General features: G+C 62.5%; 51 protein-coding genes and 2 pseudogenes (1 of these 53 running past the window's edge). 29 read left to right on the forward strand and 24 right to left on the reverse strand.

All coding sequences use genetic code 11. From position 1 onward, the window contains the following. The 5 genes and pseudogenes from HV675_RS32310 to HV675_RS00025 form a co-directional block, all read right to left on the reverse strand. Positions 1-117: pseudogene (locus HV675_RS32310) on the reverse strand (amidohydrolase family protein); the annotation flags it as partial. Positions 118-170: 53 nt separating this feature from the next. Beyond that, positions 171-329 carry a hypothetical protein gene (locus tag HV675_RS00010; protein ID WP_175108690.1) on the reverse strand — a complete coding sequence of 53 codons (159 nt, stop codon included), beginning with the start codon at positions 327-329 and terminating at the stop codon, positions 171-173. A 109-nt stretch (positions 330-438) separates the two neighbouring features. Next, positions 439-1797, reverse strand: coding sequence for a C4-dicarboxylate transporter DctA (gene dctA, locus HV675_RS00015; RefSeq protein WP_175108691.1), 1359 nt, complete (start codon positions 1795-1797; stop codon positions 439-441). A 70-nt stretch (positions 1798-1867) separates the two neighbouring features. Next, positions 1868-2782 (reverse strand): substrate-binding domain-containing protein, encoded by a 915-nt coding sequence (locus tag HV675_RS00020; protein WP_175108692.1) that lies wholly within the window; start codon positions 2780-2782, stop codon positions 1868-1870. Positions 2783-2918: 136 nt separating this feature from the next. Continuing rightward, complete coding sequence (locus HV675_RS00025; RefSeq protein WP_175108693.1) at positions 2919-3770, reverse strand: amidohydrolase family protein; 852 nt, start codon at positions 3768-3770, stop codon at positions 2919-2921. Between the two features lie 143 nt (positions 3771-3913). Between HV675_RS00025 and HV675_RS00030 the strand changes: the two genes are divergently transcribed. The 5 genes from HV675_RS00030 to HV675_RS00050 all read left to right on the forward strand — a co-directional run bounded on the left by HV675_RS00030 (position 3914) and on the right by HV675_RS00050 (position 7710). Beyond that, on the forward strand, positions 3914-5146 hold the full coding sequence (locus HV675_RS00030) for a LysR substrate-binding domain-containing protein (protein WP_246270013.1): 1233 nt from the start codon (positions 3914-3916) through the stop codon (positions 5144-5146). A 315-nt stretch (positions 5147-5461) separates the two neighbouring features. Next, a complete protein-coding gene (locus tag HV675_RS00035; RefSeq protein WP_175108695.1) occupies positions 5462-5752 on the forward strand; it encodes a CsbD family protein in 291 nt (96 codons plus the stop codon). A 55-nt stretch (positions 5753-5807) separates the two neighbouring features. Beyond that, entirely contained in the window at positions 5808-6182 is a 375-nt protein-coding gene (locus tag HV675_RS00040; protein ID WP_175108696.1) for a phage holin family protein, read from the forward strand. Then, the gene (locus tag HV675_RS00045; RefSeq protein ID WP_175108697.1) at positions 6179-6475 is read left to right on the forward strand and encodes a hypothetical protein; all 297 of its coding nucleotides are present in this window, start codon (positions 6179-6181) and stop codon (positions 6473-6475) included. The genes HV675_RS00040 and HV675_RS00045 overlap by 4 nt, the downstream gene beginning before the upstream one ends. A 101-nt stretch (positions 6476-6576) precedes the next feature. Then, entirely contained in the window at positions 6577-7710 is a 1134-nt protein-coding gene (locus tag HV675_RS00050; protein ID WP_175108698.1) for a DNA topoisomerase IB, read from the forward strand. On the opposite strand, the pseudogene HV675_RS32315 reads toward HV675_RS00050, so the two are convergent. The 3 genes and pseudogenes from HV675_RS32315 to HV675_RS00060 form a co-directional block, all read right to left on the reverse strand. Next, positions 7666-7860 (reverse strand): annotated as a pseudogene (locus tag HV675_RS32315) (hypothetical protein); the annotation flags it as partial. The gene HV675_RS00050 and the pseudogene HV675_RS32315 overlap by 45 nt on opposite strands. A 41-nt stretch (positions 7861-7901) precedes the next feature. Beyond that, a complete protein-coding gene (locus HV675_RS00055; protein ID WP_175108699.1) occupies positions 7902-8675 on the reverse strand; it encodes a 4'-phosphopantetheinyl transferase family protein in 774 nt (257 codons plus the stop codon). A gap of 50 nt (positions 8676-8725) precedes the next feature. Beyond that, positions 8726-9541, reverse strand: coding sequence for an EAL domain-containing protein (locus HV675_RS00060; RefSeq protein ID WP_175108700.1), 816 nt, complete (start codon positions 9539-9541; stop codon positions 8726-8728). Between the two features lie 924 nt (positions 9542-10465). Between HV675_RS00060 and HV675_RS00065 the strand changes: the two genes are divergently transcribed. The 5 genes from HV675_RS00065 (at position 10466) to tcuC (ending at position 17026) form a co-directional block, all read left to right on the forward strand. Then, a complete protein-coding gene (locus HV675_RS00065) occupies positions 10466-12205 on the forward strand; it encodes an ATP-binding protein (RefSeq protein ID WP_281364003.1) in 1740 nt (579 codons plus the stop codon). 219 nt (positions 12206-12424) lie between these two features. After that, positions 12425-13138, forward strand: coding sequence for a response regulator transcription factor (locus HV675_RS00070; protein ID WP_175108701.1), 714 nt, complete (start codon positions 12425-12427; stop codon positions 13136-13138). A 117-nt stretch (positions 13139-13255) separates the two neighbouring features. Then, on the forward strand, positions 13256-14026 hold the full coding sequence (locus tag HV675_RS00075; RefSeq protein WP_175108702.1) for an IclR family transcriptional regulator: 771 nt from the start codon (positions 13256-13258) through the stop codon (positions 14024-14026). A 330-nt stretch (positions 14027-14356) separates the two neighbouring features. Continuing rightward, entirely contained in the window at positions 14357-15508 is a 1152-nt protein-coding gene (locus HV675_RS00080) for a CaiB/BaiF CoA transferase family protein (RefSeq protein ID WP_175108703.1), read from the forward strand. Between the two features lie 195 nt (positions 15509-15703). Next, positions 15704-17026: an MFS transporter gene (gene tcuC, locus HV675_RS00085; protein ID WP_175108704.1), complete on the forward strand. Its 1323-nt coding sequence runs from the start codon at positions 15704-15706 to the stop codon at positions 17024-17026. A 23-nt stretch (positions 17027-17049) separates the two neighbouring features. Here the strand turns inward: tcuC and HV675_RS00090 are convergent, their stop codons facing one another. Then, positions 17050-17940: a LysR family transcriptional regulator gene (locus tag HV675_RS00090; protein ID WP_175108705.1), complete on the reverse strand. Its 891-nt coding sequence runs from the start codon at positions 17938-17940 to the stop codon at positions 17050-17052. Between the two features lie 148 nt (positions 17941-18088). On the opposite strand from HV675_RS00090, the gene HV675_RS00095 reads away from it, so the two are divergent. Beyond that, entirely contained in the window at positions 18089-19114 is a 1026-nt protein-coding gene (locus tag HV675_RS00095; protein ID WP_175108706.1) for a TauD/TfdA family dioxygenase, read from the forward strand. A 101-nt stretch (positions 19115-19215) separates the two neighbouring features. On the opposite strand, the gene HV675_RS00100 is transcribed toward HV675_RS00095, so the two are convergent. Then, a complete protein-coding gene (locus tag HV675_RS00100) occupies positions 19216-20745 on the reverse strand; it encodes a methyl-accepting chemotaxis protein (RefSeq protein WP_175108950.1) in 1530 nt (509 codons plus the stop codon). 696 nt (positions 20746-21441) lie between these two features. Here HV675_RS00100 and HV675_RS00105 point away from each other — a divergent pair. Next, positions 21442-22419 carry a zinc-binding dehydrogenase gene (locus HV675_RS00105; RefSeq protein ID WP_175108707.1) on the forward strand — a complete coding sequence of 326 codons (978 nt, stop codon included), beginning with the start codon at positions 21442-21444 and terminating at the stop codon, positions 22417-22419. Positions 22420-22542: 123 nt separating this feature from the next. On the opposite strand, the gene HV675_RS00110 is transcribed toward HV675_RS00105, so the two are convergent. Beyond that, positions 22543-24564, reverse strand: a complete 2022-nt coding sequence (locus HV675_RS00110) for an acyltransferase family protein (RefSeq protein WP_175108708.1) — start codon at positions 24562-24564, stop codon at positions 22543-22545. Positions 24565-24844: 280 nt separating this feature from the next. On the opposite strand from HV675_RS00110, the gene HV675_RS00115 reads away from it, so the two are divergent. After that, positions 24845-25435 (forward strand): class D beta-lactamase, encoded by a 591-nt coding sequence (locus HV675_RS00115; protein ID WP_175108709.1) that lies wholly within the window; start codon positions 24845-24847, stop codon positions 25433-25435. Between the two features lie 41 nt (positions 25436-25476). Here the strand turns inward: HV675_RS00115 and HV675_RS00120 are convergent, their stop codons facing one another. Next, positions 25477-25851 carry a RidA family protein gene (locus tag HV675_RS00120; RefSeq protein WP_217477981.1) on the reverse strand — a complete coding sequence of 125 codons (375 nt, stop codon included), beginning with the start codon at positions 25849-25851 and terminating at the stop codon, positions 25477-25479. A 312-nt stretch (positions 25852-26163) separates the two neighbouring features. Between HV675_RS00120 and ku the strand changes: the two genes are divergently transcribed. The 3 genes from ku to HV675_RS00135 all read left to right on the forward strand — a co-directional run bounded on the left by ku (position 26164) and on the right by HV675_RS00135 (position 29329). Beyond that, positions 26164-27081 (forward strand): non-homologous end joining protein Ku, encoded by a 918-nt coding sequence (ku, locus tag HV675_RS00125; RefSeq protein WP_175108710.1) that lies wholly within the window; start codon positions 26164-26166, stop codon positions 27079-27081. Continuing rightward, on the forward strand, positions 27078-27920 hold the full coding sequence (locus HV675_RS00130) for a tetratricopeptide repeat protein (protein ID WP_175108711.1): 843 nt from the start codon (positions 27078-27080) through the stop codon (positions 27918-27920). The genes ku and HV675_RS00130 overlap by 4 nt, the downstream gene beginning before the upstream one ends. A gap of 275 nt (positions 27921-28195) precedes the next feature. Then, a complete protein-coding gene (locus HV675_RS00135) occupies positions 28196-29329 on the forward strand; it encodes a porin (RefSeq protein ID WP_175108712.1) in 1134 nt (377 codons plus the stop codon). 111 nt (positions 29330-29440) lie between these two features. Here the strand turns inward: HV675_RS00135 and yghU are convergent, their stop codons facing one another. Together yghU and HV675_RS00145 are read right to left on the reverse strand one after the other, a co-directional pair. Beyond that, complete coding sequence (gene yghU / locus HV675_RS00140) at positions 29441-30325, reverse strand: glutathione-dependent disulfide-bond oxidoreductase (RefSeq protein ID WP_175108713.1); 885 nt, start codon at positions 30323-30325, stop codon at positions 29441-29443. 275 nt (positions 30326-30600) lie between these two features. Then, positions 30601-31275 carry a dihydrofolate reductase family protein gene (locus HV675_RS00145; RefSeq protein WP_175108714.1) on the reverse strand — a complete coding sequence of 225 codons (675 nt, stop codon included), beginning with the start codon at positions 31273-31275 and terminating at the stop codon, positions 30601-30603. Between the two features lie 154 nt (positions 31276-31429). On the opposite strand from HV675_RS00145, the gene HV675_RS00150 reads away from it, so the two are divergent. Continuing rightward, a complete protein-coding gene (locus HV675_RS00150) occupies positions 31430-32014 on the forward strand; it encodes a TetR/AcrR family transcriptional regulator (RefSeq protein ID WP_175108715.1) in 585 nt (194 codons plus the stop codon). A gap of 95 nt (positions 32015-32109) precedes the next feature. On the opposite strand, the gene HV675_RS00155 is transcribed toward HV675_RS00150, so the two are convergent. The 3 genes from HV675_RS00155 to HV675_RS00165 form a co-directional block, all read right to left on the reverse strand. Then, a complete protein-coding gene (locus tag HV675_RS00155) occupies positions 32110-33615 on the reverse strand; it encodes an efflux transporter outer membrane subunit (RefSeq protein ID WP_175108952.1) in 1506 nt (501 codons plus the stop codon). Between the two features lie 122 nt (positions 33616-33737). After that, on the reverse strand, positions 33738-36872 hold the full coding sequence (locus HV675_RS00160; protein WP_175108716.1) for an efflux RND transporter permease subunit: 3135 nt from the start codon (positions 36870-36872) through the stop codon (positions 33738-33740). 23 nt (positions 36873-36895) lie between these two features. Then, complete coding sequence (locus tag HV675_RS00165; RefSeq protein ID WP_246270015.1) at positions 36896-38143, reverse strand: efflux RND transporter periplasmic adaptor subunit; 1248 nt, start codon at positions 38141-38143, stop codon at positions 36896-36898. Between the two features lie 556 nt (positions 38144-38699). Between HV675_RS00165 and HV675_RS00170 the strand changes: the two genes are divergently transcribed. From HV675_RS00170 to HV675_RS00205, 8 genes are all read left to right on the forward strand, one after another. Beyond that, on the forward strand, positions 38700-39119 hold the full coding sequence (locus HV675_RS00170) for a VOC family protein (RefSeq protein ID WP_175108718.1): 420 nt from the start codon (positions 38700-38702) through the stop codon (positions 39117-39119). 1 nt (position 39120) lies between these two features. Further along, positions 39121-39999 (forward strand): RNA polymerase sigma-70 factor, encoded by an 879-nt coding sequence (locus HV675_RS00175; RefSeq protein ID WP_175108719.1) that lies wholly within the window; start codon positions 39121-39123, stop codon positions 39997-39999. A gap of 202 nt (positions 40000-40201) precedes the next feature. Next, positions 40202-40681, forward strand: coding sequence for a carboxymuconolactone decarboxylase family protein (locus HV675_RS00180; RefSeq protein ID WP_175108720.1), 480 nt, complete (start codon positions 40202-40204; stop codon positions 40679-40681). 73 nt (positions 40682-40754) lie between these two features. Then, entirely contained in the window at positions 40755-41165 is a 411-nt protein-coding gene (locus tag HV675_RS00185) for a cupin domain-containing protein (protein ID WP_175108721.1), read from the forward strand. A 107-nt stretch (positions 41166-41272) separates the two neighbouring features. Further along, positions 41273-42274 carry a LysR family transcriptional regulator gene (locus HV675_RS00190; RefSeq protein WP_175108722.1) on the forward strand — a complete coding sequence of 334 codons (1002 nt, stop codon included), beginning with the start codon at positions 41273-41275 and terminating at the stop codon, positions 42272-42274. A gap of 89 nt (positions 42275-42363) precedes the next feature. Then, positions 42364-42834, forward strand: a complete 471-nt coding sequence (locus HV675_RS00195; RefSeq protein ID WP_246270016.1) for a DUF3331 domain-containing protein — start codon at positions 42364-42366, stop codon at positions 42832-42834. 229 nt (positions 42835-43063) lie between these two features. Beyond that, positions 43064-43399, forward strand: a complete 336-nt coding sequence (locus HV675_RS00200) for a cupin domain-containing protein (protein WP_175108723.1) — start codon at positions 43064-43066, stop codon at positions 43397-43399. A gap of 135 nt (positions 43400-43534) precedes the next feature. Then, on the forward strand, positions 43535-44539 hold the full coding sequence (locus HV675_RS00205) for a Gfo/Idh/MocA family protein (protein ID WP_175108724.1): 1005 nt from the start codon (positions 43535-43537) through the stop codon (positions 44537-44539). Positions 44540-44551: 12 nt separating this feature from the next. Here the strand turns inward: HV675_RS00205 and HV675_RS00210 are convergent, their stop codons facing one another. From HV675_RS00210 to HV675_RS00235, 6 genes are all read right to left on the reverse strand, one after another. Then, positions 44552-46195: an FGGY-family carbohydrate kinase gene (locus HV675_RS00210; protein WP_175108725.1), complete on the reverse strand. Its 1644-nt coding sequence runs from the start codon at positions 46193-46195 to the stop codon at positions 44552-44554. Positions 46196-46323: 128 nt separating this feature from the next. Beyond that, the gene (locus tag HV675_RS00215) at positions 46324-47052 is read right to left on the reverse strand and encodes an SDR family oxidoreductase (RefSeq protein ID WP_175108726.1); all 729 of its coding nucleotides are present in this window, start codon (positions 47050-47052) and stop codon (positions 46324-46326) included. A 25-nt stretch (positions 47053-47077) separates the two neighbouring features. Next, the gene (locus HV675_RS00220) at positions 47078-48385 is read right to left on the reverse strand and encodes a sugar ABC transporter permease (protein ID WP_175108727.1); all 1308 of its coding nucleotides are present in this window, start codon (positions 48383-48385) and stop codon (positions 47078-47080) included. An 11-nt stretch (positions 48386-48396) separates the two neighbouring features. Continuing rightward, positions 48397-49227 carry an ATP-binding cassette domain-containing protein gene (locus HV675_RS00225; protein ID WP_175108728.1) on the reverse strand — a complete coding sequence of 277 codons (831 nt, stop codon included), beginning with the start codon at positions 49225-49227 and terminating at the stop codon, positions 48397-48399. An 85-nt stretch (positions 49228-49312) separates the two neighbouring features. After that, the gene (locus HV675_RS00230; RefSeq protein ID WP_175108729.1) at positions 49313-50371 is read right to left on the reverse strand and encodes an ABC transporter substrate-binding protein; all 1059 of its coding nucleotides are present in this window, start codon (positions 50369-50371) and stop codon (positions 49313-49315) included. A gap of 258 nt (positions 50372-50629) precedes the next feature. After that, positions 50630-51598, reverse strand: a complete 969-nt coding sequence (locus HV675_RS00235; RefSeq protein WP_175108730.1) for an AraC family transcriptional regulator — start codon at positions 51596-51598, stop codon at positions 50630-50632. Between the two features lie 348 nt (positions 51599-51946). On the opposite strand from HV675_RS00235, the gene HV675_RS00240 reads away from it, so the two are divergent. The 3 genes from HV675_RS00240 (at position 51947) to HV675_RS00250 (ending at position 54671) form a co-directional block, all read left to right on the forward strand. Beyond that, positions 51947-52453 (forward strand): hypothetical protein, encoded by a 507-nt coding sequence (locus HV675_RS00240; protein WP_246270045.1) that lies wholly within the window; start codon positions 51947-51949, stop codon positions 52451-52453. Positions 52454-52710: 257 nt separating this feature from the next. Next, positions 52711-53973: a multidrug effflux MFS transporter gene (locus HV675_RS00245; protein WP_175108731.1), complete on the forward strand. Its 1263-nt coding sequence runs from the start codon at positions 52711-52713 to the stop codon at positions 53971-53973. Positions 53974-54056: 83 nt separating this feature from the next. Then, the gene (locus HV675_RS00250) at positions 54057-54671 is read left to right on the forward strand and encodes a DJ-1/PfpI family protein (RefSeq protein WP_175108732.1); all 615 of its coding nucleotides are present in this window, start codon (positions 54057-54059) and stop codon (positions 54669-54671) included. 84 nt (positions 54672-54755) lie between these two features. Here HV675_RS00250 and HV675_RS00255 read toward each other — a convergent pair whose 3' ends face one another. After that, positions 54756-55589 carry an SDR family oxidoreductase gene (locus tag HV675_RS00255; RefSeq protein ID WP_175108733.1) on the reverse strand — a complete coding sequence of 278 codons (834 nt, stop codon included), beginning with the start codon at positions 55587-55589 and terminating at the stop codon, positions 54756-54758. A gap of 306 nt (positions 55590-55895) precedes the next feature. On the opposite strand from HV675_RS00255, the gene HV675_RS00260 reads away from it, so the two are divergent. After that, a protein-coding gene (locus HV675_RS00260; RefSeq protein WP_217477982.1) for an FAD-binding oxidoreductase crosses the window boundary here: on the forward strand, positions 55896-57671 show its 5' portion. Its footprint extends 54 nt past the window's final position; 1776 of the gene's 1830 nt are visible here — the first part of the coding sequence; its start codon is at positions 55896-55898; its stop codon lies beyond the right edge, outside the window.

Here is a 57671-nt window from a genome sequence, read left to right on the forward strand (position 1 = left end):
CAACCCGGACGGTTTCGGCATCGCAGCGGGGTTGCCGATCGCTGCAATCTGGCGGTTGCGCCAGGCTTCCAGCGATGTCGGCGCGGTCGTGTAGTGACCGTGGATGTCGATGATCATCAGTGGCTCTCCATTACGAAAAAAGATGCGCGCCGCACTCGCAGGCGTGCGGATTAGCTGCTCGATTGCGCCTGCGCCGGCTGCGCGCCGATCACGCCCGCGGCGGCCGACAGTCCAAATCCGATGGATTTCAAGGCATTCCTTTTCAATGCGTGTCTCCTGCCTTCATGTTGTAATTTATAAAGCGTCAGGCAACAGGAGAGCTTCGTCATACGGTTCGTATGACTAACCAGTCGCCTGAATTCCGATCCCGCCGATGTGATCCGGAAGGAGGCCGGCGGCGCTCGTCAATCAACGCTACGGGCCGTGAGAGGGGTACGGTTAATGGGTGGCCGCACTGCTGCCGGGTCGCTCGAGCCGGCCGTGCGGCGGGTCGGCCGGCTTGTAACCCGTCTTCAGTTCATTGCGCAACGCGACGCGGTCAAGGGCTTTTTCCCAGTTCGCCACCACGATCGTCGCGACGCTGTTGCCGACGATATTCGTGAACACGAACCCGCTCGACAGCGCCTTGTGAATGCCGAGAAGCAGTGCGATCGATTCCACCGGAATCGTGTTCGACGCGGCGAGCGTGGCCGCGAGCACCGCGATTGCCGCGCCGGACACGCCGGCTGCGCCCTTCGACGTGAGCAGCAGAACGGCAAGCAATACCAGTTGCTGGTGCCAGTTCATCGGCGTGTTGGTCGCCTGGGCGAGGAACACCGCGGCCGCCGCGAAGTAGAGGCACGTGCCGTCGTGATTGAAGGAGTACGCGGTCGGCAGTACGAGGCCGACCACCGATTTATCGCAGCCAAGCCGTTCGAGCTTGTCGATCAGTTGCGGAAAGACGGTCTCCGACGAACTGGTGCCGATCACCAGCAATAGTTCCGCGCCGATGTAACGCATCAGCCGCGGCAGGCTGAAGCCGTTTACGCTCGCAATCGGCCAGAGAATCAGCGCGAGAAACAGCGCGCAGGTCAGATAGAACTCGAGCAGCAGTTTGCCGAGCGAGAGCAGTGTGCCGAAGCCGAATTTGCTGACGGTGAACGCGATCGCGCCGAATGCCGCAAGCGGCGCGATTTTCATCGTCAGGCCGATGATCCAGAACAGCGACCCCGACACCGCGTCGATCAGATTCAGCGCGGGGCGTGCGCGTTCGCCAATCGCGGCGAGACCGAAAGCGAACAGCACCGAGAAGAACAGCACCTGCAGCACGTCGCCGCCTGCGAATGCGCTGATTGCGGTGCGAGGAATCACGTTGAGCAGGAATTCGCTCGTCGTCACCACGTGATGCGCCTTCGCGACATACGCATCGACGGCGGCGGAATGCATGCTGTGCATGTCGACGTTCATGCCGACGCCGGGCTTCAGCACGTTGATCACGACAAGGCCCAGCACCAGCGCGAGCGAGGTCACCACTTCGAAGTAGACGAGCGCCTTGATCGCGACGCGGCCCACCTTCTTGAAGTCGTTCACGCCAGCGATACCGCTGCACACGGTGCAAAAGATGATCGGCCCGATCAGCATCTGGATGACGCGGATAAACGCGTCGCCAAGGGGCTGCAGGTTGATGCCGAGCTTCGGAAAGAAGTAGCCTGTGGCGATGCCGAGCACCATGCCGGCCAGCACCTGGAAGGACAGGTCGCGATAGAACGGCTGACGTGCTCTGGTCTTCGGGGCGGCGGCCTTGCCGGGCAAGCTCATGGTGTCTCCTTCTGAAGCAGCGGCGAACTCGGGGTCGCTCGACAGCCGCGGAAAATGGGCGGATGCGGCGTTAGCGTGCAGCGTCGCCGAGGATGCCGGCACTGTCGGCGAAAATCTCGTCGACGCTCAGCTTGCGCGGCAATAGCCGCTGCTGCTGGCAGTACTGCAGCGTCTCTTCGAGCGGTCCGCGCAGCGCGTCGAAGCCGAACAACAGCTTGTTCGGTGTGTCGGCGTTTTCGACGGCGCCCGATGCCTTGCCGCGGCACAGCAGGTCGTACACCGCGCGCACGGCTTGCGGATGCGCGTGCGCAAGCGCCTCGGTCACCACGACGACGTGATTGATCGGCACATAGCGATGCAGCGCATACCACGCGCGATCGGCGGCGGCCGGGTCATGGATCAGCGATTCGAGCCCCGCTTCGTCCGGCAGGTCGTTGCCGAGAATCGCGGCATCGAGTTCGCCGGCGCGCAACATCGGCAGCAATTGCTTGCCGGGTTCCGCGTGGCGTACGAAAGGCGGGTCCTGATACTCCTCGAGATGCGAGCCTTCGACCGTGACCCATTCGATCTGTTCGAGCGGCACGCCATAACTTTGCGCGAGGATTGCGCGCACCCACATGCCGGTGGTCTGCGACCAGGCGCGCACGCCGACCTTCTTACCCGCGAGACTGCCGACGTCGAGCTTGCCGCGCCGTGCATTATAAATAATGCAGCGCTGCTGCAAGCGCGCGGCGACCACGGCCGGCAGCAGCACGAGCGGTTTGCCGTACGCCTTGGCTTGCAGATAGGTGACGATGGCCAGTTCGCTCACGTCATACGCCTGGCGGCGCGCCATCGGCGCAAATGCGCGATGAATCGGCTCGACCTCGTCGAATACGAGTTCGATGGCAGGATCGGTCAGTTCGCCGGCTTTGAGCGCGCGGGTGTGCGGATAGGTCTTGAGCGCGGTCTTCAGACGCAGTCGCGGTTGGGTGGCGGTGTTCAAGGTTATCGGGTCCTGATTCGATTGGGGCCGGCTTGCCGGGCCAAAACGAAAGCAAAAAAAAGCGAAACGGTAAGCGCGTGATGGAAAGCCGCAGCGGGAAACCGAAGCGGGAAACCGACGCGGTAATCGCGAAAAATCAGGCGGACAGCGCTGGATAAATCGTCAGCGCGGTATCGCCGAAGATTGCCTTGCGTGCATCGGCTGGCAGCATCGACAGACTTTCGCGGGCGTCGGCCAACAGTTGCGGAAGCGTGCCTTCCGCAGCCGGGAAATTCGAGCCCCACGCAATCCGATGCGCGCCGAACGCATCGAGCACGCGCGGGAAAAAGGCGGCCGGCGTCGACGCGCCGCGTGCCGCTTCGGCGATCGTGCGGTTCGTCAGCTTCAGATAAACGCCTGCGTGCGATGCAAGGCTGAAGAGCGGTGCGGCGGCTTCATACGGCGGCCCGCCCGCGAGCTCGGGGCGCGCGAGGTGATCGAGCAGCACGCGGATATCCGGAAAGCGCGCGAGCATGTTCAAGAGCGCGGGAATGCCTTGCGCAGTCATTTGCAGGCAGATCGACACCTGATGACGCTGTGCGTATTCCCACACCGGGAACGAGCGCTCGTCGTCGAGCCAGCCCGCCTGACCGGGCATCGTGCTGCCGGTCGTGAACAGGCGCAGCCCCGAGAGGCCCGCGTCGAGCCAGCGTTGCAACTGCGTGGGCGCGTCGCTCGCGAGCACGTCGATCGAGAAGACACCGGCGAAGCGGTCCGGATGGCTTTTCACCGCTTCCACGACATAACTATTGTCGTTGCCGTAGACCGTCGATGCCTGCACGACCACCGCGCGGTCGATACCGGCTTCATCCATCGACGCGAGCAGCCCTTCGAAGCTGACAGGGCGCTTCGCCGACCATTCCGATTGATGACCGCCGACCGGCGCGAGCGGATAACGCTGTTTGTCGGGGGAAATGGCGTGGGTGTGTGTGTCGATGACGACGGACATGAACGTGCTCCTGGCTGAAAGATTTTTGATCGAATGGACGTTACTGTAAGGGCGATGCGCGCCAGGTCCTCAATATGAAGTGCGTCGCAGGGCATAAATTCTGGTTAAGCTACGGGTTTTCACGCGGCATTATCGGAGTGGCGGTGGGCCTTTACGAGAGCACGGAGCGCGATGACGATCTGACGCGTTTGCGGCGCCTGTTCCTGTTCGACTCGGTGTGCGAAGCCGGCGGCATCGGGCAGGCGGCGCTGCGTTCGGGGCGCACGCAGCCGGCGGTCAGCCTTGCGATCAGCAAGCTGGAAGCAAGCTTCGGCGGGCGCCTGTTCGAGCGCGGCTTCGGCGGCAGCGAACTGACGGCGGAGGGGGTGATCCTGCAGCGGCGGGTGCGGCGCATGCTCGATCAGATCGAGCGCGCGGTGGCGAGTCTGCTCGGCCAGTCGGCGAGCGCGGCGGACGCGAAAAACATCTGCCGCCATCTGACGGATGCGCAGGTGCGCTGTCACATCGCGATCGCGCATGCGGGGTCGGCCGCGGAGGCCGCGCAGCAGCTCGATATCTCGCAGCCGGCCGTGCATCGCGCGGCGCGGCAGATCGAGCAGAACGTCGGCGTCGCGCTGTATCGCCGGCGCGTGCACAGCGTGTCCGCGAACCCGGCGGGTCTCGAATTCGCGCGTTGTCTGAGTCTTGCGCTCTACGAAATCGCGCAGGCTCGCGAAGATCTCGCGTACGCGCGCGGCCAGTCGACCGGCAAGGTCGCAATCGGCGTGTTGCCGATGCTGGCGCCGCGGCTCGTTGCGCGCGCGATTCAGCGGTTGCGCGAGCGTTATCCGGCGGCACGCCTCACGGTGGACGAGGGCGCGCACGCGCGGCTGTTGCGCGAGCTGCGCAACGGCGCGATCGACGTGATCATCGGCGGCCTGCGCGAGCCGCGGCTTGCCGGCGGTGTGCAGGAAACCGAACTTTTTGCCGATCCGTACGTGATCGCGGTGCGTAAAGGCCATCGGCTGGCCGCGCAGAAAACGGTCAAGGTGCGCGATCTTTCCGGCTACGACTGGGTGGTGCCGCAACGCCACGTGCCGCGGCGCGCAACGATCGATTCGATTCTGGCGCGTCTGCCGGTCAAGCCGCCGCTCGTCGTCGAGACCAGCTCGCTCGCGATGATGATGGCGATGCTGATCGAGAGCGACTGCATCACGCTGCTCACGCGCTCGCAGATTCGCGAGGCTTATCCGGGCAGCGAAATGGCCGCGCTCGAACTGGAGACGCCCGAAGCGAGCCGCGTGGTCGGGTACACGGTGCGCGCCGACTGGCTGAGCACCGCGGTCCAGCAGGCGTTTATCGAAGAGTTGAGCGCGGAGTGCGAGTCGCGCGTTTGAATGGACCGTGTGCGTCGGCCGTCGCTCCCAGCCATTTACCCCAGCTGCTTACCTCCAGCCGCTTATCCAGCTGTTATCCACCTCTCGCGCCCTTTACCAGCCGGTCGACCGAGCCGCGCGTGTATGAAACCAGTCGCCCATCCAGGCGGCTTGTACATGCGGCACAGGTAAGCGTTACAAAAGCCGCGCATCGCGTAAGCGCATAAGCCATGTAATCGCACCTCCCAATGCGATGGCGCGGAACTTGCGCAGCACGCATGCACGACACCGTCCTTGCATGTGTGCAGACGGTGCTTACCGGGAGAAGAGAAGCATATGGAAACGTCGAAGACCGAAGGAGTCGTCCGCGAAGCGGTCGGCAATGCACAGGAGACGCTGGGCGACGCGCTCGGCGATGCGGGCATGCAAATGTCGGGTAAGGCGAAGGAGTTGTGCGGCAAGGCGCAGCAGCTCTGCGCGGACACTGCGGCTGTGGCGCGCGATTCGATGATCGAAAAGCCGCTCGCGACGCTCGCGGCGACCGTCGCGGTCGGTTTCGCGCTCGGTGTGTTGTGGTCGTGGAACCGCTCCGACGCTGCAAACGACCGCACCGCGCGCCGTCGCTAGCGTGCGCGCGCAAGCGCGGCGGCGATGAGCGGCGACGCGGCATGGGAGGCTCGCGATGTCGATTCATTCAAAAGTGACGCAATGGGGAAGCGTGAGCCGCTTTTGCGTCGAACGCGTCGCCGACTATAGCGAACTGCTGTCGACCGAACTGTCGCGGATGCGCACGCGGCTGCTGCGCGAAGTCATCGCGCTGGTTGCGCTGGCCGTGGCCGGACTCTTCACGCTGTCGTTCGTGTGCGTTGCGATTATTGCCAGCTTCTGGGCGACGCCGTATTTCATTCATGTTGTGTGGGCCGTGGCCGGCGGCTGGCTTGCGCTATCCATCGTGGCGCTGCTGATATTCCGCGTGCAGCGGCCGGTCTGGTCGATCGAGGTGCTGCAGGAAGAACTGCGCAGCGACCTCGCAACCGTCAAGGAGGCGCTCAAATGACTTCGGCATCCGGCGATGCGGCGCGTGCCGCATTGCTTGCGAAGATGGAGGCGTCCCGTACCGAGCTGCTTGCCGCGCGCAACGCGGTGAAGCTTGCGGACGCGCAGCGCAGGCCGGGCTTGCGGCCGGCCGATCTGCCCGCGCTGGTGGCGACCGCGCCCAATGTGACGCTGCTCGTCGCGATACTCGCGGGCACGGTGATCATCGGGCCGCGGCGCATCGCGGCGCTCGTCGTGCGCAATGGGCTGACCGGATGGATTGCGAAGACGGTGCGACGGCTTGCGGGCCGTTAGGCCGTGAATCGCGAATCACGTGTCGTGTCCGATCTGCGAGGCGGCTAACGGACAGCGTCTGAGATAACGTCAGGGTTGACGACAGGAATGGCGAGAAACCGATGAAAACGATGACCCGCGTGACAATCGAAGCCATTGCCGAAGTCGTTTTGCCGGCAATGCCAGCAGGCCTGCGGCACGCCGACGACACGCGGCCGGGATACACGCGCAGGAAGCTCGGGCGCGCATTCGCGTATTTCGACGCGACCGGCAAACGCATCGAAGACGAGCAGGAGATCGCGCGCATCAATGCACTCGCGATTCCGCCTGCCTACCGCGATGTGTGGATTTGCCCGGACCCGCGCGGACATATTCAGGCGACCGGCCGCGACGCGCGCGGCCGCAAGCAGTATCGCTACCATCCGCAATGGCGCGAGACGCGCGACGCCGACAAATTCAGCCGCATGGCCGCGTTCGGACGCGCATTGCCGAAATTGCGCGCGCGCGTGGCGCGCGATCTCGCGCGTGACGGCATGCCGCGCGAGAAAGTGATTGCGACGGTCGTGCATCTGCTCGACACGACGCTGATCCGCGTCGGCAGTGTCGAATATGCGCGCGACAACCAGTCGTACGGCCTCACGACGCTGCGCAAAAAGCACGTGAAAATAAGCGCGGGCGAGGTGCGCTTCCGTTTCGCGGGCAAGAGCGGCATCGAGCATGACATCACGATCGACAATCCGCGTGTGAAGCGCATCGTGCGCCGGTGCGCGGAATTGCCCGGTCATGATCTCTTTCAGTACATCGGCGAAGACGGCGCGCGCCATACGGTCGGCTCCGCCGATATCAACGACTATCTGCGCGAGGCCAGTCAGGCCGACTTCACCGCGAAAGATTATCGGACCTGGGCAGGCAGCGTGTTCGCGATGGCGACGCTGCGTCAACGGGTGATCGAGAGCGAAACGGATGCGCGGCGTCATGTGGTTGCGACCGTCAAGGAAGTGGCGACGCTGCTGCGCAATACGCCGGCCGTATGCCGGCGCTGCTATATCCATCCGGAAGTGATTGCGTATTTTGTCGCCGGCGAATTGACGGCGCTCACACCGCAGCCTGCAAGACGCCATATGAAGGTCGAGGAGTGCGCTTTCACAGCACTGCTCGCGCGTATCGAGAAACGGCAGCGGCCCGCCCGCCGCAAGCCGCGCGCGACCTCCGGGCGGGGTGCCGCCGACGCGCGCGTCGCTTCCCGGGCCGCCTAGCGCTTCCGGCAATCGCAAGTCGAGTTCGAGATTGCCGTCATCCGAACGTACGACGCCAGACGCATTCCCGTGGTCGGCCTCGCCGCCTGTCACGCGGACATTGGCGGGTTAAAGCCCCTGAAACTCAGGCCCGACGTATTTATCGTGCATGGTGAGCGGCGGGATTGTGCGTTTAATGGTGGCCGACGCCGCTAGTACGCGATCGATTGCCGCAGCACCGCCGGGTTGAGCGCGGCGCCCGCCGTATCCGGCAACGCGATATTCCATGCGTTTAGCGAAGGGGGTTGCGGACACAAGCGAACGCACAGCGCGCATAGATGCATCGGGAACGGGCGCAGCAGCCAGAAGTGTGTCGCGTGATCGCGGTCGGCTCCGGCTGGTGCGCTGAAGCCGATCCGATGCGTGTCGTCGAGGTCAAACGAGAAACTGTCGAGCGCGGTGGAGAGTCCCGTGCCGCGAGCTTTGAGATACGCTTCCTTGAGCGTCCAGTAACTGAAGAATGTCTCGTCGAACCGGTCTGGAGCGACGCGCCGCAACGCGGCGAGTTCATCGGCCGCGAAGCAGTATTCGGCGAGTCTCCATGTCGCGCGATCGGTTTGCAGCCGCTCGACGTCCACGCCGACTTCTCCCGCCTGCGCGATCGCAAGTACGATCAGCCCGTCGGTATGGCTGACATTGAAGGAGAGATCCGGTTGCGCGAGGAGATAGGGCCGGCCGTGCGCATTCGTGCCGAAACGCAATGTGTGCGCGGCGAGAGACAGTCTTTGCGAAAGTACAGTCCGTACGAGCAGGCGTGTAATCAGATGGTCGCGGCGATGGACCGGCGCGCGGAAGCGGTCGCCTCGGGCAAGTTCGTCCGGGCTGAGCACGCCGCCGTTTGCATGCAGCAGAGCGGGAAGATCAACCGCTTCCGGGTCGACGAACCATAAACCGACATTGTGGTTCACGTGCTGCGCTTCGGGCATCGGTCAATCCTGTTCGCGTTTGGTTCGTAGCCGACAATATGAATGGAGCGCTATTTTGCTTTGATGTCGCGCGGCCGATGGCGGAAAATGATCCTGTCGATCTCTCCCTCGTCGATCGGCTCGCAGATAAAGTATCCTTGACCTTCGATGTCGGGCAACGTTTTGGCCCACGCGAACTGTTCCGCCGTTTCCAGTCCTGTTAGCACGATTTCCTTCCCGTGGTTCTGTGCGAGACGCACCAGCGTTTCCACCATGCGTCTCGATTCGCCGTTGACGACCACCTGACTGATCAGCGAGCGGTCGAACTTCACGATATCGACGGGCAGTTGCTGAAGGAGCGTCAGCGAGTTGAAGCCGGAACCGAAATCGTCAAGCGCGACGCGCGCGCCCGTGGCCTGGACGGCCTGGATCACATCGACCAGCCAATCCAGTTGATCGGGATGCACGACGCCCGTGAGTTCGATCTGGAATCGGCATGGCTTGACGCCAAGCGAGTTGAACAACGCACTGAGCCGGCCTGGCATGTCTTTGCGGCCGAGCTCGGTCGCCGACAGATTGATCGCGAGAGAGAGATCTTCGTGGCCTGCGACTTTCCACTGCAGGAGCGTTTCTGCCGCCCGGGCCACGAGCATGTCCGTAAATCTTCCCGCGAGCAACGAATCTTCTACAACACTGATGAAGTACGCTGGTTCGAGTACGCCACTCTCAGGATGCTGCCATCTGATCAGATATTCAAAACCTGATAGTTTGTTTTCCTGCAGTCTCAGCTTGGGCTGAAGCACGAAAAAGAACTCGTCTTGACCGAGACCACGTTCCGCATCGTTGACCAGAGTAGAGGCGCTTTGTAATGGTGAGGTTTGTCGCATTGGTGTTCCGCTTCATCTGATGCGGTTGGATTGCGCGGCGAACGGTAAGTCGTGTCCAAAGATTGAGCGGAAGTGTCTGAAAACGATTTTATGATTGTTGACGGCTTTACGTTCTGTATAGAGGGTGAGTACTCGTAAGTCAAGGGACCCGAATTTTTCGATTATTTTAATCATTCATCGCTGGCAGCTATTGCTGACCATTTCCATTTGTGCTCTGTGACTAGAGCTGCATCAGGGAATTTGACTGTGCCGCGACGGCAAGCTGATGGAGTGCGGGCAGATGGTTTGCCGGCGGCTTCGGCGATTTTACATGGAAAAAACAGCGAAAACGTATTGCATACCATCGAACGCTTTCATTTGCGGCCGGATTACTCATTTTGTGACAATTGTTGACATTTGAGATGGGTGCATTTCCGGTATGGTAGATGCAATTGTCTGACAAATGATGGATGCGGTCACGAGCATCTCTCCATCGGAGGGAGCTGGCATATGAACCGGCCATACTGCCTTCCTTGGCGGGCGCGACGGGCAGGGCTGACTGGGCGCGACGGCGCGGGTTGCCGCGGCGCAATGCGAGTCGCGTGCCGGGCGTGACGGATATGCAACCTCTTGTGCGCGGCCTGAAATTATAGGGATTGGTAACCCGATATGGCGTGAACTGGTAATTAACGGGGTCGAAAAAATCGTGAGGTATTTTTTAATGATTTTTAAGAAAAACCCTGACGCTTTTAAAAATTAAATTTATTGTGTTTTTTATAATAAATGTCAATTAATCGGATAAAGCGAAAGATATCAAAACCAGAGGCGCAGGCGAGCAGTCCTCGTGCCGGTTTGCCATATGAGCGGCCGGGCACCGAATCGTTGTCATTGAAGGCATGGCATTCGAATCTGACGCGCGATTGGATCTGGCTGACGGCGGCCCTGATGGTGTTGTGTTTGTGCATGATTTCCAGTCATTTTCTGCATCGTGCCGACCGGATGTTCGTCGATGCCGCATCACGCGTCGTGCATTGCGTATCCGCCAACAAGGTCGCCGTGACAGCGGTGGACGATCGCACGGTTCGCAGCCTTGGCGGATGGCCGATCAGTGACGGAATTCACGCGCAACGGGCCGATCGATTGACGCAGAGCAACGTAGCGGCGGTGGAGTTCGACCTGTCGACATCGACGCTGGTCCGCCCGGCGAGTGTCGGCGGCGATCTGATCTTCAGCGAGTGCGTGGTTTCTTTGGCTTGCATACTGCTTTACCTGCTTGGGCCGCGCGCGGGTCTGTTCGCGTCCGTCGGCCTTGCCGGCATCGTCGCGGCCGGCTCGATTGCCATGCTGGCGTTCGGGCATCGATTCCTGTCGCCATGCACGGCCATTTTCATCTCTGTGCTTGCGTATCCGTTGTGGGCATGGCGGCGCCAGGAAGCGCTGCTGAACTATCTGTCGATGGAGGCGGCAAAGAGCGCGGGCGAGCCGTCGCTGCCGGAAGAACCGCGCACAGTGAAGTTCTTTGACGATCCTGTCCAACGTCAGTTGAGCGCGGCGGCCTCGCTGTCCGATCGGGTGCGGCGCCACCGCGAGTTTATTTCCGAGTGGGTCGACAGCCTTCCGGAGGCGACACTGGTGACGTCGTCTACCGGCGAAGTCATTCTTGCCAATGAGCGCGTGAAGGCGTTATGTCAAAGTTCCGAACTGCGGAGAACCGAACGCGCCAGCGCCGCGGGTCGACCGGTATCGGACGTGCTCTTTGAAATCACCGCGTCGCATCGGGCGACTGAGTTCGCGTCGCAGGCGCTCGCGCTGTTCGCGCTCTGGGCCGGCGACCAGGATCCGCCCGCATATGGTGAATCGATGTTCGCGCAAGGCATCGAGATAACCAATGCGCGAAACGGCCGCGCGCTGCTGATCAAATGCGCGCAGATCAAACCGTCCACGGGCCGGGACGGCGGACTGATCTTTCATGTGGCGGATGTCTCGTCCGTGCGCAGGGCGGAGCGCCAGCGCGACACGGCGCTGCGCTTTCTGTCGCATGACATGCGCTCGCCGCAAGCCGCCATTCTGGCGCTGGTCGAACAGATGCAACAACAGCCGCCGCGCTTTACCGCCAGTCAGTTCGCGATGCTGGTCGGCCAGTATGCGACGACCGCGCTCAGCCTCGCGGACGACTTCCTGTTTCTCGCGCGCGCGGAAAGCCTGCCACCCAAGCTGACGCAGGTCGATCCGGCGCTGGTGCTGGGCGATGCGATCGACGACCTGTGGCCGCAGGCGACGGCGAGGTCGACCACCGTGAACCTCTTCGCCGAGCCAGGCAAGTGCACGATCGCCGACGTTCAATTGCTGCGCCGCGCATTTGCGAATCTGATCGGCAACGCGATCAAGTTCAGTCCGCGCTATGCGACGGTCGACGTTCATCTTGCGGAGACGGAACGGCATGTGAAGATCTCCGTGATCGACCGCGGTGTCGGCATCCCGGAGCAAAAAAGGAAAGCGCTCTTTCACGAATTCAGTCAACTGGATGAAAAGTATTCGCGATCCGGCCACGGGTTAGGGCTCGCGTTCGTCAAGACCGTGGTGGACTCGCTCGGCGGCAAGCTGCAAGTCGATTCGGTGCTCGGTCAGGGCACGACGTTTATGGTGTTTCTGCCGAAACTGCATGGGAACAGTCAACGCGATTGAGTGTGCAATGCCGCATGAAAGCAGTCGCTAATGCGGTATGCATTTGCCCTCTGCCGGGCAGTAAAGTAGTTCACAAAAGTTCAAACATATTTATAGTGTCTGTCCTAGGATCATCCGTTGTGTCGACACTGTGCGATTCGCAAACGTTTGCGCGATTGACGAAAGCTCGTAGATGTACGCAAGTCGGACATAAGAAGGTCACAATGCTCGGGGGCATACATGCGCATTCTTGTTGTCGAAGACGATCCCATTCAGGCGGAGGCGGTGTCGAGCGCGCTGAATTCGTTGAGCCATACCGTCACGATTGTCGATGATGGCGAGCGAGCCGTGCGTTGCCTCGGATCGGAGCCGGTCGATGCGGTCGTGCTCGATTGGCATCTACCGAGAATGAGCGGCATTGAAGTGCTGCACTGGATCCGCGCGCGCGCCAATGTGAAATACGGCGTGCTGTTCCTGACGAGCCGTATTCATGAGGTCGATGTCGTCAGGGCACTCGACGCGGGCGCGGACGACTATATGGTCAAGCCGTTTCGCGCGGAAGAGCTCGCCGCGCGCGTGAATGCGCTATTGCGCCGCGTCGCGCGAACCATTGCGCGTGACGAGCCGATCAGGGCGGGCGACTACGTGCTCGACCCGATGGAACGCAGCGTCAGATTGCGCGGCAGCCGGATCGATCTGACGACCAAGGAATTCCAGCTGGTCGCGGCGCTCTTCAGCAATCTGGGAAAAATACTGTCAAGAGATTTGCTGGCGATGACCGCCTGGGGGCGCGAGCTCAGCGTCGAATCGCGATCGCTGGATACGCACATCTACAGAATCAGGCAGAAGCTGAAGCTGAGCCCTGAAAACGGGTTGCGTCTGTCGTCGATCTATACGCTCGGGTACCGGCTGGATCTCGTCAAGGCGCCTGTCGAAAGTGAAATCTGCACGTAACCGGCAGGAGTGAAATTCGTCATCCGAAGTGTTCTGGAAATTGGGCATGCGAGTCTGGAGTAGTGTCCGCGCCGCGGTATGCAAGAATGTCGCTTTCCTGTCAGCGGCAACCGGAGCATGGACAAAACGCTACTCAAGGGGCTGATGGTGCTCGAGGCGCTCGCCGGACACGAGGGCGAGCCTTTGACGATTCAGGCGCTGGCAACCCGCGTCGGGTTGACGAAAAGCAATGCGCATCGCACGTTGCAGACGCTGGCGCATGCCGGTTATGCGGTTCGGGATGAGTCGAGCGGTGTTTACCGCAGCACGCTGAAACTCTTCGAACTCGGCACGATCCAGCTTGCGCGGCTGGATGTCCGTCGCGAGGCCGCCCCCGTCATGCGGCAACTGGCCGACCTCACCGAGGAGACCGTCCACCTGTCGGTGCTGGATGGCGACACGGTCATCTACGTCGACAAGATAGATAGTCCGCAGCCGGTGCGCGCTTATTCGGTGATAGGCGGCCGGGCGCCGGCGTATTGCGTGGCGACCGGCAAGACACTTCTCGCATTTCAGGACGATGATTATCTCGACAGCCGCGTGCTGAATCTGCAAGCGCATACCTCCGCGACGATTACCGATCGCGCGGCGTTGCACGCGGAATTGCGAAAAATCGCGCGAACCGGGTTCGCGGTCAATCGCGGCGAGTGGCGGGACTCCGTCGGCGGTGTGGCATCGCCGGTGTTCGACGGGCTGGGCGTGGTCGTCGCCGCGATCGGCATATCGGGTCCGCTCGAGCGTTTGAGCCCGAAACGCGTGAAGGCGCTCACGCCGGAAGTATTGAAGGCCGGCGCACACATTTCCCGTTCTATGGGTTTCAGACAACCGTACTTCAATACGGATTCCTAGTCCGCAATGGGCGCGCGGCGAGGCCGCGGCGCGGCCCGCCAGCCGGCCTCGGCGCCGCTCGTCGCGCAAGCGCGACGATGACATCTGCAAATTTTCCTCAAGTTTTCCCGTGCGATACCGACAACCTCCGGGTCGGATTTTCGCGGCGCCGCTTCGGCTTTCGTGCCGTCCTATTTTATAGGACGCTCATCACGAAATTTGGTTTACACATCTGCCGGATCGCTGCACAATGGTTTTACGCCGCACGCTCGATCGGCCGCACATTCTCGAGATGACCTGCCGGCGTTTCACGCAGACGTCCTGAACGTGTGGTTAACACCGAGGAATTGCATGGAGATGCCGCTCGAGGGAATTCGTGTCATCGAGTTTTGCAATGTCGCCGCAGGCCCTTATTGCGGCATGCTGCTCGGCGACATGGGCGCGGACGTGATCAAGGTCGAAAACCCGAAAGGGGGCGATACGTTGCGGACATGGCCGCCCATGACCGACGGTTACAGCGAGAACTTCGCATCCCTTAACCGTAACAAGCGGTCGGTGTCGCTTGACCTGAAAGATCCGCTCGACGCCGAGCAGGCTCGCTTGCTGGCGCGCGATGCGCAGGTCGTGATCGAAAACAACCGCCCGGGCGCAATGGATCGACTCGGGTTGGGCTATGCGGGTTTGAGCCGGCTCAATCCGCAACTGGTTTACTGCTCCATTTCAGCGTACGGTCAGGACGGCCCGAGATCGCAGGAAGGTGGCTTCGATCTCACCGTGCAAGCGATGAGCGGCATCATGAGCGTGACGGGCGAGCCGGGCAGTGCACCGGTGAAGTGCGGCGTGCCGCTCGCCGATTTTTCCGCGGGACTCTACGCAGCCTTTTCGATTGTCGCGGCATTGCGCGGTGTCGCGCAGACCGGCCGCGGCACGCATATCGATGTGCCGATGCTGGGCGCGACGCTCGCCATCGCCGCATTGCAAACCTCCGAGTACTTCGGCACCGGCCATGACCCCGTCAAGCTCGGCTCGGCGCATCCGCGCAATGCACCCTATCAGGCCTTCAAGGCGCGCGATGCGCACTTCGGCATGGCCGCAGGCAATGACGCGCTCTGGCGCTCGGTATGCCGTGTCGTCAATCGCGACGATCTCGCGAGCGACGCGCGTTTTTTGACCACCACGCTGCGCGCGCGGCACCAGGCCCAACTGGCGGAAATACTCGAGGCGGCATTTGCCGCGCACGATGCCGCCCACTGGATTCACTGTTTTCGCACCGCAGGCGTGCCGTGCGCGCCGATCAACCGCTACTCGCAAGTGTTGCAGGACGAACAGGTCGAACATATGGGGTGGGTTCGGCCGATCGAGTTGCCGAATGGAAAGCTCACGCGCACGTTCGCGTCGCCGGTGCGATTCTCGGGCAAGAGCGCGGAGATCCGCCGCCGGCCGCCGTCGCTCGGTGAACATAACCATGAGCTGCTATGGCGAGTCGATGGGCGGCTCGAATGAGATTGTTTCGTCATACATAGAAGATACAGTCGTAGACTTTCATCAGATTCGAACAACACGAAAACGGGGTTTGACACAGCGGCAAGTCGCAGCAGTTGCCGTTTAGCGCAGTACGGCCCGGCGCCACTGCCGCTCATCTCATGATGGGCGGCCGGCAACGCAATGGCGCCGAATCCGAATAGAAGGGGACCACCCATGCAGGCGCATTCCAGATCCGAACCGTGGGCAAGAACCATTTTCCGTGTGACGAGCGGAAATTTTCTGGAGATGTACGACTTCTCCGTCTACGGCTTCTACGCTGTTTCCATTGCGCACGCGCTGTTTCCGCGCGGCAATGAATTCGTTTCGCTGTTGCTGTCGCTTGCCACGTTCGGCGTGGGTTTTCTGATGAGACCGATCGGCGCGCTGGTGCTCGGCGGATACATCGACCGGAAAGGACGGCGCAAGGGTTTGCTGCTCACGCTGGGGCTGATGTCGATCGGCATGCTGATGATCACCTGTGTACCGGGGTATTCGACCATCGGTATTGCGGCGCCGATCATCGTGGTGTGCGGGCGTTTGCTGCAAGGATTTTCGGCCGGTGCGGAACTGGGCGGCGTGTCGGTCTATCTCGCGGAAATCGCACCGCCGAAGCAGCGCGGGTTTTTCGTGAGCTGGCAATCCGCGAGCCAGCAACTGGCGGTGGTGTTCGCGGCGGTACTCGGCGTCGTGCTGCGATGGCAGCTTACCGCCGAGCAAATGGATTCGTGGGGCTGGCGCATTCCGTTCGTGATCGGCTGCCTGATCATTCCGGTGCTGTTCTCGATGCGTCGCCGTCTGCGCGAAACGGACGTGTTCGCAGCGCGCAAAACGACGCCGACGCCGCGGCAGATCGTGCAGTCGCTGCAAATGCATCGCAGAACGATCGGTGGCGCGGTCATGCTTGTCACGATGACCGCCGTGATGTTCAACCTGATCACCGCCTATACGCCGACGTATGGCCAAAGCGTGCTCAAGCTGCCGGCCATGGATACGTTCCTCGTCACGATGGCGGTCGGCTTGACCAACTTCCTGATGCTGCCGATTATCGGCGCGCTATCGGACAAAGTGGGGCGCCGGCCCGTGCTGACCGCGTGCGCGGCGCTCGTCATTCTGACCGCGTATCCGGCGATGTACTGGCTGATTCAGGCGCCGAGCTTTGCGCGTCTGATGATAGTCGAAGTCTGGTATGCGTTTATCTACGGCTCGTATCAAGGCGGAATGGTGGTCGCGCTGACCGAGATTATGCCCGCGCATATTCGCAGCACGGGGTTTTCGCTGGTGTGGAGCGTCGCGCAGGCGGTGTTCGGCGGATTCACGCCGGTCATTTGCACGATGCTGATCCATACGAGCGGTAACAACGCGATGCCGGCAGTGTGGTTGACCTGTGCGGCGGCGGTGGCGCTGATTGCGACGTTCCGTATGTTTCCGAAGGCGGAAGGATCGCCCGCCACGCCGGGTATGGCCTTTGAAGAGGGACTGTCGCAGCGTCACTCTTGAGCACGGCACGCTCATGCGTTGCGTCAAAGGTTGCCCGCAAATTCGCTGATTTCGGTGGCCAGCGCGGCGATCGCGCTGGTTAGCGGATTCGTTGCGCTGGTCCGGTACAGCGCAACGAATTCCACCGGACCGATACGCGGTTCCGTGTTGAGCACCGTCAGTCTGCCCGCGGCGATTTCGGCCGTGTACGAATGGCGCGGCAGGAGGCTGACGCCGAGTCCGGCAAGCGTCAGGTCACCCAGCACGCGCACCGTATTGCACGAGATGACAGGCTTGAACTCGGCGCCGCCCGCGCGGAACCAGCGTTCGATTACCGGGTAGTGATGCGATTGCGACGACAGACCCAATACCGGCCATCGCGCGAGTTCGCGTGGCGTCATGCGTTCGGTCGGCAGGTTCAGCGTGCTCGCCGCGATCCAGACGAATTCGTCGTGACCGAGCGGGACGGAGGATGTACTGGGCTCGTCAGCCGGGCCCGTTACGATCGCGAGGTCGATCTCGCCGTCGCGCAGTTTGTCGATCAACGCGGCGGTCAGCGCGATGTCGAGCACGACCGTCACGCCGGGATAGCGGTCGCGCACGGCGGACATCAGCCGTGGCAGCCACGTGAGTGCGACGAGCCCGACTACGCCCATTCTCACCGTGCCGGTCAGAACCTGGGTGTTGCCGATCTGATGACGCACGCGCGCCGCGAGCGCGACGATTTCCTGCGCGGGCTTCAGGAGTTCCTGGCCTTTGGGCGTGAGCCGTGCCCGATGCGACGACCGGTCGAACAGCTCGACGCCGAGCGATCGTTCCAGCGCGCCGATACGTGCGGAGACGGTCGATTGCGTTGCGCACAGCGCATCGGCCGCACCCGCGAAACTGCCGGTTTCGACGATGCGCAGCAGTGTTTCAAGCTGACGGATATCCATGGCTGCAAGTGGGGGTGTCCGGGTTGGGAAATCAAACCGTTCATCGGGTTTTTCGATGCGGGTTGATCGAAATATATCGCTATTCGACGGCGTGCAAAAACCCTAGAGTGCCTGTGCGGGACATATAACTTCATTCAGGAGCGGGGCAATGAATCACAGCGTGAACCACGGCGCGTTGATACTCGAGGAAGGGGCCGTGCCGGCGAGTCCGGACATTCGAACCCGGCCGTTCGACGGTCCGATCGCATGGACTGGCGAAAGTCTGCGTCCGGACGACGGCATGATCCGCATCAGCGCCGAATGCCAGCGTGAAATCGACCAGCTGGTCGACACGTTGCGCGCCAATCCGTTGCCGACTGCGCTGCTGGATGTCGCGGAATTCGAACTTCCCGCGTGCCGGAAAATGATGCTTGAAGCGAAGACGCTGCTCGAAGCGGGTCCGGGTTTCGTGATCATCGACAAGCTGCCGGTGCACGAGTATGGCTTGTCGATGTCGCAGGCCGTGTACTGGATTCTGTCGCAACTCGTCGCAAGACCGGTCGCGCAGAGTTGGGACGGCAAAATGATTTACGACGTGCGCGATCTCGGCAAGCCGCCCGGCAACGGCGTGCGCCCCGACATCACGAATGCCGAACAGAACTTTCATACGGATAACAGCTATAACCTGTATCCGCCGGACTACGTGGCATTGTTGTGCCTGCAACCGGCAATGGAAGGCGGCGTGAGCAGCATCGTCAGCTTCTATACGGTGTACAACGAAATGCTCAAGCGCAGTGCGCATCTGTTGCCGCGCCTGTACCGTCCGTACCTGTTCGACCGGCAGCGCGAGCATGCGCCCGACGACGCGACGGTGATCAGCCATCCGCTGTTCCAGAACGAGCACCAGCACCTGGTGTGCCGGCTGTCGCATCGCCATGTGATCAACGGCTATGCGATGGCGGGTGTCGAGATGGATCGCGAAACGTCCGACGCGCTCGAGGTGCTCGAGCAGACGATGCGCGAGCCGCAATTGTGCCGCGAGTTTTTCTTCGAGCCGGGGCAGATTCAGATTGTCGACAACAAGCGCTGCGGGCATCGCCGCACCGGCTTCGTCGATTTCCCGGAACCTGAGCGCAAGCGGCATCTGGTGCGTTTGTGGCTGCGCAATGAGGGCCGCCGCTTCTATAACGGTTGATCGCGTTACGCATGAAATGAAAAAGGGGAATCTCGATTCCCCTTTTTTGCGGTGTGAGAACGGCTGCGCGGCAAGCTGCTGCGCAGCCGTTCTTGCGGCCATTACGCGGGCATCAATTGCCCGTCGCCCACGCGGAAGACGTTCACGGTTTCCCGCAGCGTGCGCGCCTGTTCTTCCATCGACTGCGCGGCCGCGGCTGCCTGTTCCACCATCGCCGCGTTCTGCTGGGTCGTTTCGTCCATCTGCGCGATGGCGATATTGACCTGTTCGATGCCCTGGGTCTGTTCCGACGACGCAGCCGAAATCTCGCCGATGATATCGGTGACCTGCTTGACCGCCCGCATGATCGAATCGATGGTCTCGCCCGCGCGCTCCGCGAGCCCGCGGCCCGATTCGATCTCCTGCACGGACGCTTCGATCAGCGCCTTGATTTCCTTGGCCGCATCCGCGCTGCGTTGCGCGAGGCTGCGCACTTCGCCCGCGACCACCGCGAAGCCGCGGCCGTCTTCACCGGCGCGCGCGGCTTCAACCGCCGCGTTGAGCGCGAGGATGTTGGTCTGGAACGCAATGCCTTCGATCACCGAGATGATTTCGACGATGCGGCTGGAACTCGACGCGATGCTTTGCATGCGGTCCACCACCTGATGCACGACGTTGCCGCCTTCGCCGGCAATATTCGACGCATTCGCAGCCAGCTGATTCGCCTGCCGCGCGTTGTCGGCGTTCTGTTTGACCGTCGCGGTCAGCTGTTCCATGCTGGCGGCCGTCTCGCTCAATGAACCTGCCTGCTCTTCGGTTCGCGACGACAGGTCTTGATTGCCGGCCGAAATCTGCTGTGCGGCGACCGTAATCGTTTCCGCGCCGCTGCGGATGCGCGCAATCGTATCGATCAGGCGCTGCTGCATGTTATGCATCGCGAACAGCATGCTTTGCCGGTCGTTCGCGCGCAGGTTGAGCGAGCTGGTCAGGTCGCCGCTCGCAATCGTTTCAGCGATTTCCACCGCATACGACGGCTCGCCGCCGAGGCTCCTCTCGACGTTGCGGATGATCATCACCATCGCGACGCTGATCAGTCCGCCCACCACCAGCACGACGATCAGATAGTTACGCAGATTGTCGTAGAAAGCGCTGTCGATATCGTTTACATAGACGCCGGAGGTCAGATACCAGTCCCATGGCGCGAATCGCTTCACAAAGGCGATTTTGGTCGCGATCTTGTCATTGAGCCGGCCGTCGTATTGCACGAAACCCTGACCGTTTTCCTTCGCGATCTTGATCATGTCGAGCCAGAACAGCTTGCCGTTCGGATCCTTGTAGCCGGTCACATCGCGGTTGCGCATGTCGGCGAGCACGGGATGCATGATCACGGTCGGATGGGAGTCGCAAATGATGATGTAGCCGTTGTTCGGATAACGCATCGCGCCGATCCGCGCCATCGCGTCAGCGCGCGCCTGATCGGGCGGCATCTTCTGTTCGTCGGCGAGTTTCGCGTACTGCTCGGCCACGCCGTACGCGGCTTCCACGACGTTTTGCACCGCGCCTTGCCGCTCTGCCAGCATTGTGTTGCGTGATTCGCGTGCAGCCCAACCGCCCAGGATGAGGAGACCCAACCAGGTTACGACGAGCGCCATCCATAATTTGGTATTTACGCTGAGACGGCTCAATTTCTACTCCTTGGAGAGGCACGCTTGGATTGCGTGAGATGAAAAATGCGAGATCGTTCAATGCAGCTAACGGAGTAATTGCCGGGATGATGAATAAGGGTTAACGCTGATTCGGCGTTTTTAGTCTTCCGGACGGCGCTTGGGCCGTCGATCGTCGCTTGCTGGCCGGGAGCGAACTCGTCGCATAGTTCGGTGTTGCGCGTATGACAGTAAGCCGTGTGCTGTGGGAGCACGCCCATTTCCGGCTGGGTCGTGCGAGTGACCGGCATCGGAACCCTTGTTGCCGAGGCGAAATCGCAGTCGAACGCTCGGTCCGGTGCGCGCGCGGACATGGGATTGTCTCGTACGCCGGGATACTGAAATGCGGGCGGGATGTTCAACCGATGCGCAGTCCAACGCGTCTACGCAATGCATTTCCACCCGGTGCGCCTTGCGCGGTGCACCCCTCCCGTGTCAAGCGTCCGCTGGGCCAGACTCGCCCGGCTTTGTCCAATTTGCACGAGGTTTTTAGTCTCCGTCTATGTAACCCATAATAAACAGTTTGAAAAGTTACTGTGCATGGCTATGATGCGTTCCATCAGGTCCACTCGGAGCAGGCACCCGATCACGTTTCTGATCGGGTCGGACTGAGGTGGTCAATTGGACGTTTCATAGGAGAGCGACGTGAAGGCGATCGTGCTGGATGGTTTTGGCGGTTTGGAAGCGTTGGTATACAAAGACATCCCCAAGCCGGAGCCTGAGGAAGGAACGGTTGTGATCAGGATCAAGGCATTCGGCATCAATCATGCCGAGATGCATATGCGTCGCGGCGAGTGGGCGGAAGCGGCGCCGGTGAGCGGCATCGAATGTGTGGGTATCGTCGATTCGTGCCCGGGCGGCGAGTTTGCCGTCGGCGCCAAGGTCGCGGCGATGATGGGCGGACTCGGCCGGACGATCAACGGCAGCTATGCGGAGTACACGCGGGCGAAAGTGAGCAATGTCGCCGCGATCGAGTCGAATTTGCCTTGGGCCGAGCTTGCTGTGATTCCGCAATCGTACGCAACCGCGTGGACGGCGCTGTTTCGCAACCTGAAGATTCAACGTGGACAGACCATTCTGATTCGCGGCGCGTCATCGGCGCTCGGCGTGGCCGCGGTCAACCTCGCGGTGAACGCCGGTATCAAGGTCATTGCGACTGCGAACCGGGAATCGAGTTTCGACAAGCTGAAGGCGGCCGGCGTGAGTCGCTGCGAAATCGAGCGGCCGGATCTGTCTAAAGATATTGCCGAGCGCAAGCAACTCGATGCGGTGCTCGACCTCGTTGGCAACAGCACGATGCTGGACTCGCTGAACATGGTGCGCCGCGACGGTAAAGTTTGTCTCGCGGGTTGGCTCGGCGGTCTTGCGCCGATTGCGGATTTCAATCCGCTGCTGCAAATGCCAAGCGGTGTGGACCTCACGTTCTTTGGGAGCTTTGTGTTCGGCACGCCGGGTTTCCCGCTGTCGGATGTGCCGTTGCAAGCGATTGCCGCAGACGTGGAGGCGGGGAAATATTCAACCAGGCCCTGGCGCGTGTTCCGCTTCGACGAGGTGCCGGAGACGCACCGCATCATGGAGGCCGGTGAAGCGAAAGGCAAGATGGTGGTGGTGCATGACGAGTGAGCGGCGGGTTTGCTCGTGCGCGGCGGCTTGTCGCTTGATAACCCGCGGATGATCGCGTTTAAACGCCCCGGCGACGGTGTGCAAGGCTGTCGCTCGGGCTTTGGGATATGTGCCGTTTTGCGCTTATCTCGCGAGTATCGCGTCGAGTTCTCCGGGGTGCCGCTGCAGATAATGGCTGTAAAGCAACGTGCTGCCCGCGATGCTCAGATGGTGATAATCGTCGTATCGGTACGCGGGCAATCCGTCGAAATCCAGTTTGCACACGGTCCCGTCGCAAGGCACGTCATAGGTGTGCATGATGTCGACCGACGACGGGAATCGTTCCTTCAGCCGCTTCAGCATCTGGGCGATCGGTGCATGCTGATCGCGCGCAATGCCTTCATCGAACTGGCACGCCTCACGATGAACCGGGAAGTACAGGTCGTTGTTGAACGAGCAGTTGACGAGTTTTAGCGGAATCATCGGCACATCGTTCATCAGCACGACGTGCTTGCCGGCTTGCGTCAGTTTGTCGATTGTCGCCGCCAGTTCGGCTTCGAGCTGGCCGGTGCGGAATCCGTGATCGTTCGGGCCTGCGTCCGGCGCAGCGCCGAGGTTCATATAGTTCTGCCACGCGGCGGCCATGAAAACGGTATGGATATCAGGATGTGTGGCCCCATACGCCATCACCGCTTTGTCGTGCGCGACGCATTCGAGGTGATCTTTCAGATACGGCAAATAGCCGGGCTTCGGCGGTTCGTGTTCGATCGGCGGACATAGCGTCAGTGCCATGTCATGAATGGCAAGCTGATGGTTTTTGCCCATCCGGTCGAAAAAATAGATCAGATGGTACGCGTGCGAATCGCCCCAAAGAATCGCTTTATTCTGCGCGTGCGCATCACCGAGCGTACAGGTGTCGGCGGACGTGACCTCGACTTTGGACCAGCATTTTTTGCCGCGCGGCATGTCGAATAGCGCGTCGCCGGACCAGTGAACGTCCGCGCGAATTTTCGCCGGGTACGCAAAAAGAAAGCCTTGCGTGAGTTTGCCCGTTCCGGCCATCGCGCCGGTGACGAGTAGCGGAATCGCAAGGAAGCGTACCAATGCCTTGCGCGGGGCGAGCCTTGTGTGGCGAACGCGTTGTTCGACGAACGTATAAGTCAGCGCGGATAGCACGAACGTCAGGCCGAATACCGCCGCGTATCCATAGGCGCTCGCGACATCGAGCTGACGAAGCGCAAAAAGGAGCGGCCAGTGCCACAAGTACATCGGATACGAGATCTTGCCGATATACACGGCAACCGGGTTGCCAAGGACGACGCTCGCCGCGCCTGCGCGGCGGCCGCCATAGATCGCGAGCAACGCGCCGCAGCAGGGCAGGAATGCGCCGACGCCGGGGAACTGCGCCATCCTGCTTGCGCCAAGCGTGCCGGCCACAATCATCGCCATGCCGGCGATCAGGAGCACCGCGGCCCACCACGACGCACGCGCATCGCGTTTGTGTTCGTGCAATGCGAGCAGGCTGCCGACCAGGAATTCGAACGCGCGGTACTGCGCGAAGTAGTATGCGCCGTTGGATCCGTGCTGCGCCGCGACCACCGCTGCAATGCATGAGGCAACCGACAGCAGCGCGAACACAGGCGCGATCCATTTGCGTTTGCTCCGATAGAGCCAGAACAGGAGCAGCGGCAGCACGACGTAGAACTGCTCTTCAACCGACAGCGACCACGTATGCAGCAACGGTTGGTCGGCGGCTTTCGCATCGAAATACCCCGTCTGCTTCGACAGGAAGATATTCGACGTCATCGTTGCGACCGCAAGGATGTTTTTCGAAAGATGGAATGTGTCGTCTGGAAACAGGAAGAGCAGGCTGAACACGAAGGTCGCGAACAGCATCACGTAGAGCGCGGGCGCGAGCCGTTTTGCGCGGCGCGCATAAAATGCCCTGAACGAAAACGCATCGCGATCGAGGTCGCCCAGCAGGGAAGTCGTGACCACGAATCCGGAGATGGTGAAAAAGACGTCGACGCCAATAAAGCCGCCGGTGAATGCGTTGAATCCGGCGTGACACAGCATCACCGCGATCACGGACAGCGCCCGCAAGCCGTCAATATCTGGACGATAGGTCTGCGAAACGTGCTGGGTTCGCGCGTAAGTGGACGGCATGAAGAATAACCCCGAAAAACAGGCCTATTGACAACTTATTGACCAACCCGGTGACCTGCAGGCAATCGCTCGCGTCAGTGGGGCTGCGCGTATCCGATTGCGTTGATGGGAATCCTGGCCGGTTCTTTAGTGGAAGCCGGTAGTGGCCAATCTCGCCAGCTATCTCAAAAAGGCGATAAGGATAGCAGTTAATCCGGTTATGTCCAGTCGCTGCGTATGCCGCGCATTTCGTTTATCTATTCAATGTGCATAAGATGGGCGGCATCTTCATGATCCGCGCTTGCCGTACCGTGACGGGTACGCGGATTGGGGCGGCGCGGCGTGGCGGCAGCCTGCCGACCCGGCCGGGTGGATCAAATATTCGGTGGTCTGGTACTCGCAACAGGTCACGCAGTCGCTCGGCAAAGAGCGCTTTGCCAGCTACACGCGAAAATTTCAGTTCGGCAATGCCGATGTTTCAGGCGATGCCGCACACGATGGGCTGACGCATGCGTGGATCGATTCGTCGTTGCAGATTTCACCGTTGGAACAGGTGTCGTTTCTCGAGAAGGTCGTGAATCGCCAGTTGCCGGTGAGCCGGCATGCGTTCGATATGACCGACCAGATCACCGCGATCACACGCGGCCCACAAGGGTGGAGCGTGCACGGTAAGACCGGCTCAGGTTTCCCGCGGAACGCCGACGGTTCCGACGATACGGCGCATGGCTGGGGCTGGTTCGTCGGCTGGGCATCGAAAGGGCCGCGCACGCTGGTGTTCGCGCGGCTCATTCAGGATGACGGCGTTCAATCCGGCGCCGGGCCGGCAGGCGTGCGTGCGCGCGATGCGTTGATGAGCGGGTGGCCTGCGCTGGCCGACCCGCTGCTGCAATGACAAGGCGCCGTGCATCGACGGTCGGCGCCGCGCGCCGCGCATCACGCGAGCGCGACCACCTGCAATTCCAGCAAACAGCCGAAATGCAATTGCGGCGATACCGCGATCGTGCGTGCCGGTTTGTGATTGCCGAGCACGGCCGCATACGCCGCGTTGACGGTCGGCCAGTTGTCGATATCGGTCACATACACGGTCACGCTCACGATGCGCTCGAGCGACGATCCGGCCGCGCGCAGCACTGCGTCCACGTTGGCGAATGCCTGGCGAACCTGCGCGTCGATGCCCGCGGGCACCACACCGTGCGCATCGCGCGGCAATTGTCCCGCGACGAAGACGAAACCGTTCGCGCTGACCGCGGGGCTATAGTGGCCCGCGGGTTCGGGCAGGTCCGGGACTTTGATGAATTTCATATCCATGGGTGATCGAGGTTGCAATGGTGGTCGTAAGTCGGATACTGCCATGAGCGCCGTCGTCGTGGTCATCGCCGTTGCGGGCAGGCGGGTGACGTAGCGCCGTCAGATTGTAGGCGCGTTGCGAGAACCTTTCTCTGTGCGCAGGGCCATCGCCGAAAAAGCGGAACGTCCGGCGAATTGCTCAAGCGCTCCCGCGGCGGTGCTATTCTTGCGGAATCGCCCCCCTCGGGGCTGAATTGCAGCCTGCCGCCATCAGGCGAGCGGTCGCTGCCGTCCGGAACCGGTGCGCTCGTGCCGGCTCGCAAGGAGATGCTCATGGCTGCGCGCTCGATTGCATCGCTTTCGCTGTCTTTCGGTCTCGTCTCGATCCCCGTCAAGCTTTACTCCGCCACGGAGAGTGCGTCGGACGTCCGCTTCAATCTGCTCGCACCGGACGGCTCGCGGGTCAAGCAGCAATACGTGTCGGAAGCCACCGGCGAGGTCGTGGAGCGCGGCGCGATGAAAAAGGGCTACGAGTTCGAAAAGGACCGATTCGTCGTATTTACCGCGGAAGAGCTCAAGGCGCTCGAAGAGAGCGCCAGCCACGTGGTCGAGATCGTCGCTTTCATTCCCGAAAAATCCGTCGACCCGATTTACTTCGACAAGACCTATTTCATTGCGCCGGACAAGCGGGGCGGCAAACCGTACAGTTTGCTGCAGCAGGCGTTGTTCGAAAGCCAGCGAGGGGCGCTTGCGAAATGGGCGTCAAAGGGCAAGACCCACATCGTGCTGATTCGCCCGACGCAGGACGGCCTGATTTTTCAGCAACTGCTCTTTGCCGATGAAGTTCGTTCGCTGGCGGAATTGCATATCGAGCACGTTGCGGTCTCCGCAGCGGAGTTGAAGCTCGCACTGCAGATCATCGAGCAGGGCACGGAAGATTCGTATGATCCGGCGGCCTATGAAAACGAGGAGAAAAAGCGGATTCTCGCCGCCATCGACCGGAAGATCGAAGGCAAGGAGGTCGTGTCGAACGAGCCGGTGGAAGCGGACTCCGGTGCTCAGGTGATCGATCTGATGGAGGCGCTGCGCGCGAGTCTGTCCAAAGGTGGCGGCGCGCGGCCGAAAGCCGTCGCGCGCAAAGGCAAGGAGGCCGCGGAGGTCACCGGAATCGCCGCGCCGCGTACGAGAAAACCCGCGCAGCGCGCGGAGCAGGCGCCGGCTGTTCCCGCCAAGGTACGCGCTCGCAAGTGAAGCAAAAGAATTCGCACCACGATATCTCGGTACGCAAGCTTCAGTCGCTGCTCGGCGTATCGCGAAGCGTGCTTGCCGGCCTGATCGACGCCGGCTTCGTTACGCCGGCGCGCGGTCCGCGTAACGAATTGCGCTTCACGTTTCAGGATGTGGTGCTTTTGCGTACCGCGTTTCAGCTGCAATCGGCGCGCATATCGTCGCGCAAGATTCTGGCGGCGCTCGCACGCTTGCGCACACAACTTCCCGACGAGATACCGCTGTCCGGCATACGCGTGAGCGCCGTCGGCAATACGATCATGGTGCGGACCGGGCCGTCGCAGTGGGACGCGAACACCGGGCAGCTCGAGTTCGATTTTGAAGTTGCCGACATCAAGGGTGATGTCGTGTTTCTCGATGTGTCGTCTGCGAAGAAGGACGCACGCAAGCAGGCCGACGAGTGGTATGCGCTCGCGGACCAGCTGGCCGCCGATGCCGATTCATCCGGCGCGGAGCAGGCGTACCGCAAGGCGATCGCGATTTCTCCGAAGCCGTTCTACAGCGCATATGTGGACCTCGGCGCGTTTCTGTGCGAAGACGATGCGCGTTGTCAGGAGGCGCTTGCCGTCTTCGATGAGGCGCTCTTGCATTTTCCCGAAGATGCGGTGCTGCACTTCAATCGGGCGGTCGCGCTCGAAATGCTTGGACGGCTCACGGACGCCGAGCGGAGCTACGCGCGTTGCCTCGAAATCAATCCGCGCTATGCGGACGCGCATCACAATCTTGCGCTCGTCAAGGAACAGCTTGGCGATCAGCAAGGGCTCGTCAGGCATATGAGCGCGTATCGGAAGCTCAGTACGTAGCGAACGCATCTACCGTCGTTCAGGCAAAAATCAGCCCCCGCTCTTTACAAAATCTTAGCGAAAACACTCGCACTCTTTCGATGATTCAAACCGGCAATCTCCATAGAATCATCGGGCTCCAGGTACCGAAGCGGACCTCAAGCAAGGGATGGCCCACTCTCGCGGTTGGACGGGCCTTTCGTTGAACACGCTTGTCAAGCAAGCCGGGTGGCACGCGCACGCGCGACCGATGTGAGGGTTTCACGCGCCCGGTCTGATTATCAGTTGGGGAACAAGTGAAAAAGAAAATTATCGGCGCAGCCGCGTTGTCGGTCTTTGCCGCGGCGGCTCATGCACAGAGCAGCGTCACGCTGTACGGATTGATCGATACCGGCATCGTCTATACGAACAACCAGGGCGGCAGCAGCGCATGGCAGGAACAAAGCAGCATGCTGTCCAACGAAGTATGGGGTTTGAAGGGCAGTGAAGACCTCGGCGGCAGTCTGCACGCAATCTTCAAGCTCGAAAACGGCTTCAATATCCAGAACGGCAAGACCACTTACTCGAATACGATCTTTGGCCGTCAGGCGTACGTCGGTCTGCAGCACGACCAGTTCGGCACGGTGACGCTTGGCCGGCAATACGACTCCGTGGTCGACATGCTCGGCCCGATTGCACTTGCGAACAATGGCGACGGCAACAACCTGGCCGCCCACCCGTTCGATAACGACAACGTCGACGATTCGTTCTATATCGACAACTCTGTCAAATATGTGAGCCCGACGTACAACGGTTTGCAGGCGGAGGCTCTGTACGGCTTCAGCAACACGGCGGGCGGCTTTTCGGACAATCGGGCCTATAGCTTCGGCGTGACGTATAGCATCGGTCCGGTCAATCTGGCGGCCGCGTATCTGCAGTTGAACGATGGCTCGCTGAACGGGACCGGCGCGGTGTCGAACAACGACTTCGTGAACTTTCCCGCCGCGCGGCAGCGTGTAATGGGCGTGGGCGGCAACTATACGATCGGGCCGGCCGTGATCGGCCTGCTGTGGACCCATACGCTGTTCGAGAATACCCAACCGGGCGCGAACTCGGTGATTCAACAGCCGTTCGACACGCTGCACTTCGATAACTACGAAGTCAATGTGCACTACACGGTGACGCCCGCGATCTCGCTGGCCGGCGCGTACACATTCACGCAAGGTGCGTTTGGCGGCTCGACGGGCTCGGCGGACCCGAAATGGCATCAAGTGACGCTGATGGCGGATTACTCGCTCAGCAAGCGCACGGATGTTTACGTCGAAGGCGTCTACCAGCACGCGTACGGTGCTTCCGGCTCCGCGTTCGAAGGCGCGTTTATCAATGGTCTCGCGCAGTCGTCGACTGGCAATCAGGTGGCGGCGACGGTGGGTATGCGCACGCGTTTCTGAACGCGCGGCGTTTCCCTGAACTTGGTGCGCTCCGCGCGGCTGGCGCGGAGCGCGTTACATCTCATGTTCGCTTTTGCTGCCCACGCGCTTGCCGGCGATCAGCGCAAGCGGTTATCCGGCATTGCTCGAAACGGACAGCTTGTCCTGCGTGCGGGTTTCGAAGTCGGTGGCGTCGTGACGCTCGCGCAATTGGCTCGACGGTTCGCCGGAGAGCCGGTTGACCATGCGGCCGCGCTTGACGGTAGGGCGCTGGTCGATGGCGTCGGCCCAGCGCTGCACATGCCGATACTCGTGCACGGCGAGAAACTCGGCCGCATCGTAAAGCCGGCCTTTGGCGAGGGCGCCGTACCACGGCCAGATCGCGATATCGGCAATCGTGTATGCGCTGCCGGCCACGTACTCATGGTTCGCAAGCTGCTTGTCGAGCACGTCGAGCTGACGCTTCACTTCCATCGTGAAGCGGTCGATCGGATATTCCATTTTCGACGGCGCATACGCATAGAAATGTCCGAAGCCGCCGCCGAGATAAGGCGCACTGCCGATCTGCCAGAAGAGCCACGACAGGCATTCAGCACGTTGGGCGCTGTCTTGCGGCAGCAGTTCGCCGAACTTTTCGGCGAGGTATAGCAGGATCGCGCCGGACTCGAAAACACGGACCGGCTGCGCGCCGCTGCGGTCGACCAATGCGGGAATTTTCGAGTTCGGGTTGATATCGACAAAGCCGCTGCCGAACTGATCGCCATCGCCGATTCTGATCAGCCACGCGTCGTATTCGGCGCCACGATGCCCTAGCGCGAGCAGCTCCTCCAGCATCACCGTCGCCTTGACGCCGTTCGGCGTGCCTAGCGAATAAAGCTGCAATGGGTGACGGCCGACCGGCAAAACCTTCTCATGCGTGGGCCCGGAGACCGGGCGATTGGTACTGGCGAACTGGCCGCCGTTTTCCTTCTCCCACGTCCAGACCCGGGGAGGTGCGTATTCGGATGTTTGCGTCATTGTTCTCGGTCTCCTTGCCGTTGCTCAGGTATGCCGGCAAAGCTTAGCGCATCGCCACATAACGCGCTGAAAGGCACTAGAGTGCAAACAGGTTTGGCGCCGGTACCCGCCGATTCGCCTGCCACGAAGGACACTGGATCACAAAGTGCCGCGAGGGGCGGGGCGCACGTGTCGGGTGTATGGGCGCTACCTGCGCTGCACCTGCTGGTGGAACGAACGCCGCCCTGTTGCCTCGCCGCATAACGGTGCCCGCGAAACGGGCGCAAACCAGTCCTTCACTGCTTGCGCGTATAGCGCAACCATACGACGTCGCGATCCAGCCGCTCGACGGATTGAAGCTGCAGATACGCGGGCTTTTTCCATTGTTCCATCGCCACTTCGAAGGACGACGTATGCGCCTCGCGGCCGTCGACCAGCGGCATCAGCAGCACGCTGACCTCGTCGACCAGTTGCGCGTTGACGAAGGCGCCCGCCACATGGCCGCCGCCTTCGACAATCAGCTTGCCGATCTTCAGTTCACGTTCGAGGGTGTCGACCACGCGCCGCAGTTCGATATCGTCGCGGCCGCCGAACAGATACGATGCGCCGATCGATTGAAGATGCGCGAGGTAGTCGTCGCTTACATTTTCTGCAAGCACTTCCACGATATGCGACTCGAGTGCACTAGCGCTTTCCCACGCAACCCGTCCTTTGGGGTCGATTGAAATCGCATACTGACTCGCATCACGTTGTACAAAATGATCGGTGCGCGCGACCGGTTGTCTGGCGAGACCGCGTGGATAGTCCTTGCCGTGCGAGATTTCCTGCATCGTCACACGGCCGCATGCCCACGCGTCGGCCTTGAAGCTTGCCGCGGTGTCCTCGTAGCACTGCGTGGCAAAGTCGAGATTCCAGTTGTCGGTCAGACTGCGGCCGTCGAGCGATGACATCATATGGCAAACGATATGCATGGTTTCTCCAGAACAGGCGGGTAAATACGGAGGGCCAAAAACTGAAAAACCTTGTTGCGCAAGTACCGTGCCGCGATATTGGATGTTATATTTAATCTAAGTAGTCCGGGTTTTCGAGAGCCCGTCAGGCGATTTGAATGGAGATGCGTAAGCAATGAGAAAGTCGAGGCAGGAGGCCGCCGAAACGCGGCAGCGCATCGTCGAAGCCGCGTCGAGCAGGTTCCGTCTGCAAGGCATCGGCAGCACGGGGCTTGCCGACTTTATGGGAGAAGCGGGCCTGACGCATGGCGGCTTTTACAAGCATTTCGCGTCGAAGGACCAGGTCGTGCAGGAGTCGATGGCGCTTGCGGCCGCCGAACTGACCGAGGTTCTGCGCACGGCCGCGGCGGTACAGCCGGCGAGCCGCGGCCTCAAGGCGATCATCGATCGTTATCTGTCGATTGGGCATCGCGACAATGTCGTCGATGGGGGTTGTCCGTTCGTGGCGCTGGCGAGCGAACTTGCGCGCGGCAGCGACGAAGTGCGTGAGATCGCAACCGCGAGCCTGAACGAGTTGGCGGATCTGATTACCGCGCAATTGCCCGCGCATTATCCCGACCTGCCGGCGGCTGCGGCGCGCAAGAAGGCATGGGTGATGCTATCCACGATGATCGGCGCGATGAGCGTCGCACGGGTCGTCAACGACGAAGCACTGTCGGATTCGATTTTGCGGGAAACGCGCAAGACGCTGTATCCATAAAAGCAGGCGCGCTTCTTCTTCGTGACGGCAATCGAAGAAGAAGCGCGCCTTTGCGCATAAAAGTGCGCCGACGGGGCGCGCGGCGCTCAATGCGGCTAGTGCGGCGCGTCGGTCTTTTTCACGTCGCCGCTTGCGGTATCGCCAGGGGCATTGCCACTCGCGACTTGCGGCGCCGGCGCCGCATCCACTTGCCATCCGCCGCCCAGCGCGCGGAACGTCGCTACCGCGGCACGAGCGGCATCCGCCCGCGTGCCGTCGAGATCGTCGCGTGCAAACAGCAATTGACGGTCGGCGTCCAGCACATCGGTCAGCGTGATCGCGCCCGCCTTGTACGCGCGCTCGGACAGGTCGCGCGAGCGCGTCAGCGCGGTCACTTCGTCGTCCAGTTCATGACGGCGCGCTTCCGTTTGCGTGAGGGTCGTAAACGCATTCTCGACGTCTTCCGCGGCCTTCAGCACCGTTTGACGATATTGCGCGAGCGCTTGCGCATTTGCGCCGCGCGCGTCGGCGACCTCGGCATCGACTTTGCCGAAGTCGAACAGCCGCCAGCGCAGGCCGCCGGTCACCGCGGGCTGGAATGCGCGTGCCGTGAACAGATCGCCTGAACTGATGCTGTCGACGCCGAGCAAACCTGAAATGGAAATCTTCGGGTAGTAGTCCGACAGCGCGGCGCCGATCCGTTCGTTCGACGCCGCAAGGCGCCGCTCGGCGGCAATCACATCGGGGCGGCGGCGCAGCACATCGAGCGGCTGGCTGCTGTCGTCGATCGACGGAATGCCGGGAATCTCGCCCGGTTGCGCCAATTCCTTCGCATACGTGCCGGGCTGCGCGCCCATCAATACGTCGAGGCGGTTCAGTTGCGCCTCCAGTGCCGCGCGCAGCGTCGGCACGATGGTTCGCGCCTGTTTCAGGAGCGCGTCGGCCTGCGCGATTTCCCGTTCGTCCGCCGCGCCCGCATGACGGCGCACGCGCACCAGTTCGAGCAGACGCGTGTCGGTATCGATCTGGTCCTGTGCGACCGCGAGGCGTGCCTGAAATCCGCGGATCTGCATATACGCGTCGGCGGCATCCGCCGCGACCGTGATGCGTGTGCCCAGCTGTTCGGCTTGCGCCGCTTGAGCCTCGTTGCGTGCCGCCTCGGCGTCGCGCCGCAATCCGCCGAACAGGTCGATCTCCCAGCTGGCCGCCGCACCGACGGTGTACTCGCGCTGATCGCGCGTGTAGCCCGGGAAACTCTGTGCGACCGAACCCAGCGGGCTCACCGTGCTCTGATGCTCGATCGACGCCGATGCGTCGAAATCGACTGTCGGCAGCAGTTGCGCACCGGCCGCGGCGGCGGCGGCACGCGCTTGCTGAACGCGGGCAATGGAGGCGGCAAGATCGAGGTTTTGCGCGAGCGCTCGCTGGACAATCGCGACCAGCATCGGATCATTGAAGCCGGTCCACCAGGTATCGAGCGGCGGCGGGGGAGCGACGGCTTCGGCCTGCTGGTCTGTTGTGATGTGGTTGTGGAACGGCGCGAGCTGCGTCGTCGGTTTCACATAGTCCGGTCCGACTGCGCAGCCCGCAAGCGCGGCCGTCAGCGCGACCGCCGACGCCATGCCGCCGAGCCGGTGCTGAAGTTTGACGCGCGAGACAAGCATGCGCGCACGCGGCGCCGGCGAATCACATAACGCGGTTTGCGCAACAGGCGACGGCACCGTGTCAAAGAAAGCGAAAGCCATCAGGTGCGCTCCTTGCGGCCGAATTTGCGAATAAAGACATAAAACGCGGGCGTAAACAACAGGCCGAAGCCGGTCACGCCGAGCATGCCGAACAGCACCGCGGTACCGAGCGATTGCCGCATTTCGGCGCCCGCACCGGTCGCGACCGCGAGCGGCGCGACGCCGAGGATAAATGCGAACGACGTCATCAGGATCGGGCGCAGGCGGGTGCGCGCCGCATGCACGGCAGCGGTGGCCGGCGACGAGCCGTCGTCCTCTTTCTGCCGCGCGAACTCGACGATCAGAATCGCGTTCTTCGCGGCGAGCCCGACCAGCACGACAAAGCCGATCTGCGCGAGGATATCGATCGGCATGCCGCGAATCGCGAGGCCCGTCACCGACGCGAGGATACACATCGGCACGATCAGCACGATCGCGAGCGGCAGTTTCCAGCTTTCGTACTGCGCAACCAGCACGAGGAACACGAACAGCGCGGCGGCGCCGAACACCAGCAGGGTCGGCGTGCCGCGTTGCTGCTGCTGGTACGCGAGCTCGGTCCATTCGAAGCCGATGCCTTGCGGCAGCACCTGATGCGCGAGCTGTTCCATCCGGTGCAACGCGGTGCCGGTTGCGACGCCGGGTGCGGCCACACCCTGGACTTCGGCGGCAGGGTACAGGTTGTAGCGCGGCACGCGATACGGAATCGTGCGCGTTTCCATTTGCGCGACCGTGCCGATCGGCACCATTTCGCCGGACTGGTTGCGCGCCTTCAACCGCGTGATGTCGTCGGCGCCGCGCCGATATTGTCCATCGCCCTGGACGATCACTTCATAGGTGCGGCCGAGATAGTTGAAGTCGTTCACGTATTGCGAGCCGAGGTACACCTGCAACGTCGAGAACACGTCGGTCGGCGTGAGGCCCACTTTCTCCGCTTTCACGCGGTCGATGTCCGCGAATACCGACGGCGAGCCTGCGTTGAACAGCGTAAACACGCCGGCGAAATCGGGGTCCTGGTTGGCCGCCGCAACGAGGCTCTTGGCCGCGTGCACCAGCGCATCGGGGCCGAGCCCCGCGCGATCCTCCAGCATCATCTTGAAGCCGCCCGCGTTGCCGATGCCTTGTACAGGCGGCGGCGGAATCGTCAGCACGTACGCGTCCTTGATCACCGACAGACGCTTGCGCAGATCCGCGAGCACCGTTTCAGCGGTAACGCCCGGAAGCTCGTGGTTGTAGAGCGACGGCAAGCCGGAAAAGATCGTTCCCGAATTCGATGCGACGGTCAGCGTGGTCGCATCGAGGCCGACAAAAGGCGCGACGTGTTCGATGCCGCGTGTCGACAGGATAATGTCGATGGCGCTGCGCACGACCTTTTCGGTGCGCTCGAGCGACGCGCCCGGCGGCAATTGCACGACCGTGATCAGATAGCCCTGATCCTGCTCCGGAATAAAGCCGGTCGGCGTGCGCGAAAATTCGAGCGCGGCGAGGCCGATCAGCGCAACGTAGATGGCGAGCATGACGGTCAGGCCGCGCACCAGGCGTTTGGTGAGTTTGGCGTAGCCGAACGAGAGCTTTTCGAAGCCGTGATTGAAGCGCTCGAAGCCGGCATGCAGCCACCGCGACGCCCAGTTCGCGGGGCGCGCGTCGTGCACGTGCGGCTTGAACAGCACGGCGCACAGCGCGGGACTCAGCGTCAGCGAAACGAAGCACGAAATAACCGTCGATGCGGCGATGGTCACCGCGAACTGCCGGAAGAACAGCCCGGAAATGCCGCTCAGGAACGCCGACGGCACGAACACCGCACATAGCGTGAGCGCGATCGACAGCAGCGCGCCGCCGACTTCGTCCATCGTGCGGTGCGCGGCTTCCGCGGGCGACATGCCGGTGCGCATATTGCGTTCGACGTTTTCGACGACCACGATCGCATCGTCGACGACAATGCCGACCGCGAGCACCAAGCCGAATAGCGACAGATTGTTCAGCGAAATGCCGAAGGTGGCGAGCACGATAAACGAGCCGAGCAACGAGACCGGAATGGCCACCACCGGGATGATGGTCGCGCGCCAGTTCTGCAGAAACAGAAACACGACGCCGACCACCAGCAGGATCGCGACGAAGATCGTCAGCACCACTTCGTCGACCGACTTGCCGATAAAAATGGTCGGGTCATAGATGATCCTGTACTCGACGCCGGGCGGGAAGTCGTTGCTGAGGTCCTTCATGGTCGACAGCACTTCTTTTTCGACCGCCAGCGAATTCGCGCCGGGTTCCGCGTAGACCAGCAACGATGCCGCGTTGCTGCGGTCCATAAACGCGGTCGAGCCGTAGTCCGCCGCGCCGACCTCGACGCGGCCGATATCGCGGATGCGCGTGACGCGTCCTTGCGGATCGGACTTCACGACGACGTCCGCGAACTGGTCCGGCGTGGACAACCGGCCGAGCGCTTCGACGTTGATCTGATAGGCCGAGTTGGTTTTCGTCGGCGGCTGGTTCAGCACGCCCGCGGACACCTGCAGATTCTGCGCGCGCAGCGCGTTGAGCACTTCGCTTGCGGTCAGATTGCTCGCGGCCACCTTGTCGGGGTCGACCCAGATCCGCATCGCGTATTCGCGCCCGCCGATGAACTGCACGTCGCCGACGCCTTGCAGCCGCGCCAGCGCGTCTTTCACGTGCAGCGTCGCGTAGTTGGACAGGTAGAGCGTGTCGCGCGATTTATCCGGCGAATCCAGGTGCACGGCGAGCAAGATGCTCGGCGTCGATTTTCTGACCTGCACGCCGAGCCGTTGCACGTCGTCAGGCAGGCGCGGCAGCGCATCCTGCACGCGGTTTTGCGTGAGCATCTGCGCGACGTTCAGATCGGTGCCGATACGGAACGTCACGGTGACGGTCAGCTTGCCGTCGCCGGTCGACTGACTGCTCATATAGAGCATGTTTTCGACGCCGTTGATCTGCTGCTCGAGCGGCGTGGCAACGGTGCGCGCGATCGTTTCGGCGGAGGCGCCCGGGTACGTCGTCGTCACCTGCACGGTGGGCGGGACGATCTCCGGGTACTGCGCGACCGGCAGCACGAACATCGCACCGAGGCCGATCAACGTCAGGAAGGCACTGACCACCGTCGCAAAGCGCGGGCGGTCAATAAAGAAATGGGCAATGCGCATGGCTTCGTTCCGGTCCTGTTCGACTAGTCCTGCTTGGCCGCGTAGTGAAGCGCGCCGTCACGCGTCTTGACCTTGGAGCCGGGAGCCGCATAAGGCAGACCGTCGACGATCACGCGATCGTCGCGTGTGAGACCGGACCGGATGACCCGCAGTCCGCCGCGCAATTCGCCGACCTCCACCGGTTTGGGCACGACGGTGCCGTCGGCGGCGACGGTCAGCACGATATGTTCGGACTGGTCGGGCAGCACGGAGGCATCGGGTATGAGCAGCGTCGGCACCGGCTGGGCGACCGCGACGCGCACCCGCGCGAACTCGCCGGGCGTGAGCAGCAGGTCGGGATTGGCGACCGTTGCGCGCGCATGGATCGTGCCGCTCGAACGGTCCAGCACGTTATCGACGAAGTCGAGCGTGCCCTGCCGTGTCGCAACCGTGTCGCCGCCGTTGCCGGAGGTCAGTTCGACCTTGTTCGCAAGCGGTGCTTTTGCATTGGCGCGGTAGCGCGAGAAGGTCTGGTAGTCCGCCTCGCTCATGTCGAAATCCAGATAGATCGGATCGAGCGACACGATGGTGGCGAGCAGCGTGGTCGGGCTCGCGGCCGCGCGGCTGCCGGCAATCAGATTGCCGATCGACACCAGATGCCGGCCGATGCGGCCGGTAAACGGCGCGCTGATCCGGCAATGGTCGAGATCGAAGCGTGCGTCGCGAATCTGCGCCTGCGCATCGTCGATGGCGGCCTGCGCGGTGTTCAGATCCGAGGTGCGCTGCTGCACGTTCTCGACGGTTCCCGCGTCGTTGCGCTCGAGTTCCTGCGCGCGGCGCAATTCCTGATCGGCGAGCACGCGCTTCGTTGTCGCGGTCTCGAGTTGCGCCTGGCCCTGGGCGAGTTTGATTTCGTACGGAACCGGGTCGATGGTAAACAGCAGATCGCCTTTATGAACGATCGCGCCGTCCTTGAAATAGATGCCCGTCAGCGTGCCGCCGACCTGTGCGCGCAGTTCGACCTGATCGACCGCGGAGAACTGCCCGAGAAAACCGAGACGCGTATCGAGGTTCTCGACCAGCGGTTTGCTCACCGTCACCTCGGGCGCCGCCGCGGGCTTCGCGTTCGCAGCCGGCGCCTGGCCGCCGTGATGCGCGTAAAGCCACCAGCCGCCACAAATGACGCCCATCGCGATCAGCACCGCGGTCCAGCTTTTGACCGGTGAGCGCTTGCGCCGTATGCGGTCGCGCTCCTGTACCTCGCCGTCTTGCAGTTTCGTTTCCGTATCCACCTGGATGCATCCTCGACATGCTATTTTTTGGGCCATCTGATCGCAGCGTTCAACGTAGCGACCGTATAGATGTTGTTGACCTTCTAACGATCTTGAAAGATTGCATGCACAATCTAAATGGTCAAGTTAATTTTGATTGAGGATGACAATCGGTTCGCGTGAGGCTTGCTAAACGTCCCGCCTGGCGGGCGTTTGCGCGATTGTTCATGTGCGTCGGCTAGTGAATTCGCGCGTCTCGGGCTTATTCGCGAGGGGCCGGTACGCTATTCTCTGCCGCACAACGAAAGGACGGCTCCCTCCATACCTCTGTACCTTTTGTTGTTGCGCACGAGCCTCGCTCGTGCGTTTTTTTGTGCACCGGGCATGTGCGATAGCGCGAGGGTGTCAATCCGAGGGTGCAAATCCCTGACCAGACCGGCGCTGGACGCGAGGTCGTGCCCTAACGGGCAATTCGAGCTATCCTGACGGGCGTTGACTCACGTCGAACGCTCACCGCGGCCGCGTGTGCCGCGTGTTTCGCATCTCAAGGCGTCGACCCAACCTGGCTGGAGCCGTGATGCTTGCCCTGGAAGTCGTTTCGCTGCCTGTCGCCGATGTCGACCGCGCGCTTGCGTTCTATACGCAGAAGGTCGGCTTCAAACTGGACGTCGATTACCATCCTGGCGCGGATTTCCGCGTGGTCCAGCTCACGCCGCCCGGTTCGGCATGTTCGGTGCAACTGAGCGCCGCCGATTCGCCGCAGCGCTTGCGTAACCTGTATCTCGTCACCACAGACCTCGCAGCCGAGTGCGCCGCACTGGCGGCGCGAGGCGTCGCGGTCGGCGCATACCGGCACAAGGACCCGATCGATCCCTGGATGGGTGGCTGGAGCGCCGGGCTCGATCCGCAGCGCCGCGACTATGCGAGCTTTGCCGACTTCGAAGACCTGGACGGCAACATCTGGACGCTGCAGGAGCGCGGCTACCGTGCACCCTGATATGGACGACACGCTCCACGCGTTCAACCAGCTTCGTCCGCGCCTGCAGAAAATTGCTTATCGGATGCTGGCATCCGTGGCCGAGGCGGAAGATATCGTGCAGGACGTCTGGCTGCGCTGGCATTCGGCTGCTCATGACGGCATCGAGAACGCGGAAGCGTGGCTGGTCGCCGTCACTACGCGCTTATCGATCGACCGCCTGCGCGCGGCGAAGATGCAACGCGAGCACTACACGGGCATCTGGCTGCCTGAACCGCTGCTGACCGAATCACCGGTTACGCCGGAGGAAGTCAGCGAGCGGGCCGGCGAGGTGTCGGTCGCCTTCCTGATGCTGCTCGAACGGCTGACACCGGAAGCGCGCGCCGCGTTCCTGCTGCGCGAGGTGTTCGATATGGACTATGACGAAGTGGCCGAAGCGGTCGGCAAATCGGAAGCGGCGTGCCGTCAGCTGGTGAGCCGCGCCAGGGCGCAGTTGCGCGACGAGCGTCCGCGCTTTGAAGTGTCACGCGACATTCATCTGCGCTTGCTGCAAAGTTTTACGCGGGCCGTCGAGCTCGGGGATTTCGCCGGAATCCACGCGTTGCTCGCCGAAGATGCGATGTTGTTCGGCGACGGCGGCGGCAAAGTGCAGAGCTTTCCGGAACCGATGCTGGGCGGCAAGCGCATCGCGCAACTCTTCTATGCCCCCGTGCTGCGTTACGGCAGCGAGCTTCGCTACAGGCTCGTCGAACTCAATGGCGAGTGGGCGCTGTTGCGCTATCTCGAAGGCAAGCTCGAATCCGCGCAGTCATTCGAAACGGATGGCAGCCGCATCCTGCGCGTCTTCGTTCAACGCAATCCCGACAAGCTCGCGCGTATCGCCGCCACCTACGGCGGCTAGTCGATTCAAGTCTCCCGCGCGATAAGGCGCGGCGCCGGCCGATTGGTGTCTTGCGAGCAACGCCGTGAGTCCGATCGCCTATCTACCGCCGCGTGCCCGGCAACTCTACGATGGTTTCGTGCGGCCCGGTGCCGCTAGCGCTTCACCGCAAAAAACACCTGCGAGGCCACGGGTGTTTCGATCATTGTCGCCAGGAGAAATCATGTCTCAGCGTATTAACTATATTCAGCAATCGCCGGAGCTGTTCAAGAAATTCGTCGACTTCAGCACGCGCGTGAAGGACGGCACGATCGAGCAGTCGATCCACGATCTCGTGACGATTCGCGCATCGCAAATGAACGGCTGCGGGTTTTGTGTCGATATGCACGTGAAGGAAGCGCGCATTCACGGCGAACGGGAGCTGCGTATTCATCATGTCGCAGTCTGGCGTGAGTCGACGCTCTTTGCGCCGCGCGAACGCGCCGCGCTCGCATGGACGGAAATCCTGACCAGACTGCCTGAGCACGGCGTGCCGGACGATATCTATGAAAAGGTGCGCGGCCAGTTCTCCGAAAAGGAATTGTCCGACCTGACGTATGCGGTGATGGCGATCAACGGCTGGAACCGCGCGAACGTCGCGTTCAATACCGTGCCGGGTTCGGCCGACAAGGCATTCGGCCTCGACAAGGCGAATCTCGCCTGAGCGGCGGCACGCCGCAGTCAGGTCTCTTTACCTTCGGCCCGCCTGGCGGGCCGTGTCCTTTGGAGGACGCATCATGTTTCGCTCGAAAATATCCGCGATGGCGCTGGTGGCGGTCACCGGATCGCTGATGATGGGCAAGGCGCGCGCCGACGCGCCCGCAGCCATCGTCACGCCGGTCATGACGCAGCCGCTGTCCGACTACCCGGGCAAGGAAGCGCTGATGATCACCGTCGAGTATCCGCCCGGTTCCGTCGACCCCGTCCATCGGCATTACGCGCACGCGTTCGTCTATGTGCTGGAAGGCAGCATCGTGATGCAACTGAAGGGCGGCAAGGAAGTGACGCTCAAGCCCGGGCAGAGCTTCTACGAAGGCCCGAACGATGTCCATACTGTGGGACGTAACGCGAGCCAGACGGAACCCGCGAAATTTCTCGTGGTGTTGCTGAAGAACAAGGGCGCGCCGGTGCTGGTGCCGGAAAAATAAGCGATGCGGCACACGCGCGGTGTTCGGCTGAAAAGCGACGCACGATGTCACAAACCGAAGTGCTCATCCGTCTAGTCGGGTGTGGACCCAACTATGTGTGCGCTTCGATGTCAGACTACGCCCCCCGCCGATTCGTTAGCGGCGCCGACGATCCGTTTGCGAGCAGTTTTGCAACCAGTTATGCCGGCGTCGTCTCTTTTCTTGCCGTTGCCGACGAAGGCAGCTTTGCCAGAGCGGGCGACCGCCTCGGCATCGGCCGTTCATCGGTCAGCCGCAATGTGCAGAAGCTCGAGGCTCAACTCGATACGCGTCTGTTTCTTCGTACGACCCGCAGTACGTCGCTGACGCGCGAGGGCGAACTGTTCTACGAGAACTGCCGCCCAGGCGTCGAGCGCATCGTGCACGCGCTCGACGAGATGCGCGAATTGCGCCACGGTCCGCCGCGCGGCCAGTTGCGCATCTGTTCGACCGCCGGCTTCGGACGCAAGATCGTTGCGCCGCTGTTGCGAGGCTTTCACGCGCAATATCCGGAGATCGCGCTGGAGCTGGTGCTGAACGACCGTCTCGCGGATTTCACCGCCGATCGCATCGACGTGTCGTTTCGCGACGGACGCATGGAGGACAGCGAGATCGTCGCGCGGCAGCTGATACCGATGCAGATGATCGTCTGCGCATCGCGTGAATATGCGCGTATTCACGGCTTGCCGCGCGATCTCGACGAACTGGCCGGGCACCGCTGCATCAACTTCCGGATGGCGTCGGGCCGCATCCGCGAGTGGGAGTTCAAGGCCGCCGGGCTTTTGCAGCGGCGCGTGCCGGTTGCACGGCACACGTTCAACGACCCGGACCTGATCCTGCAGTCGGTGCTGGATGCGCAGGGCATCGCGCAATTGCCGGCCTATCAGGTGCGCGATCTGCTTCGCGACGGACGCCTCGTCAACTGCCTCATGCAGCATGCGCCGGACGACGGCGGTCACTACATCTGCTATCTCAGCCGCAAGCATCTTCCCATGAGAATTCGCGTGTTCGTCGATTACATGATCGAGCATACGCGTCGGCTCGACCTGGATTGCATGACCGCACTGCAAACGCTCTCGAGCGTCGAGTGACGACAGGTCCGGCACCGCACCGGCAACGCCGCAAGGATACGGAAAAAGGCGAGTAGTAACGCTGCTGCTCGTATCGTCGAAGGTTCCTCATGATGAATGGTATCGATCCCTGGTTGCAAATCGTCAAATGGTTGCGCGGACATCCTCCTGAAGTGGCGCGCGCGGTTCGCAGGAGCACGTATGCCGCGCGCGAGTTCGGGCGCGAGTTTGGCCGCGAGTTTGGCCGTGAGGCGGGCCACGAGTTTGGCAACGAGTTGGGCAAAGACAAGCAGCCGCGCGCGATGGCCAATCTGCTGTCGATCAGCCGTATCGAATGGCAGACCGACTCGAGGATACTCGTGTCGTGGAGCGACCCGACGCTCGGCCGGTATCAGGATCAAACCTGGCGCGCCGGCTTCGCGCGCACGGCCGGTGTGTGCGGATTGACGGGCATGCCGGTGCGCCGCGGCGATGCGGTCTACAAGCCGCTGATACGCGCGGGGGCGAGACCGCTGAACGCGTTCGATATGATTCTCGCGACTACCTTGAAGCAGAAATCGGAAGGCTTGCCGATCAATTGAGATTCGACTGGTGACGATCGACGGATCGCAGGCCTGACGGTCGGCCGCGCGTGATACGCGCTGCATCAATCTCATTCCACGCGTCGCGTTTCACGACGCGCATCGTCTCATTGCGACGAAAAAGGCCGGCTTTGATGCGTTATTCGTGCGACGCGCGGGCCATATGTGCGCCGATTATTAAGGCAACGCTAAAAATACTCAGTCAAACCCGTCGACCACGATAACTGCCATGACGAACGACGTCCTGCACATTGCCGAAGCGCAAGCGGCCCGCGCGCTTCAGGATTTACCGCTGCCGTTTGCCGTGCTGTTCGAACGCGGCGAGGTATCGGTCGAACTGTATGCGCCGCGCGGCGAAGACAAGCAGTCGCCGCACACGCGCGATGAGCTCTATATCGTCGCTTGCGGGTCAGGCGTCTTTCGCCGCGCGAACGAGACATGCGAGTTCCGTGCGGGCGATCTGCTTTTCGTCCCGGCGCACGTCGAGCATCGCTTCGAGCGCTTTAGCGACGACTTCAGAACGTGGGTGATTTTCTTCGGCCCGCAGGGTGGCGTGCAGGCGTGAGCGATTCGCTCTGGATCATGCGCGGCGTCGTAACCTTTCGTCTTCAGGTGCGCTAGACTGCGGCAAACGCGAGTGTGCTGCCTGCGGCGCGCTTGTCCGCTCCACTTTTCACATACGGATTCGAAAGGGGCCGTCATGGCAAAAGATGAGATTGTCTGGGGTGTGCTGGGCGCGGCAAAGATCAACGACAAGGTCGTGCCGCCGATGCACCGCGCTCCCAAATGCCGGGTAAAGGGCATTGCGTCGCGTCAGCCGGAGAAAGCCCGCGAAGCCGCGGCGAAGTATGGCCTTGCAGTGGCGTATGACAGTTATGAGGCACTGCTTGCCGACCCGGAAATCGATGCGGTCTATATTCCGCTGCCGAATCACCTGCACCTGGAATGGGCGCTCAAATCGGTCGAAGCGGGCAAGCACGTGTTGTGCGAGAAACCGATCGGCCTGAATGCGGAACAGGCGGAGCGGTTGATCACGGCGCGCAACAAGAGCGGCTGCTACATCCAGGAAGCCTTTATGGTCCGCACGCATCCGCAATGGCTCAAGGTGCGCGCGTTGATCGAAGAGGGCGCGATCGGCGAATTGCGTGCGATCAGCGGCGGCTTTACCTACTTCAACACCGACGCGAACAATATTCGCAACAAGCATGACATCGGCGGCGGCGGTCTGCTGGATATCGGCTGTTATCCGATTACGACGTCGCGCTTCGTCACCGGAAGCGAGCCGCAGCGCGTGGTGTCGCTGATCGAGCGCGACCCGGCGTTCAAGGTGGACCGGGTCGGTTCCGTGCTGATGGATTTCGATGGCGTCCAGGCGAGCTTCTTTTATTCGACACAGCTGCACCCGTATCAGCGGATGCAATTTCACGGCACCACTGGGCGCATCGAAGTCGAAATTCCGTTCAATGCGCCGAACGACCGGCCGACGCGCGTGCTGGTAAGCGAACGCACGGCTGATGGAAGCAGTGCCGAACGCTGGCTGGAGTTTCCGATATGCGACCAGTACGGAGTGGCGGCCAATGTATTCGCCGAGGCGATCCTGAGCGGCGGACGTCAGGCAGTTCCGCTGGAAGACGCACGATTGAATATGCGCGTGATCGACGCGGTTTTCCGGTCGGCTCAGTCGGGTGCGTGGGAGACGATCTGACGTAATCCGCCGCTAGCGGATTTCCCGCGCCACGCTCTGCAGTTTCGTGAACGCGCGATAGCGCGCGTCGTGCAGCGTCGCCGTCTCACCCGCAGCCGGTGCGTAAGTTCGCGCAATGCGCGACATCTGGGCCATCGCCGTGCGCACATCGCCGAAGAGGCCGCCCGCGACGCCGCCGAGCATCGCGGCGCCAAGCAGCACCGGTTCTTCCGCGTGCGTGGCGAGCACCGGCTTGCCGGTCGCGTCCGCAAGCAACTGCCGCACGAGATCGAGCCGCCCCGCGCCGCCGCTGATCACCACCTGTTCGATCGGCGCGTCGGCGTCAGCCTGCGTTTCGATAATCTGACGCAGGCCATAACCGATGCTGCAAATGCCCGCGATATACAGCGCGACGAGACTGTCGAGACCGGTCTCCATCGTCAGACCCGCGATTACCGCTCGCGCATGCGGATCGGCGAAAGGCGCGCGGTTTCCCAGAAACTCCGGAACCACATGCAGGCCTTCGGCGAGCTTCACCGCGTCCGACAAACCGTCTGCGCCGTCCGCGTGCTGCGTCGCGAGACCGGCGAGCATCACCGGCAGCGACTGGCCTGCCTGCCCGGCCTGTTTTTGTGCGGTTTGCGCTAACGGGTGCATCGCGAGCAATCGCTCGATCGCTGCGCCGGCCACCGATTGCCCGCCTTCGTTGAGCCACGCATCGGGCACCATCGCGGAGAAATAAGGTCCCCACACGCCGGGCACGAAGACCGGCTGGCGGGTCGTCGTCATCGTGCATGACGACGTGCCGAACACGTAGCCGAGGCACGACTCGGGTTTGCCTTCGGCGCCGACCGTGCCGATACCGCCGGCGTGCGCATCGATCACGCCGGTGGCGACCGGCGTTCCCGCGCGCAACCCGAGCTCCGCGGCCGCGTGCGCGGTCAGGCCGCTGCCAAGCGGCGTGCCCGGTTCGACGACGCTCTGGCCGATGCGTGCAAAACCTTCATCGGCCAGCACGCCGAGGCCGACTGTGCGGAAGTAGCTTTCGTCCCAGCGCCGCTCGTGCGCGAGATAGGTCCATTTGCAGGTGACGGTGCAGGTCGAGCGCGACAGGTCGCCGGTTGCGCGCCAGGTCAAAAAATCGGTCAGATCGAAGAACTGCCACGCCGACGCGAAAACGGCCGGCCGGTTTTCCAGCAGCCACAGCAGCTTTGGCGTTTCCATTTCCGGCGAGATCTTGCCGCCGACGAATTTCAGCACGTCGTGGCCGGTCGCGTTGATGCGTTCCGCCTGCTCGAGCGCGCGATGGTCCATCCACACGATGATGTTGCGTTCCGGTTGCTCCGACGGCCCGACGGGCAGCGGCTGTCCGCCCGCGCCCAGCACGACGAGCGAGCAGGTCGCGTCGAAGCCGATGCCGGCGATCTGCGCGGGCGCTATCGCGGCCTGCCTGAGCGCTTCCTGCACCGAATGGCAGACGGCATTCCAGATCTCGCCGCTCGACTGCTCGACGATCGCGCCGCTCTCATGGAACACGGTGATGTCCTGCTTCGCCGACGCGACCATATGGCCGGCGGCATCGAAGATGCCGGCGCGCGCACTGCCTGTGCCGACGTCGACGCCAATGACATAGCGCGTATTGTTCGTCGCGCCGGTGGTCGGGTTGCCTGAGGTCATAGGTCAATGCTTCTCATGAAAAGGGTGGTGCAAGGCGCGATTGCGAAAGCGGGCAGTGCCGCCTGATCGCGCGTGGCAATGCGCTGACGCGAGGCGCGCACCGCACACGATCTCGCCAATTTCGCGTGTCAAAGATCGACGCTGTTCGGCAGAATCACCAGATCGCGGATCGTCACATTGCGCGGCCGCGTCAGCATGAAGACGATCGCATCGGCCACTTCCTCCGGCTGCATCAGGCTGCCCGATGCAAGCGCTTCGTCCATCTTCGCCTGGGGCCAGTCGTCGAGCAGCGCGGTCACCACCGGGCCCGGCGCGACCGCGCCGACCCGCACGCCGTGTTTCGCGAGCTGGCGCCGCGTGGTGTGCACAAACGCCTGCACCGCGAATTTCGAAGCCGTGTAGATCGGTTCCCACACGACCGGAACGATGCCCGCGATCGAACTGGTGAAAATGATATCGCCGGTTTTCTGCGCGACCAGATGCGGCAGCACCGCGTGCACCGAGCGGAACGCGGCGTTGATGTTCAGATTCAGCATCCGGTCCCAGTCGTCCGGATTGCCGTTCGCCACTTCGCCGCCAATATACGCGCCGGCGTTCGCATGAAAGATGTCGAGGCCGCCGGCGAGCTCGAGAATTCCCGGCAGCATCGCCGATACCTCCACCGGTTTCAGCAGATCGACGGCGAGCGGCAACGCGTTCGGCCCGAGTTCCGCACAGCACGTCGCGAGCCGGTCTTCGGCGCGGTCGATCAGCACGACCTTCACGCCCTGTTCGACCAGCGCGCGTGCGCACGCAAAGCCGATACCCGATGCCGCGCCGGTGATCGCGGCGACCTTTCCGTTGATGGATTCAGACATTGACTCGACTCCTCTATCACTTGAATTACGCGCGGCCATGCGAGACGCGAGACTGCCGCGCCAGCGAGTCGACGATCACCGCGATCGCGAGCACCGCGCCGGTAATCATGAAACGCAGCGACGACGACAGGTTCAGCAGCGTCAGGCCGCTTGCGATCGACTGGATCACGATAATGCCGAGCACCGCCGAATACGCGCTGCCACGGCCGCCGAAGAGGCTCGTGCCGCCGATCACCGCGGCGGCGATCGCGTTCAGGTTCACGTCGCCGCTGCCGGCCTGCTGGCTCGCCGAGGCGAGGCGTGCGGCGGTCAGCACGCCGCCGAACGCGGCGAAGCTCGCGCACAGCACGAATGCGCTCGTGTAGATCGCGCCGACCTTGATGCCGGCGCGCCGCGCCGCTTCCCGGTTGCCGCCGACCGCGTTCATCGAGCGGCCCCAGCGGGTACGCGTAAGCGCATAGTCCATCGCGACCGCGAGGAACAGGAAGACGCCGAACATCAACGGCACGCCGCGCCCCTGGTTCAGGTAGGCGACCACGATCTCGAGGAAGACGGTGAGCGCCACGCTGCGGGCGAGCAGGCCGCTGACCGACGGCGCCGAAAGACGCGCGATGCGGCGGCGTTCGCGCGTGCGCAAGCCGATCAGCAGAATCGCCGCACCGGGCAACAGCGCGAGAATGTGCGACGCGATGGCGGGGATGATCATCAGTTGCCCGAAGTTGACCATCGTCGAGCCGTACGGCAGGTTGATCGAACCGCTCGAGCCGAGCACGTAGAGCTGCATGCCGAGAATCGCGAGCAGCCCGGCCAGCGTCGAGACGAAGCTCGGCATGCCGAGCCGGTTCAGCAGCAGCGCATACAGCGCGCCGATCGCCGCGCCGACGGCAATCGCGACGATGATCGCGGGCAGCACCGGCCAGCCCTCGTTGACCCACAGCGTGCCGACCAGCGCCGACGCGAAGCCGCTCATCGAGCCCACCGACAGATCGATTTCGCCGACCAGCAGCACGCACACGATGCCGAGCGAAATTACGCCGACCGTCGAACAGTCGAACAGCAGGTTCACCAGATTGTTGGCGGACAGGAACACCGGGTTCAGACTGGTGAACACGGTCCAGATAATGATCAGCCCGGCGATGACCGGCAGCGATCCGAGATCGCCGGAGCGCACGCGGTCGATAAACGCGGCCACGCTGTCGCGCACGCCGGCCGCATGTTTGACACGCACGTCGCTGCGATCGAGCAGCGTGGACGGGGCTCGCGCAGGTTGCGTCGCGGGTTGCGTCGCAGGTTGGTCGTCAGGCAGTGAAGCGCGCTGGGTTGGCTTGCTCATGATGGTTCCTTTCACTGGACGTCCTGGCGGCTCTGGCGCCGCCCGGCGCGGCGCGAGACGGCGTTCTCGGTGGCGCCGGTGATCGCGGCCACCAGCTCTTCACTGGATGAGTCCGGGTAGAAGACACCGTTGTTGCGGCCCAGACGCAGCACGACGATGCGGTCGGCCACCGCGCGCACGTCTTCCATGTTGTGGCTGATCATGATCACCGCGTGGCCGCGGTCGCGCACCCGTTCGATCAGGTTCAGCACTTCGGCGGTCTGCGCAACGCCGAGCGCGGCGGTCGGCTCGTCGAGCATGATCAGCTTCGGGTCGAGCAGCAGCGAACGCGCGATCGCGACGGTCTGGCGTTGCCCGCCCGAGAGCGACGCGACCACGTCGCGCACGCTTGGAATGCGCGCCGACAATTCGTTGAGCAGCGTCCATGCGCGCACTTCCATCTGCACCTCGTCGAGGCGCAGCGGACTGAGCTCGCGGCCGAGAAAAATATTCGCGACGACATCGAGGTTCTCGCACAACGCGAGGTCCTGAAACACGGTCGCGATGCCCAGATCGAGCGCGGTGGCCGGATCGGACAGCGTGACCTGCCGGCCGCCGAAGGTGATCGTGCCGGCGCTCGGCTGATGCACGCCCGCCAGCACTTTCACGAGCGTCGATTTGCCCGCGCCGTTGTCGCCGACCAGCGCGACCACTTCGCCGGCGCGCACGTCGAGCTCGATGTCGGTGAGGGCCGAGACGGCGCCGAAGTGTTTCGAGATGCCGCGCAGGCTCAGCACGATCTCGCCGGGCGTCCCGCCGTGTTGCGTGGCGGGCGTCGCGGTGGGGGTGGAGTTCTCAGTCATGACAGGGGTGCCTCTTTGTTGCCGGCGCGAGCGGCCCGCTTCGAGGCGGTCCGCCGCGCCGTGTCGCTTCGATCGTGTGCGCCGCTCAGTTGCCGATGCCCAGCTTCTTGCAGCCTTCCGCATAACGGTCGGTGCACAGTTCCTTCGCGCTCGCGAAACCCTTGTCGACCACTTCCGCCTTCAGGTTCTTCTGCGTGATCACGGCGGGCTTGAAGAGCTGGCTCGGCGTGTTGAACAGCTTGATCTCGCCCTTGGGCGCCTGCCCCGACAGGAAACCGACCGCCACCTTCGCCGCCGCCGCCGCGACGATCTCGCTCGGCTTCAGGATCGTGTTGTACTGGTCGCCCGCGATAATCAGCTGCAGGCCTGCCAGCGTCGCATCGTTGCCGGTGACGGGCGGCACCGGGTTCACGCCCGCCGCCTTGAACGCCGCGATGGTGCCGCCGGCTGTGCCGTCGTTCGCGGCCACCACGCCGACGATCTGCGCACCGAACCGGGTGATCTGGCCGCTGACCCATTGCTGTGCCTTCGGCGGCGCCCATTCGGGCGTGTCGTACTCGGAGAGCGTCTTGTAGCCGCCGCCCTGCAGGCCCGCGTGGATGCCCTTCCTGATCAGCCCCGCGGCGGCATCGGTGGGCGAGCCGTTGACCTCGAGCACGCCGCCTTTACCGGTCGGCACGTTCGTCTCCTTCATGTGCTGGACGAGCGATTGCGCGATCGACTTGCCGATCTCCTCGTTGTCGAACGACACGTAGTAATCGGCCGGTGTCGACGGCACGGGACGGTCATACGCGATGACCTTGATGCCCTGGCTTTGCGCCATATGAACCAGCGACGCGGCGGCCGTGGAATCCACCGGGTCCAGCACGATCACTTTCGCGCCTTGCGCGATCACCGAGTTGAACTGTTGCTGCTGCTGCGACACGTCGGCATTCGCGTTCTGGTAGAGCACCTTGCAGTCGGGGCAGAGCTTGCTCATTTCGGCCTTGAAGCCGGGAAAGTCGTGTTGCTCATAGCGCGTCGACGCGTGGTCGGGCATCAGAAAGGCGACCGTGCCGCTCGGCGCGGCGAATGCCGCGGTGCCGCTCATCAGCGTGACGCTCAGCACGGCGGTGCGGATCAGCTGCGTGGATGGTTGGTTCATCGAGTGTCTCCGTTGTTAGAAAACTTCTATATGGGTGCTGCCATCGCCGGGTGCCGGGTGCGGCTTCCTGCCGATATTCGTTCGCGATACGTCGATTCGGCCCGGGTCATCGAACCAACGGGCAGAGGGCGCGCCGTTGTCGTTCGGCCGCACGGCCGGCCGGAAACACGTCGAATCTCGCTGTGCCGGACGCGGTGAAGCCCGCGCATCCTCGGGCGCATTGCGCGCACACGGACCCAATTGCTTGCCGCACGCGCGCTAGCCGGGCGCCGCCGCCGCGTGCACCGCATCGTGCGATTCGTTCCGGCTCGCCGCGTTGAGTTGCTGATACGCGCGCCATCGGGACGGCGACATCTCTTTCAGCAACAGGAACTGGCGATTGAAATTCGACAGGTTGTTGAAGCCGACCTGATAGCAGATATCGGTGATGCTGAGTTCGCCGGCCATCAGCAACTGGCATGCGAGATTGATGCGCAGCCGGTTGACGTACTGCACGAACGGCACGCCGGTATGGCGGCGGAAATAGCGCGAGAACGCGCTGACGCTTTGCCCCGCCAGCGCGGCCAGCTCCGCTTCGCGCAGATCCTGCGACAGGTTCTTGCCGATGAACGACAGCACATGGTTGATACGCGTCTGCGCGTAGTGCGCGGGGTCCGCCCGATACGCGTCGCTCGCGAGCTTCACCGGGCCGGCGCCTTGCGCGAGCCGGTCGAACAGTTCGATAAACAATGCGATGCGCCGCAGGCCCTGTGCACCCAGCATGTCGCGCAGCACCGGCGCGACGGCCGCGCCCGTTTCCGGAGAGAACAGCACGCCCCAGCGGGACGCATCGAGTAACGGCTCGACACGCCTGAATTCGGGGAAAGCGGCCGTCGCGCGCGCGACGAACTCCGCATCGAATTGCAGAACGAGGCAGCGCTCATCGACGCGTTCGCCGTGCGGCACATTGCTGACCCAGTTGTGCGGCAGGTTCGAGCCCATCATCACCAGATTGCCGGGCGCGAAATTGCCGATGTAGTCGCCGACGAAGTATTTGCCCGTCGTCGCCGTAATCAGATGAATCTCGTACTCGGGATGGAAATGCCAGCGCACCGTGCGATACGGATACCCATGCGACCACACCTTGAACGACTCATCGCGCGGCACCGCGACCAGTTCGAGGTCCGGCTGCGCGCTCGTCGCGCGGTGGGTGTCCCGGTCTGTCGGGGTATCTCGAAGGGCCTGCATCTGTCGTCCTCCTGCACCGGCTTTTCCTTTCTGGGCAGCGCGTATTTTTGTCGTGATTGCCATGATCGAAAATTAGCGTTGTCGACGTTATCTCACCACTGAAAATAAGGCCGCAAACCGATACTTTTTTGCATTCGGGTTAGCCCTGATGCGGCTCGAAGTCAATTTTTGTGCAAGGCAGCAGCGGTGGCAGCCGCTTCCGCATCAGCGCTTTGGGGGTGGCGGAACAGGCGGGGGCATATCGCGCCGGGCGTCGGGAGAGCCGCCCGGATGAAACTGCGGGCGCATTTCGCGCGCGGCTATAATCGCGCTCAAACAATGACCCGGGAAGTCCGACTCGTGAAGAAGATCATTGCATTCGTGCCGGTTGCGCTTGTTGCCCCTGTTGCGCTTGTTGCGCCTGTTGCTGTCATTGCGCTCGCACTCGCCGGCTGTTCGTCGGCCGACAAGGAAGAGCAGCGGGCCGCGGCGTTCGAGCACAACGAAGCCAACCTCGTCGTCGCGCAACGCAACGCGGCGGTCGATTGCAGCGATGCGGCGCAGTGCGACGCCGCGTGGGCGCTTACAAAGCGCTATATCGAGCAGCATTCGAACACGCATGTGACGCGTGCGGACGCTTTCTCGATCGATACCGACGTGCCGTCGAGTTCCGGCGATGCGTCTTTCTCGGCGACGCGTGTGGCGAAAGGGGCCGGCGCGACGCTGACTCTCTATGCACAGTGCCGCGGCATGTACGGGCCGAACGACGCGAGAGGCTCGGACTATGCGGAGTGCGCGGCAAAGATTCTCAAGACGCAGAATGGCTACGTCGCGTTTCTGAAGTCGAATGTGTCGGGTCAGCCGGCGCCCAAATAATGCCGCGACGGCCCTTCGCGCACGGGTCGCGCACCTGTCGCGCGACGCGGCGTGATTCGTGTGTTGTTTGGCTCTTGACCCAATCAGTCAAGCAAGTGGTCGAATCTGCGTAATCGGGACGTGGCGCCGGCGGCCGAAGCCTTACAGACTTCTGCAAGGTCAGGCAAAATACGCGCTGGTGATGCCGTGCCGATGCTCCGTTCTCCCTTCGAACGGATCCAGGCGGCGTCGCCGGACTCCGCCTTCCCGACGCCTTCATGAACCACGACCTCCCAGATTCCTCCGCTACACCCGCGCGTATTCCGAACTCGCCGCGCTTCCTGCTGCTTCTGATCTGCATGTTCGCCTCCGCGGGGCAGCTTGCCATCGACATCTACGTGCCCGCGCTACCCGAAATGGCGCGTTTCTTCGCAACGTCGCCGCAGGCGATCCAGTCGAGCGTGTCCGGCTACATGGCCGCGTATGCGTTCGGCCAGCTCATTTTCGGGCCGATAGCGGATGCGCACGGCCGCAAGCCGGTGCTGGCGTTCGGGATGATTGTCTTTACGATCGGGTGTCTGCTGTCGCTCGCCGCGCCGAATCTGGAGACCTTCATTCTCGCCCGCTGCCTGCAGGGTTTCGGCATTGCCTCCACCAACCTGCTTACGAAAGCGATCATCACCGATTGCTTCTCCGGGCAGGCGCTGATGCACGCGTTCACCTATATGTCGATCGCGTGGGGGCTCGCGCCGATCGTCGCGCCGGTTATCGGCGCGCATCTGCAGACACTGTTCGGCTGGAAGGCGTGCATGGTTTTCCTGCTCGTCTATTCGGTGGTGATGTGGGTGACGTTGTGGCGCTATCGCGAAACGCTGCCGAAGCCGGTACGTCTCGCGCCGCGCACGCTGATCACCAATGCGCGCATGGTGCTGGCGAGCCCGGTGTTCCAGAGCTGCTTTCTCGCGCAAGGCCTGTGCTACAGCATCATTCTCGTATTCAATATTGTCGGGCCGTTCATGGTGCAGAACACGCTGCACAATCCGCCGACTTACTTCGGCTATCTCGCGCTCGGCATCGGGCTGATGTATTTCCTCGGCGGGTTGTCGAATCGCTTGCATGGGTCGCGTCTGCCGACCGCGGAGCAGCGGCTGCGCATCGGTGCGCGCGTCATGGCAGGCGCCTCGATCGCGATGTTGCTGCTCGCGCTGACGATCGGTCTGCACGTATGGACGCTTGCGATACCAGTGCTCGTGATGGGGTTCTGCGCGGGCGCGATGTATCCGACGCTGATGGCGAAAGGCAATTCGCTGTTTCCGCACATTGCGGGTTTGACGAGTGCGATTCTCGGCTGCGCGCTGCTGCTCGTTTCGTCCGCGATGATGGGGCTCGCGGGCTTCGTATCGGTGCAGATCCTGACGCCGCTCGCGGTATTCTTTGTGATTCTCGCGTTTACGGTTGTCTGGATGGTGACGAAGCTGTTGCGGCATCTGGCGCAACAGCAGTCCGACGCGGCTGTGCGCCGTAGCGGCGAAGTCGCCTGAATACATCGCGATGTCGGCCGCGCGGCGGTCGGCTCGTAGTAAGTGTTGCACCCAATTCTTCTTCGTCCAGCCTGGAGCACACCATGCGCATTGCCATTCTCACTTTCGAGGGCTTCAACGAACTGGATTCGCTGATCGCGCTTGGCATTCTCAACCGTGTGAAGAAGCCGGACTGGCAGGTGTCGATCGCAAGTCCGGCGGCGCAGGTCCGCTCGATGAACGGCGTGGTGCTGGAGGCGCAAGCGTCGCTGCAAGAGGCGTCGCAGGCTGACGCGGTGCTGGTCGGCAGCGGCATGCTGACGCGCGAGGTCGTCGCGGATCCGGCGCTGATGTCGCAGTTGCAGCTCGACCCCGAACGGCAACTGCTGGGCGCGCAGTGCTCGGGCACGCTCATTCTCGCGAAACTCGGGCTGCTGCAAGGTGTGCCGGCCTGCACCGATCTGACCACGAAGCCCTGGGTTGAAGAGGCGGGCGTGCAGATCGTCAACCAGCCGTTCATTGCGAACGGCAATGTCGCGACGGCGGGCGGTTGCCTCGCATCGCAGTATCTGGCCGCGTGGGTGATCGCGCGTCTGGAGGGAATCGAAGCGGCGCGCAGTGCAATGCATTATGTGGCGCCGGTCGGAGAGAAGGACGAATATGTCGAGCGCGCGATGCGGAACATCGCACCGTATCTCGAGCCGGCCACAGTGGCCTGAAAACGCACTTCGCGCCAACCCGCGGGATGCGGCAGCGCGACGGCGCCGGCGAGCCGTGCGCTGCTGCGTCGCTTCCTGGTTCTCTCAGCGGCCGAGTTGTGTCGACATCGCGATATCTTGCTGTGCTTCGAGCGCCGCAAGACGTTGCGTGAGCGCGCGATGCACGACCGTGTAAGCATCCGCGCCTAACACGAGACGTTCGGGCGCGGTATCCGCATCCGTTGCTGCGATGATGGCTTGTGCAACCTTGCGCGGATCGCCACCGTAGTTCGCGTCTCCCGCTTCTCTGGACCGGTGGCGGAACATGCCGACAGCCGTCTGCTCATACGCGTCGATCGGCTCCGCCTGCACGGCGTTCGCGTTGAACGATGTGCGCATGCCGCCGGGCGCGACGATCGTCAGCTGGATGCCGAACGGTGCGACTTCGTGTCTGAGCGCGTCGGTAAAGCCTTCGAGCCCCCACTTCGCCGCATGGTAGAGGCTCGCGGTCGGAAAAGCGGCCTGGCCGCCCATGCTCGAAATCTGCACGATCCGCCCGCCGCGCTGCTTGCGCATCTGCGGCAGCACGCAACGCGTCACCTGTATCGGTGCGAGCAGGTTGACCGCGAACTGGCGTTCGATCTGCGCGTCCGACACTTCTTCCGCCGCGCCGCGCAAGACATATCCTGCATTATTGACAAGCACGTCAATTTTTCCCCATGCGGTCGCGACGCTGTTGATCGTCTGCTGCATTCGGTCTGTGTCGCGGATGTCGAATGCTTCGACCGTGAGCGCGTTTCCATATCGCTGTTGCAGGTCGGCGAGCGCATCGGCTTTGCGGACCACGGCCGCCACGCGATCGCCGCGCGCGAGTGTGAGTTCGACCAACTGCCGGCCGAGCCCACTGGAGGCACCGGTAATCAACCATACTTTCTGCACGACTTCCCCCGCTTGAGTGTGCGCACCGGCCGTCGAACCGACGGCCGTTCATGGTGATGACAGCCGGCCGGCGCCGCTTATTCCATATCGCCTGCGCGAGTGATGCACGAATGGTGCGGTGGTGGCAGGCAAGCGTGCTTTCGGATATCGTCGTCATGCTTTCAAAAGATGTTGCGTGCGCAAGCAGAGTGATGTTTCAGACAGCGGAAAAAACAGCACACACGGTTGCCACGCACCCGGCAATCGTGACGTTGCCACGCGCCTCGAACCATCCGCGTCGAGGAGAGGTCAGGGGAGACACCCGATATGCATTCAATCAGGCGTAGAGCGCTCATCAACGCGGCGCTCGGCATCGCGGCAACCGGTTGCGTGCCGCCGCTCATACCGCTCGTCACCGGGCAGGAGCCGGTGCGCGAGCCGGCGCGAACCACCCGCCGCGTGCGTGTTACCGATCCTGACTGGCCGTCGCGAGCCGAATGGGCCGCGTTGAACGGAAAGGTAGGCGGCCGCTTGCTCGAGCTGTCATCGCCATTCGCTGCCTGTCGGAACGCGCCGCGCAGCGCGGCTTGCCGCGATGTGCTCGCGCAACTCAAGAACCCGTATTTTCTCGGCGACGATCCGGCTTTGACGCAGAGCTCGGGCTGGATCGACGCATGGACTTCAACGCCCAGCGTTTATGCAGTTGCGGCCGAGCAATCGAACGATGTCGCACAGGCCGTCCGGTTCGCACGGGAGCATCGGGTCAGGCTAGTCATCAAAGGCGGCGGCCACAGTTACCAGGGCACATCGAACGCGCCCGACTCGCTGTTGATCTGGACCCGGCGCATGCGCGGAATTCGTCTGTACGACGCATTCGTTCCGCTGGATTGCGAAGGCGACATGCCGCCTCAGCCCGCAGTCACCGTAGCGGCAGGCGAGATGTGGATGCACGTCTACGACGCGGTGACGACGCGCGGCGGCCGCTATGTGCAAGGCGGCGGTTGCGCGACGGTGGGTGTCGCGGGCCTCGTGCAAAGCGGCGGCTTCGGAAGCTTTTCGAAGAAATTCGGCACAGCGGCCGGTTCGCTGCTGGAAGCGCAGGTGGTGACGGCCGATGGCATCGAGCGGATCGTCAACGCGCGTACCGACCCGGACCTGTTCTGGGCGCTCAAGGGCGGAGGCGGCGGCAGCTTCGGCGTGGTGACGAGCGTGACGCTCAAGACGCATCCGCTGCCCGACTATGTCGGCGTCGTATCGGCAGTGCTCAGGGCCTCATCGCCGCAAGCGTTTCGACGTCTGATCGATCGCTTTCTCGCGTTCTACGCGGACGCGCTACTCAACGAACATTGGGGCGAGACGGTATCCATGAGCCCGGATGGCACGTTGCGCATTTCGATGCTGTTCCAGGGCTTCGACCGCGTCGAAGCCGGGCGGATCTGGCAACCGTTCCTGCAGTCGGTGACGGAAACGGCCAGCGAGGTCCGTCTTGTCGAGCCGGTGCGGATCCAGTCGATTCCCGCTCGCCGTCTGTGGGACCCGGCGTTCATCATGAAACATGCGCCGGGCGTGATGGTCGCGGACGGCCGACCGGGTGCGGCGCCCGACAATGTATTTTGGGCTGCCGATCAGACCGACGCCGGCCGGTTCACGTACGGCTATGAATCGCTGTGGTTGCCGGCATCGCTGTTGGACCCGTCCGCACGCGCATCGCTTTCCGACGCGCTGTTTCAAACCAGCCAGCAGTGGAATGTTTCGTTGTCGTTCAACAAGGGGCTCGCCGGCGCGCCGGAAGACGCGCGCGATACCGCGATGAATCCGGACGTGCTCGATGCGTTCGCGCTGGCGATTATCTCGGGCGAAGGGGCGCCGGCGTTTGCGGGCATGCCGGGCGCGCCGGTCGATATCGCCGCCGCGCGGCAAGCGGCAATGCGCATTCGCGGCGCCGCGCAAAGCTTGCGCGTGGTGGCGCCCCACGCCGGCGCCTACGTATCGGAAAGCAGTTTTCATCAGGAAGACTGGCCACGCGCTTACTGGGGCGAGCATTACCCGATGCTTGATGCGGTGAAGCGGAAGTACGATCCGGATGGGCTTTTCTTCGTTCAT

This window comes from Paraburkholderia solisilvae (assembly GCF_902859875.1).
GTDB lineage: Bacteria > Pseudomonadota > Gammaproteobacteria > Burkholderiales > Burkholderiaceae > Paraburkholderia > Paraburkholderia solisilvae.

Excerpts from the sequence above, each read along its gene's own strand:
- tcuC (WP_175108704.1), top strand. The coding sequence starts at position 15,704 with ATGCAGGCGCATTCCAGATCCGAACCGTGGGCAAGAACCATTTTCCGT.
- HV675_RS00225 (WP_175108728.1), bottom strand. The coding sequence starts at position 49,227 with ATGACTGAGAACTCCACCCCCACCGCGACGCCCGCCACGCAACACGGC.
- HV675_RS00170 (WP_175108718.1), top strand. The coding sequence starts at position 38,700 with ATGCTTGCCCTGGAAGTCGTTTCGCTGCCTGTCGCCGATGTCGACCGC.
- HV675_RS00195 (WP_246270016.1), top strand. The coding sequence starts at position 42,364 with ATGATGAATGGTATCGATCCCTGGTTGCAAATCGTCAAATGGTTGCGC.
- HV675_RS00185 (WP_175108721.1), top strand. The coding sequence starts at position 40,755 with ATGTTTCGCTCGAAAATATCCGCGATGGCGCTGGTGGCGGTCACCGGA.
- HV675_RS00205 (WP_175108724.1), top strand. The coding sequence starts at position 43,535 with ATGGCAAAAGATGAGATTGTCTGGGGTGTGCTGGGCGCGGCAAAGATC.
- ku (WP_175108710.1), top strand. The coding sequence starts at position 26,164 with ATGGCTGCGCGCTCGATTGCATCGCTTTCGCTGTCTTTCGGTCTCGTC.
- HV675_RS00050 (WP_175108698.1), top strand. The coding sequence starts at position 6,577 with ATGAAAACGATGACCCGCGTGACAATCGAAGCCATTGCCGAAGTCGTT.
- HV675_RS00025 (WP_175108693.1), bottom strand. The coding sequence starts at position 3,770 with ATGTCCGTCGTCATCGACACACACACCCACGCCATTTCCCCCGACAAA.
- yghU (WP_175108713.1), bottom strand. The coding sequence starts at position 30,325 with ATGACGCAAACATCCGAATACGCACCTCCCCGGGTCTGGACGTGGGAG.
- HV675_RS00120 (WP_217477981.1), bottom strand. The coding sequence starts at position 25,851 with ATGGATATGAAATTCATCAAAGTCCCGGACCTGCCCGAACCCGCGGGC.
- HV675_RS00045 (WP_175108697.1), top strand. The coding sequence starts at position 6,179 with ATGACTTCGGCATCCGGCGATGCGGCGCGTGCCGCATTGCTTGCGAAG.
- dctA (WP_175108691.1), bottom strand. The coding sequence starts at position 1,797 with ATGAGCTTGCCCGGCAAGGCCGCCGCCCCGAAGACCAGAGCACGTCAG.
- HV675_RS00180 (WP_175108720.1), top strand. The coding sequence starts at position 40,202 with ATGTCTCAGCGTATTAACTATATTCAGCAATCGCCGGAGCTGTTCAAG.
- HV675_RS00245 (WP_175108731.1), top strand. The coding sequence starts at position 52,711 with ATGAACCACGACCTCCCAGATTCCTCCGCTACACCCGCGCGTATTCCG.
- HV675_RS00155 (WP_175108952.1), bottom strand. The coding sequence starts at position 33,615 with ATGGCGTCGGCGGTCGCGCTGACGGCCGCGCTTGCGGGCTGCGCAGTC.
- HV675_RS00070 (WP_175108701.1), top strand. The coding sequence starts at position 12,425 with ATGCGCATTCTTGTTGTCGAAGACGATCCCATTCAGGCGGAGGCGGTG.
- HV675_RS00220 (WP_175108727.1), bottom strand. The coding sequence starts at position 48,385 with ATGAGCAAGCCAACCCAGCGCGCTTCACTGCCTGACGACCAACCTGCG.
- HV675_RS00060 (WP_175108700.1), bottom strand. The coding sequence starts at position 9,541 with ATGCGACAAACCTCACCATTACAAAGCGCCTCTACTCTGGTCAACGAT.
- HV675_RS00145 (WP_175108714.1), bottom strand. The coding sequence starts at position 31,275 with ATGCATATCGTTTGCCATATGATGTCATCGCTCGACGGCCGCAGTCTG.
- HV675_RS00160 (WP_175108716.1), bottom strand. The coding sequence starts at position 36,872 with ATGCGCATTGCCCATTTCTTTATTGACCGCCCGCGCTTTGCGACGGTG.
- HV675_RS00150 (WP_175108715.1), top strand. The coding sequence starts at position 31,430 with ATGAGAAAGTCGAGGCAGGAGGCCGCCGAAACGCGGCAGCGCATCGTC.
- HV675_RS00065 (WP_281364003.1), top strand. The coding sequence starts at position 10,466 with ATGGTGTTGTGTTTGTGCATGATTTCCAGTCATTTTCTGCATCGTGCC.
- HV675_RS00230 (WP_175108729.1), bottom strand. The coding sequence starts at position 50,371 with ATGAACCAACCATCCACGCAGCTGATCCGCACCGCCGTGCTGAGCGTC.
- HV675_RS00075 (WP_175108702.1), top strand. The coding sequence starts at position 13,256 with ATGGACAAAACGCTACTCAAGGGGCTGATGGTGCTCGAGGCGCTCGCC.
- HV675_RS00190 (WP_175108722.1), top strand. The coding sequence starts at position 41,273 with ATGTCAGACTACGCCCCCCGCCGATTCGTTAGCGGCGCCGACGATCCG.
- HV675_RS00100 (WP_175108950.1), bottom strand. The coding sequence starts at position 20,745 with ATGGCGCTCGTCGTAACCTGGTTGGGTCTCCTCATCCTGGGCGGTTGG.
- HV675_RS00175 (WP_175108719.1), top strand. The coding sequence starts at position 39,121 with ATGGACGACACGCTCCACGCGTTCAACCAGCTTCGTCCGCGCCTGCAG.
- HV675_RS00235 (WP_175108730.1), bottom strand. The coding sequence starts at position 51,598 with ATGCAGGCCCTTCGAGATACCCCGACAGACCGGGACACCCACCGCGCG.
- HV675_RS00095 (WP_175108706.1), top strand. The coding sequence starts at position 18,089 with ATGAATCACAGCGTGAACCACGGCGCGTTGATACTCGAGGAAGGGGCC.
- HV675_RS00210 (WP_175108725.1), bottom strand. The coding sequence starts at position 46,195 with ATGACCTCAGGCAACCCGACCACCGGCGCGACGAACAATACGCGCTAT.
- HV675_RS00035 (WP_175108695.1), top strand. The coding sequence starts at position 5,462 with ATGGAAACGTCGAAGACCGAAGGAGTCGTCCGCGAAGCGGTCGGCAAT.
- HV675_RS00080 (WP_175108703.1), top strand. The coding sequence starts at position 14,357 with ATGGAGATGCCGCTCGAGGGAATTCGTGTCATCGAGTTTTGCAATGTC.
- HV675_RS00110 (WP_175108708.1), bottom strand. The coding sequence starts at position 24,564 with ATGCCGTCCACTTACGCGCGAACCCAGCACGTTTCGCAGACCTATCGT.
- HV675_RS00055 (WP_175108699.1), bottom strand. The coding sequence starts at position 8,675 with ATGCCCGAAGCGCAGCACGTGAACCACAATGTCGGTTTATGGTTCGTC.
- HV675_RS00250 (WP_175108732.1), top strand. The coding sequence starts at position 54,057 with ATGCGCATTGCCATTCTCACTTTCGAGGGCTTCAACGAACTGGATTCG.
- HV675_RS00040 (WP_175108696.1), top strand. The coding sequence starts at position 5,808 with ATGTCGATTCATTCAAAAGTGACGCAATGGGGAAGCGTGAGCCGCTTT.
- HV675_RS00215 (WP_175108726.1), bottom strand. The coding sequence starts at position 47,052 with ATGTCTGAATCCATCAACGGAAAGGTCGCCGCGATCACCGGCGCGGCA.
- HV675_RS00090 (WP_175108705.1), bottom strand. The coding sequence starts at position 17,940 with ATGGATATCCGTCAGCTTGAAACACTGCTGCGCATCGTCGAAACCGGC.
- HV675_RS00200 (WP_175108723.1), top strand. The coding sequence starts at position 43,064 with ATGACGAACGACGTCCTGCACATTGCCGAAGCGCAAGCGGCCCGCGCG.
- HV675_RS00010 (WP_175108690.1), bottom strand. The coding sequence starts at position 329 with ATGACGAAGCTCTCCTGTTGCCTGACGCTTTATAAATTACAACATGAA.